Below are 57,671 nucleotides of genomic sequence, written 5' to 3' on the forward strand. Positions count from 1 at the left end.
AGCTGCCCCGCAGGAAGTAAGAGTTCATCGCCCACTTTTCGTAATCAGACTGCGGCGCGCCCGGCTGGCTGGCCGCCTGGAGCCGGTTAAACCGGAAGAAATCGTCTGAGAAGCCCCGGGCCTCCACCCAGTTCGCCTCGAAGGTGCGCTCCTGCCAGCTCAGCCCCAGCACGGAGTTTATGCTGTGTTTTCCAATGTCCTTATTATAAGACAGGTACGTTTCCTCCTGCCAGTAATTGACTTTCTGATCCTGCACGTAGGCCCTGCCCAGTGGGGAGGAGATGTTGATCAGGTCAGTGGGGTAATACTCCTGGAAGTTTCTGTCGTGCCTGTCGAAGCCGAACTGGGTGCGCAGGTCCAGGCCAGGCAACAGGTGAAACGTCATGTAAACGTTCCCAAAAAGCTGCGTGCGCTCGCGCAGACGGTCCTGCGTTTCCAGCACATGCACCGGGTTGGCCATCCCCTCCAGGTTATAGGCGTCGCTCACCATGCTGCTGTTGCTCCAGGTGCCATCCGGAAACTGAACCGGGAAGATAGGCGGCATCTCGATCATGGTGCGGCGCGGCATCTGGTGCCCGCCCCCTTCTTCCGCCTCGTTCTCGGTGGTATAGTTCACCAGAAGGTTTGTGCCCACCGAAAACCACTTCTTCGGATTGGCATCAAAGGCTATTTTGCCATTCACCCTCTCCAGCCAGCTGTTGAGCATGATGCCCTCCAGCCTGGCATAGTTGAAGAAGGTTCCGAAAGACGACTTCTCTGACTTTGACTGCACGGATATCTGGTGGTTGTGCGACAGGGCCGTGCGCGTTGCCTCATCCTGCCAGTCTGTGTCATACAGCGGGTTGCCGTTTGCGTCGAACAGCCGCGGGTCGTCTGTAGTGAAGACAGGATTTGCGTCCGGCCTGTACTTAGGGGTGTTCGCCATGCCTGTTTCCACCACCTGCAGCCACTCTTCGGCGTTCAGCAGATCCATTTTCTTGCGCATATGCCCTACGCTCAGCCAGCCGTCATACCCTACGGTAAGGCCTTCCACCAGAGCGCCCCTCCTGGTAGAGACAAGGATAACCCCGTTGGCTCCGCGCGCACCATATATGGCTGTGGAAGAGGCGTCTTTCAGCACCTCGATACTTTCAATATCATTCGGGTTCAGGAACTGGATATCTTCCATCACCACCCCATCCACCACATATAGTGGGCCTGAGGAGGCATTGATGGTTCCGACGCCGCGGATGATGACACGGGGGCTGCTGGTCGGTGAGCCGGAGTTCAGTTTCACGTTAACGCCAGCCACTCTCCCCTGCAGGCCCTGAAGCGCATTATTCACCGGCGCTCTGAGGAGTTCCTCCGAGTTTACCACGCCCACGGACCCCGTCACATCAGACTTTTTCTGGGTACCGTAGCCCACTACCACCACTTCTTCCAGCGCCTCAGCGTCGGTGGCCATAGTCACATTTATCACAGACTGGTTGGCAATCGGTATCTCCTGAGTGGCGAATCCAATATAGGAGAAAACCAGCGTGCCGTTGGTGTGCTCATCCGGGACGGCGAGGCTGTAGGTGCCGTCTGCGGTGGTGGAGGTGCCGATAGTGGTGCCCTTCACCACGACTGTCACGCCCGGCAGCGGAGTACCGTTTTCACCTACCACGGTGCCTGTCACCTGTATCTGATATGCAGAGAGAACCGATGATGCGCTTGCGTTGTCATTGGCAAGCGCCGAAATGTGTGTGTTCAGCTGAAACTTCTCAGCTGCATGGCCCGGTGTGGCGGCCAAACCCGCGCACATTGTAAAACAGAAGAGACCGGTACAGCACATCCGCCCCTTACGTTTTACAAAGCTGCCATTTAACAAACCTGTAATTTCTTGTTCCATAGGATTATAGCTTAGATATAGTGAATGATTGTGTCCAAAAATTAATAGCAGTTACATATGCCTCGATTTTTTGGTGAAGCATTCTCTGCTTTGCAGGTGCCATGGAAGGAATATAGCCTGTGCTAATCCCGGTCTCAGTCATTTATCAACCCAAGTGGCTGGGCCCACGCCTGTAGGAGGTGTGTGTTGTGGGGTGCTTTTGTTCGTGTCTGCTAAGTACGGTGTTTCAACATAGCTTGTAAAGCTTCTACACTTTTGTACTTTTTTATTTTCCTATGTATTAAACTAAAAAACGAAAACTAAAAAACAAAGTTATTCCTATAGAAATCAGCTTTTCAGGGCTTTGTTACCCGGTATATGTGCAGTAAGCAGACTGTATTCCACCCGGCTGCCAGCACAATAGGGTAATGGAATTTACTTTGCAAATAATGTAGCACGCTTATATGCAGTAAATGGACCTCAGAGCATTATGGTCAGTTTAGATTTGTTCCCCACTAGAGCACGAAGGGCTTCCACCTGTACACTCAGTGTCCTGTGTGGACAATATGCTACTCTTGCAGAAAACAGCCATTGGGAGTAGAGGCACATGAAAAGTGAGGGGTAGGGTTTAAGTCATCAAGAGTAACCCGTTTCATATATAGTAACTTACTTTATATATAAAGTTATATATAAACAGAACAGCAGGTGAGAAAAGAAGGACAACAGGTAAATCTCTTTCTAAATGTGCCTGGGCTATATATACAGGACTTACGCAATTCAATTTTTGCCCCCCTTCAAAGGGGGAATTTTTGGGACTGCCTATACCTTTTGCGTAAGTCCTGATATAGTCTTCTCCGGCAACAGTCGCACGAGCACCGGGCCACAGCCCGCACATTAATCTATGGGCGGGCTGTGGCCGCCAGTGCGGTTTTGGGCGCCGGTGCCTTGTAAGCCTTCAACTCCTGCTGGTTTATCCCGAAAAGCAGCGTGTTGTTGATGGCCACCACGCTCCGCACGTCGCCCCACAGCTCAAAACCGCTCTCGTGCTGTGGTATATAGACAAACCCTCCCTTGCCGTCGCCTTTCAGCAGCACGCCGTAGTTGGCGTCGCTCTTGCCGAAGCGCAGGCGCGCCTGGTTCACGTTGCCGCACAGCAGCAGGTCCTGCTTGCCGTCAGCGTCGTAGTCCAGCGGGGTGATGGTGAACACCGGGGCGTACTGCGCCTGGATGGGGAGCGGCTTTTCCTTGAATTTGCCGTCGCTTCCGCGCTCGAAGTAGGCGGTTTTCAGGTAGTTTGCCTGCAGGTGGCCAGCGTCTTTCAGTTCCTCCGGAGAGAAAATATCGGTGAGGGTGGCGTCGGCGTAGCTCTTGTAATCCGGGAAGCGGGTGCGCATCACGCTTATCTGCTCCAGCAACTCGTCGCGCGTTACATAGGGGTAGCTCTTGCCCTGGGTATAAAAGCAGAGGATGGGATCTACAGCCCCATTCTCGTCAAAATCCTTATAATACAGTTCCGCCGGTTCCTTGTCGCTCGCCCGGCACTGGGTGTTGGTTCCCTGGTTGCCCACCACCAAATCCTGCCTGCCGTCGCCGTTAAAGTCCGCCACCTGCAGTTTGTTCCACCAACCGCTGTAGGCCCTGTCGAAGTAATCTTTGGTTTTGTTCTGATATTTACCGTTCACGCTCGCGAACACCGTCACCGGCATCCACTCCCCCACCACCACCAATTCTTCCTTGCTGTCTCCGTTCAGGTCGAGCCAGGCGGCGTCGGTCACCATGCCCGGTTGCTGCAGCTCCGGCGCCAGGGAGGCAGTGGCATCCTTGAACCTGCCTTTGCCATCGTTCAGCAGCAGGTAACTGCGGGGCGCCTCGGGGTAACGGCCGGGCACGACCCTTCCGCCTACAAACAAATCCGACGCGCCATCCCCGTTTATATCGGCCACGCGCACGCAGCTTTTGCTCGTCCGCATTTCCGGCAGCGCGTTTTCTGCCCTGGCAAAGCCGCCTTTCCCATCGCCCATATAGAGTCTGTCCTGCAGCAGCGGGTCGGTGGGCGAGTAGTTGTGGTAGCCGCCGCTGGCTATATATAAATCTGTGAGGCCGTCGCCGTTGGCATCAAAAAAAGCGGCATCCGTCTCTTCACTTTTCGCACCGCTCTCAAAGGCAGGCTGCGGCTTCCGTGTGAACTTCCCATTCTGCTGTTGCATATAGATAGCGCCCGGCTCGCCGCTTCCCCCGCCCACATACACATCCTCCAGGCCATCGCCGTTTATATCCCCCTTCGAGATGACCGGACCGGAAAAGGACATCGGGTTCACCATCAGGGGCTGCCGCTTAAAGTCGTTGATGCTGTTTTTGGGGTGCTGATATTTGATGGGGGATGCGACCGCCGTAAACAGCGGTGTACCCCGGTCAGGGGCCTCGTACGCTGCGGCGGCATTTTTCTCCTCCAGCGTGAGCAGTTGGTTAGCCTCCACCTTTGCCAGCACCTGTTGCCTGCCCGAGGGCCACACGATGCGCAGCGAGTCGATGGCTGCCTCGCCGCCCAGGCCAAAGTGCAGCACCGGGGCCACGCTGGACTGGTAGCCGCGCGCTGGCATCTGCTCGAGGTATTGCTGCTTGCCCTGTGCATAGAGCCATACCTTCGCGCCCAGCCCCTGGGTGTTGCCGCCCGCGCCGCTGAGCTTTATGTTGAGGTAATGGTTATTTAATTGCGCGTTGGCTTCGTTCTGATATATAGAGGCCGGTTTGTTGATGTTGTTCACCACCAGGTCCAGGTCGCCGTCGTTGTCGAGGTCGGCGTAGGCGGCGCCGTTGCTGTTGGAGGCCTCCTGCATGCCCCAGGCCGCGTTCATTTTGCTGAACGTCAGGCCGCCGTTGTTGCGGAACACGTAGTTCACCACGTTGGAGGAAGGCATGTTATGCACCAGTTCCAGGATGTCCCGGTCCTGCAGGTTGCCCTGTTTCCGGCCCACATAGTCCTGCATATACTTGATGAAATCCTGGTTGGAGAAATCGCGCAGGAAGCCGTTGGTGACGAACAGGTCTTTCCAGCCGTCGTTGTCCAGGTCGGCAAACAGGGGGGCCCAGCTCCAGTCGGTGTTCGAGATGCCCGCCAGCTGGCCGATTTCGCTGAAGGTGCCGTTGCCGTTGTTCACGTGCAGCATGTTGCGCATGTACTGGTAATACAGGCCGCTCCTGACGTTCAGGTCGAACTTCTCGTAATTGTCCGGCGCGAACAGCAGCTTTTGCCGCCTGTTGTCTTCGGGCAGCATGTCGAGCGCCAGGATGTCGGGCAGGCCGTCGTTGTTGATGTCGGCTATGTCGGTGCCCATCCCGAAGTGCCCGGTATGGCCCAGGCTGCTTTGCAGCTCGTCGGTGAAGGTGCCATCGCCGTTGTTCAGGTATAGGTAATCCGGGGCGATGTAGTCGCTGGATATATAAATATCGGGCCAGCCGTCCTTGTTTATATCCGATACGCCCGCGCCGAGGCCGTAGGTTAAAGGCGTGCTCTGGATTCCGGCCTCCTTGGTGATGTCCTTGAAATGCGGTTCCCCGGCAGGTCCCCTATCGTTCCGCAGCAGCCGGATACCGTACAGCGGATTCTCGGTCTTCAGCATTTCTGTGATGGCTACGGCATCCACGGGAGGCAGCGGCGTCGGGTTGTGGTTGAGCAGCAGCAGGTCCAGGTCGCTGTCCTGGTCATGGTCGAAGAAGATACCCTGCGTGCTGTTGGAAGGGAAGTCGAGGCCGTAGGCGCTGGTCTTGTCCGTGAAATGCGGGACGCCCTGCGCATCCGGCCCCTCGTTGATATATAGCTGGTTGATGAGCCGCTCCGCTTTCAGGTTGCCCGAGTAGCACACGTATATGTCCAGCAGGCCGTCTGCGTTCACGTCGGCCATCGTCACGCCCATTTTCCAGGGGCCGCCCCGGCCCGCCGCACCCGAGGCTTCGGTTATATCCTCGAACTGCATGTTGCCCTTGTTCAGGTACAGGGCGTTGGAGGCCATGTTGGCGGTAAAATAAATATCCTGCAACCCATCGTTGTTCAGGTCCCCCACGGCCACGCCCCCGCCGTTGTAGAAGTACTCGTACATCAGCACGTTGGTATAGGGCGTCTCGGTGAGGGTGTTGGCAAAGGTCACGTGGGTTTTCTCCGGCGACAGCCGCGTGAAGAGCGCGGGCGAAGCAGGTTTTTGGGGCTTATCCTTAACCTCAGAAGACTCCTGGCAACTCCCCAACAGGGCAAGCGCTGGCAGCAGCAGGAAAACTTTTTTATGGAAAAGTGTATTCATAAAGGATGGTAACGCTTGCCCCGGCAGCGGGGGCTTCTAATGATTTCCTGACAGGAAGTTAGTTAATAAAATTCAAAAGAGAGAACTCCCCCGACGGATGTAGCTTATATATAAAAAGGGCACCCTGTGGAGGTGCCCTTTTTATATATAAAGTGAAGCAAGGCAGGAACTCAGTCTGCAGCAACATTTGCCGCGCCCCTGCCCCGGTGGATGCTATTCGTAGCCGTTCGGCTTCAGCAGCGGGTTGGCGTTCAGCGCTCTTGCCGGGATCGGGAACACCGTTTTGTCAGCGGCATCCGCGGCTTTATCCCACCAGGCGTCTCCGAACATGCCCCAGCGTACCAGGTCTGTTCTGCGGTGGCGCTCTCCCAGGAACTCGCGGCCCAGTTCGTCCACAAACTCCTCGTCAGTCAGCAGGCCGGGGTTCTGCACATAGCTGTGCTCGGCCCACTCGTCTGCAGGGAAGTTACGCACACGCACGGCATCCAGCAGTTCGGCGGCACCGGTCTTGTCGCCGGCACGGTATTTAGCCTCGGCCAGGGCATAGTAAATTTCGGCCAGGCGTATTTCCGGAGCAGAGTTTGTCATGAACAGGTCCCGTGAATCTGGCAGCCATGGAAACTTCAGCAACCTGACACCGGAGTTCTCCTCGCCCGTCTCCACATGAGAGCCCTTGGCCAAACCAGCGGCGCCCTCAGAGAAACGGCCTACCTGGTCTACATAGAACAATGGATCGCCAATATACTCTTCTGTCCCCAACACCACTACGGTGCTGTCAAAGCCGTACTTTTTGTCGTAGTTGAAGCCGTATTGCTGTCCGATCAGGAAGAAGCCTTCATACAGTTTTTCGGGGTCGTCAATTGTACGGAAAGGCTGCTTACGTAAGTCATCATCGGCATAATGCTCGTACGGCTTGCCTAACTCATAGTCGTAAATATTACCTTCCAGATCGCGCGACGGAGACAGGGTAATACCATTCCAGCCGCCGTAATTATTATCGAGCGAGTACCTAGCCTGGTAGTGCTGCATAGCATTATACATCCAGCCGAACTCATAGAGGTTCCTGGCATGTGGAAACTCGAAGATGTTCTCCGGCGACCGGTAACCGTCTACACCAGACCTGAAAGGCCCTCTGTAATCAGGATCCAGACTATAAGTACCATATTCTCCGTCAATAATCTTTTGGGCCATAACTGCAGCATCGTCGTAGCGCGGTGTTCCAGTCCAAGCCTCAGAGTTCAGGTAAATGCGTACCAGCAGGGCCGCTGCACCGCCCTGGTCCCAACGACCGGGCACAGTGTTCTGCGGAAGGTTCGGCAGCGCCTCCTTCAATTCAGTCTCGATAAAGGTAAACACCTCCTGAGGTGTTGAGTTTCCCACTTGCTGACCAACCTTGGTTACAATTGGTACGCTACGGAAATAGTCGATCAGGAAGGTATAGAACCAGGCGCGCAGCACCCGTAGCTCATTAATATGGCTGGCTTGGTCGGCTTCTGTCAGGCCAAAATTCGTATAATCCAGCTTAGCCAGGTCCTCTGAAACAACGTTTACCTGCCCGATGCCCTGGTATGGTCCTATCCAGCCTCCGTAAATAGCGCCTTCGTCGGGTGTCCACTCGTGGCGGTGCAGGCGCACCCAGTTACCGCCGTCCTGGCCGTGCCGGCCCTTCTGCGCCCATACAAACTGATCGGCAGTCAACTCCGTTAGCAGCCAGCGGTCGCCATCCCAGCCATTCCAGTGGGCGTGCTCGTAGGGGCGGGTCACGGCGGCGACGATGGAGTTCTCATCCTGATAATAATTGCCCGCCGGCAGGATATCGAACGCCTCTTCTTCCAGGTCGGTACAGGCAGGCGCCGCAGCCAGCAGGAGCAGCGATGCGAATAGCGATTTATATTTATTCATATAGGTAATTTCTACGTGATGATTAAGGTTGACTTAGAAAGTAATCTGGGCGCCAAGGGCGAAGTTGCGGGTGATAGGATACACATCGAGGCTGCCATAGCCCGGTGTTAAGCCTGTCACGCCCACTGCCGCCGGATCAAGCCCGCTGTAACCAGTCAGGGTGAACACATTCCGAACGGTGCCATATATCCTGAAATTGCTGATCTGGTCCACGCCCAGTTTAGGCGTCCAGCCGATGGTCAGGTTGTCCAGTTTCAGGAAGTCGCCACTCTCCAGGAAGTAGTCGGTGATCACTTTGCCTGACTTGATGTGGTCGTTACGGTCGTAGGCATCTGTCAGCAGGTTGGTGCTTGCCTCGCCCTGCAGGCCGTAGTACATCTGGTACAGGTTCAGAATCTCGTAGTCGAAGCGGCCACGGAAGAAGAGCGACAGGTCGAAGCCCTTATAGGCAAGGGAGTTGCTCCAGCCCAGTTCGTAGCGCGGCGCACCGTTGCCGATGTACGTTCTGTCTCTGTCTGAACTAGCCTCAATGTTATTGCCGCTGGCACGCAGTTTCTCAGAGCCCTCGATGCCTTCTTTCCAAACCAGGATGTTTCCGGCTTCGTCTACGCCGGCATATTTGTAGCCATAAAAGTTACCAATGTCCGTACCGGCTTCCAGCCTGAAGGCCGGGCCTGGGTTACCAGGGGAAGGTAGTTGCTGTAGATCAAAAAAGTCTGCCTTATATGTATCGTTAGACCAAGAATCCAGTTTCGCTTTGGTATAAGATCCGGTGAGCGAGGTTGTATAAGAGAAGTCTCCGGTATTCACTGCATTCCAGTTAAGGGCCAGCTCAACCCCTTTAGAGCTAGTAGTTCCCACGTTAACGTACATTCTATCGTGCAGGAATGGAGGCACAGGTACCTGATACCATGAAATCAAGTCGCTGCTTCTGCGGTCGAAGGCATCGATGCTACCGCTCAACTTGTTGTTGAACACGGTGAAATCCAATCCAACGTTGTAGGATATTGATTTTTCCCAGCGCAGATCCGGATTGAAGTTGTTTCCGGGGCCATAAACCCGCGACCATTCTCCCGCTGCATCAGGGTATCTGCCATAACCCGTATAAACAGCCAAAGCCGAGTATCTGGGGAATCCGGAGCGCCCTGTCTCCCCATAGGAAGCACGCAGTTTCAAGTCGTCAATGGCCTCGATACCCTGCAGGCCCGGCAGGTTAGACACGCGCCAGGCTGCGGATACGGCCGGGAAAAGACCCCATTTATTATTCAGACCAAACTTGGTGTTACCCTCGTAACGGAACGAAGCGGTCAGGAAGTAGGTGTCAGCGTAGTTGTAGTTCGCACGGCCCAGGAAGGCGATTGTTTTTTCCTTGCTCCTCCACGAATCCATCCCCAAACGTCCCTCATCGGCATTCCACTCCCCAGCATCCAGGTTGTTGTATCCGAAGGCATCAGACGGAAAATCGGCATTTTCGGCATAAAATCCGCTAAAATTTGATTCCTGATAGGAGTAGCCTGCCATCGCCTCTATATTGTGGCTGCCGATAGTCGTGTTATAATTGTTCAGCCACTCCAGCACATAATCTGCCCACTTATCGTTTGTCAGTCGGGCACGTCCCGTGCGGCCCTCTTGAATAGACTCCGCTGCCTTGGAAGTATAATACTCCCTTCTCAACCGGTCGTGGCCCTGGCGCGCCAGTTTCAGTTCCGTGCTCAGGTTGTCCAGGATGTTCAGCTTCGTGGAAATGTCCACCACCGCGTACTCCTGGTCTGACCCTAGTTCCCTGGCCAGTAGGTTCTGCACCGGGTTGTAGGTATCATAACCCTGGAAGGTATTGAACATGTTCGGATCGTTCGGGTCCATGATCGGAATGGTCGGGTTGAGCTTCACCGCCTGCTGAAAAGCGCCATAGTTATCTTCTCCCTCGTTCACTATCCTTTCCTCGTCTGCTATTCTATACGATAGGTTACCGCCTATTTCCAAACGGCCATCCAAGGCAATCTGCAGGAAGCTTGCCCGCAGGCCATACTCTTTCCTGTCTGAGGCTATGTCGATACCCTCTTTCGTGCGGTACTGGCCCGAGAGACGGAACACGGTGTTCTCGTTACCGCCGCTTACAGCCAGCGAGTGGTTCTGCCCGAAGTTGTCTTCTCTTATCAACTCGTCATACCAGTTTGTTCTGGCGCCGCGATCTGTATCCCTTCCCCGCTCCAGAAATTCCTCCGCAGAGAGAATGTCCGGTCTGGCGGCCACGCGGTCGTGCTCCACATAGCCGTCGTAAGTAACGGTTACTTTTCCAGCTTTTCCTCGTTTAGTTTGCACCAGCACTACACCGTTCGCACCGCGTGAACCGTAGATGGCAGCAGCGGCGGCATCGCGCAGAATGGAGATAGACTCAATGTCCTGCTGCGCCAGGTTGCGCAGGTCGCCACCCGGCAAGCCGTCAATCACGATCAGCGGCCCGTTACCTGATTCAAGTGACGAAGCGCCTCGTAGCTGAATGCTCGAACCGGCATTAGGGTCGGCTGCGGCAGTGCTGGACACGGTCACACCGGCCACCTTGCCCTCGATCATTTGCAGCGGGCTGTTAAAGGCCCCCTTCTGGAAATCCTCGCTCGTTACAGTGGTTACAGCGCTGCTTACTTCGCGCTTCTCCATGGTACCGTAGCCCACTACCACCACTTCCTGCAGCGCTTCCGCATCCGTGGCAAGGGTCACATTAATCACAGACTGGTTGCCGATCGGAATCTCCTGGGTGGCGAAGCCTATATAGGAGAACACCAGGGTGCCATTGCTTTGCTCATCCGGAACGGTGAGGCTGTAGGTACCGTCCACGTTGGTGGAGGCGCCGATGGTGGTGCCTTTTACAACCACCGTCACGCCCGGCAGCGGCGTGCCGCTCCCGTCTGTAACAGTACCGGTTATCTGAATTTCAAAAGCAGGAAGATTGCCTGCCCTAACTCCGCTTGCCGAAGCCAGCGCTGAAGAAACTATTTTCAACTGAGGGTTCTCAGTTGCATGGCCCGGTGTGGCGGCTATGCCCGCGCACATGGTAAAAGAAAGGAGGCTGGTGCAGAAGAAGCGCCCCTTTCCTTTTACGTACCTGCCATTTAACAAACCTGTAAAGTGGTGTTTCATACGAGTGTTATACTTAGATTAGACAATAAGAACATACTAAATCGTTTTAGCAAAAAAGCGCGATTTAAAAGTGAATGGTTGCTGTAATTCAATGAATTGCTCTGCTGATGCTGTCATGGGCTTTTGCGTGAAACAGGCTACCTGTCGGACATTTAGCTTCTACCCGTTCGGGTCCACGGCTGTATCGGGTGAGTTCTGTGAGTACTCCTTGATGGGCCTGCCAGAAATTGTTGTGGCGCATCTATATGGCTAAAGTGTCTTTCTATCATTCTATGGCTCAAATTAAGCAATGGAATTTCATTCTGCAAAAGTTTTATCTATATATTTGCTCAGCAGGCAAGGGGCCTGCGCATCCACAGCGCGTGCCGGAAACCGCTCCGGAAACTGATGTCGAAACACAGGCAGAAGGAACCGCCAGCCAGAATACTGACTTTCACTGCCCTCATCAGGAAGCCCCGAATCCCGCTTTCTTATATATAAACTACTCCTGAGTGATGCCTTACACACCGCAAGAAGCGAATCGCGATAGAAAAGGAACCCTGAACCCACACCCAAAACTAATACTTTCAATTCACAAGTCAACTATGCACAAAACAAAACGACTCCTCTACGCCCTGCTGCTTGCCTCCGGCCCGCTCCTCGCTTCCTGCGAAAGCGCCAGCCCGGTAAGTAACAACCAGGATACTTCGCCCCCGCAGGATGAGCTGGCAAATTGGGCAGAAGCAGCGGACAAGGCGCAGGCATCGCTTGTCACCCATTTCTGGTCGCCTAACCTGGGCTACTTCCAAAAAACGAATACCGGCGACACGGCTTTCAACTACTGGTGGCAGGCGCATGCGCTCGACGCCCTCTGCGACGCCTACAGCCGCACGAAGGATGAGAAGTACCTGACGCTGATGAGCGAGCTGCTCGAGGGGGTGAGGAAAACGAACGGAGGCACGTTCAGCAACAACTACTACGACGACATGGAGTGGATGGCGCTGGCCTGCCTGCGAGCTTACGACCTCACGAAAGACGAGAAATACAAGGCCACGGCGGAGGTGCTCTGGGAGGATATAAAGACCGGCTGGAGCGATTTCATGGGAGGCGGCATCAGCTGGAAAAAAGACCAGCGCGACTACAAAAACACCCCCGCCAATGCCCCCGCCAGCATCCTGGCGTCGCGGCTGTACCAGCTCAACGGTGACGAGAAGAATCTGGCCTGGGCCAAAAAGATATATGACTGGCAAAAGGAGAACCTGGTGGACCCCACCACCGGCCTGGTGTGGGACGGCAAGAACCGGGAAGGAAACAACCAGATTGACAAGGACTGGCTCTTCACCTATTGCCAGGGCGTGTATATAGGAGCCGCATTGGAGCTGTACCAAATCACAGGCGAGCAGGCTTACCTGGACGAGGCTACCCGCACGGCAGACTATGTGCTGAACAGCCCCCATTTTACTGAGAACGGCGTGCTGAGAGAACGGGGCGGCGGAGACGGCGGCCTTTTCAAAGGCATATTGGTGCGCTACCTCACCGAGCTGGCCCTTGAAGAAGATGTGAGTGAGGAAAAGCGCAACGCCTATATAGCCTTCCTCGAGAAGAACGGGGAAACGCTTTGGGAAAGCGGCACGAGCAAGCCCGCCATCCTTTTCAGCTCTGACTGGGACACCCTTCCGAAAGGCGCGGTGGAGAGCTCCACACAATTAAGCGGTGTCATGCTGCTCGAGTCGCTGGCCAGGCTCGACAGTCTGGAATTGCTGTAGTATATTCGAACCGCATATACTGGCCACGCCATTGAGGCAGAAGCATTTTATATATAAATAAAAGGACACAAGACTTTGGTTTGTCTCAAACCTGCTTTCAATAATTTAAAATGCGTGGTGCTTTTATGGATAGCGCAAATAAATTTTCCCCGGGCACTTTACCTAAATTCAACCAAATACCCCTAACTCAGCCATCGGTAAGGTGGCAACTGATTACACATGAACAGGAGAACCTTTTTACAGAACACGGCCCTGCTGAGCGCAGGCGTTTACCTGAGTCCGCTTACAGCAGCAGCCGCTGCAGATTTCCCCACAGTACGCCTGCCCGAAGCCAAGCGCAACTTCCGGAGCAAATCGGTGGAGAAGGCCATCACTGAATTCAAGAAGAACGTGAAGGACAAGGAGCTGACGTGGCTTTTTGAGAACTGCTTCCCCAACACCCTCGACACCACCGTTACCTACCAGCTGAAAGACGGCGAGCCCGACACCTACGTCATCACCGGCGATATTGACGCGATGTGGCTGCGCGACAGCTCGGCACAGGTGTGGCCTTACCTCCATTTTATCAAAAAGGACGAGCCGCTGCGCCAACTGGTGGCGGGCGTCATCAACCGCCAGACCTACAGCATCCTGCGCGACCCCTATGCCAACGCCTTTTACAACGACGAGACGAAAGTAGGCGAGTGGAGTACCGACCTGACCGATATGCAGCCGGGCATCCACGAACGCAAGTGGGAAATTGACTCCCTCTGCTACCCTATCCGGCTGGCGCACGAATACTGGAAAATCACCGGCGACACCAAGCCCTTTGATGCGCAGTGGCAGCAGGCGATTCAGGCGACGCTGAAAACGTTTAAAGAGCAGCAGCGCAAAGACAGCCTGGGGCCCTACAAGTTTCAGCGGGAGACGGCCTGGGCCACGGACGGCATCCCGATGAGTGGCTACGGCTACCCGGTGAAGCCCGTCGGGCTGATTTGCTCTATGTTCCGGCCAAGCGACGACGCGACCATCTACCCGTTCCTCATCCCCTCTAACTTTTTTGCCGTGGTGAGCCTGCGGCAGGCAGCCGATATGATGAAGGCCATCGCGAAGGACACGAAAACAGCAGGCGAGCTGACGGCGCTGGCCGATGAAGTGGAGAAAGCCCTGCAGGCGCACGCCACAGTGGACCACCCGCAGTTCGGGAAGGTGTATGCCTACGAAGTGAACGGCTTCGGCAGCTACAACCTGATGGACGACGCCAACGTGCCCAGCCTGCTGTCGCTGCCCTACCTGGGTGCCGTGAAGGCAACCGACCCAGTATATATAAACACGCGCAAAATGCTGCTCTCCGAGAACAACCCGTTCTTCTTCAAAGGCAAGTACGGCGAAGGCATCGGCGGGCCACATATAGGCTTGGACATGATCTGGCCGATGAGCATCGCGATGCGCGGCCTGACCAGCACGGACCCTCAGGAAATCAAAGACTGTATTGCGATGCTGAAGAACACGCACGGCGACACGGGTTTCATGCACGAGTCCTTCCACAAGGACGACCCGAAGAAATTCACCCGCGCCTGGTTTGCCTGGGCCAACACTCTCTTCGGCGAGTTTCTTTGGAAGACCTACGAGGAGCAGCCGAAGCTCCTCGCTTAGCCATTATAGACGCGAGAGTACAACTCCCCTCCTTGGATAAGGAGGGGCAGGGGTGGTTGGATGGATAAGCAAAATCCATTTGATAGTAGTATAAGAGGTAAGTTATATAAAGTAACAAGGGCGCTGCATCAGACTAATCCGATGCAGCGCCCTTATTATATAGGATATGCAATGACCTCATCAACTATCACACATACCGGCAATAGCAAATCAGCTATTTTACCTTCAGTTTCGGCACGCCTTCAAACGTGATCTTGACAGGCTTTATATGGCCGTTCGCATCAAACTCCATCTTGTCGATGCAGGTGACGCGGTGGTTGGCGGCAGTCTCGCCGAGGGGCCTTCTGTGATAGACAATGAACCACTTGTCTTTCGCGGCATTGTGTATCACAGAGTGGTGGCCCGCACCGGTCGCCACCTTCGGGTCCTGCTTCAGGATGGTGTCCACGCGCTTAAACGGTCCCATCGGCGAGTCGGAGATGGCGTAAGCCACCTGGTAATTCGGGCCGCCCCAGCCGCCTTCCGACCACATAAAGTAGTATTTCCCGTCTTTCCTGAACATGAATGGCCCTTCCACATAGCCTTCCGGCGTTACCTCTTTAAAAGTGGTGCCGTCCTCAAAGGGCACAAACCCCGTAAAGTCGTCGTTGAGCTTGGCGATGTTGCAGTGCCGCCAGCCGCCATATATCAGGTAGTGCTGCCCGTCCTCGTCCCTGAAAACGAACTGGTCGATGGGTTGCGCCCCGTTATGGAATTTATCTACCAGCGGCTTGCCCAGATGGTCTTTGAAGGGCCCGGCGGGGTTATCGGCCACGGCCACACCAATGCCTCCCAACGCCCTGTCGCTCTGGATGTCGTTGGCTCCGAAAAACAGGTAGTATTTTTTGTCCTTTTCAATGATAGAGGGAGCCCACATGGCCGAGTCTGCCCACCCGATGCTGGCGGTGTCAATGATGCGGCTGTGCTTCGTCCAGTTCACCAGGTCGGGCGATGAGAAGGCATCCATGAACACCTGCTCCTCATAGGGTGCAGAGTACGTGGGGTATATCCAGTACTCGTTCCCGAAAATGATGCCCTCCGGGTCGGCGTACCAGCCCGGGAACACCGGGTTGCCGGAGGTTTTGCCGTTGGCTGGCTTTGCCGCAGCAGACTTTTTAGCGTCGCTTTTCCCCTGGGCAGACACCTGCAGCACGGTGCCGAGCAGGAAGCATATAATCAGTAATATTCTCATGCCTGTTGCTTAAAGAGGTCTGATTTTGATGTTCTTGAACCACACCTTGTCGCCGTGGTCCTGCAGCGCAATGTGCCCGCTCTTGTAGCGGCCGTAGTCGGGCATGCTGGCAAACTTGCTGCCCTGCACCAGACTTTCCCATTCCGGGCTCCAGAGGGTGTACTCCACCACTTTCTTTCCGTTCAGGTACTGCTCCACGTTTCCGTCCTTCACTACCAGGCGCACGGTGTTGTACTCGCCTGCGGGCTTCACGGCGGGCTCTGACAACGGATGCAGGTCATAGTTGGTGCCTGCCTTGCGGTTGCCGTTCTGGCCTTGTTTTGCATCGGGGTGTCGCTCATCGTCAATAATCTGCACCTCGGGGCCTGACTGAAAGGTGTACCTGAATTTAGGATCTTCCGACACATTAAAGAAAATGCCGCTGTTGCCGCCCTCGGATATCTTCCAGTCCAGCATCAGTTCAAAGTTCTTGTACTCGTTGCGGGTAACAATATCGCCCCCTCCCTCACCGGCGAGCACGATGGCCCCGTCTTCAACCTGCCAGGCCGCCGGTACTTCCTCTTTCTTGAAACCTTTCCACTGCGCCATGTTCTCGCCGTCGAACAGCAGCACCCAGCCGTCGGCTTTTTCTTTCTTCGATAAGGTGTTGTCGGCTTTGGCAGAGCTGCCGCCAGGCGCAGAGGCACAGGCGTAGGCCATAAAGGCGGTGGCAACCAATGCCAGCAGGATATATGTTTTTCTCATATGCGTTGATTTTTGGTGGATTCACGTGGTGAATCTGATGGATGTTGTATATGGTTGGGCGGCTGACAAAAATCGGCCACAAAAAATATAGTATATGCTCCCCCTGCTTCAGAAGGAACATATACTATAGGTATAAACGCCGTCTGGCGGGCTGCCCTGCTTATTTAGCGGCAGGGGCAAGCGAATTGATCCAGCGGGCAATCTTGAGCGCGTCCTCCTTGGGCACCTGCGGCATCGGGGGCATCTCAGTGGCATAGTCGGGCCAGTTCTTCGGCTCCGGGTTGTGAATCAGCTCCACAATGCGCTCTGGTGTATAGCCGCGCTTGGCCACGTCCACGTAAGCGGGCCCCACCTGTCTCTTGTCGGGGTTGTGGCAGGCCAGGCAGGTGTACTTCGCCAGCAGGCCCTTTACTTCGTCGTAGGTAGGCGCGGCAGTTTTCGCCGCTGTTTTTTTGGCCGCTGGCTTCGCGGCGGCGCTCGCTTTGGCAGCAGCCTTTTGAGTTGATGCGCCCGCAGTAGCTTTCGCTTTGGACGAAGCGGCATTTTTGGTGCTCAGTTCGCTCAGCGACAGCTTCTCGCCCTTCGGGATGTTATTCAGCGTGTAGTAGGCAGTCGGATGCACCAGCGAGTGAGAGTTATCACGCTCCCGCACGCCGCTCAGGGTGATGTTGTGGATATAGTAAGGGCGCAGGTTGTCCACCACGATGCGGGCTCTCATGCCATCCTCCGACACCTTCACGCCTTTGACCGGGTTCTCCTCCGTGTTCACGGGCGGGCTTCCGTATACCGGGTGGTACTTATATATGAAGCTCGTTACGGAATAAGAAGAGACATCCTCCGCCGTCTTTTTATCCACGGGCTTGGTGAACTCGATCTCGAAACCGTCGGGCATGGCACGCACGGCGCGCATCTCGAAAGGTGTTCTGCCATTCCAAACCAGGCGCTGCAGGCCATAGTTGGCATCGCCTGCCGAGCCCCAGCCACGGTTCGTCTCCCCTACGAACAGGGAGCCATCCTGTGCCCAGGCCATGCGAAGCACGCCTGACTGAAAGCCGGTGCGGAACAGGAAGGCCGCGCCCTGATATTCGCCATTCACCTTCTCCAGGAACACCCGCGAGATAAGGCTCATGCCCTGATCACCTATAAGCACCTGTCCGCCAAACGGACCGAAATTGTCTTCCGGAATCTTTACAGGCTCTGAGTTAGAGATACCCAGGATGCCGTGCGGCAGCCACACCGCAGGGGTGCGCAGTTCCGGGAAAAATTTCTTCATTTCATACAAGGACACAAATTCCTCGTCCACCACATTCTCAGGCTTGATGTAGCGCCCGTTCTCGTCTTTTACCTGCCTTGGGTCCACTTTGGCATACAGCTCCTCTGTCTTCAGTTTCACAGGCGAGTTGGGCATATCTGTCCAGCGCAGGCCGGCAGGATGCCCTGTAAATGAGCCTTTCGGTACGTGCCAGAGCCCGCCGGAGCCCATCCAGTCTCCCTGGTTGTCGGTGTAGAAGAACTCTCCGTCAATGATACCAGGACCCGCCGGAGAGCGCATGCCTGTGGCCCAGGGCTGCATCTTTCCGTCTTCGCTGATTTTCATCGTCCAGCCGCGCCACGGCACCCGGCTTTCCCCGCGCCACCATTCCTCGTCGCCGAAGGCCACGTTGCCGGTCACGAAGAAGTCTCCGTCTGGCGCTATCTTCGGTCCAAAGCTGTACTCGTGGTAATGCCCGGAAATAGGCCAGGCATAAACAGTCTTGTACTTGTCGGCTTTGCCGTCCATGTCGGTGTCCACCAGTTTGGTCAGCTCGCCGCGCTGGGCAGCATACAGGCCGCCGTCTTTGTAGGCCAGCCCCAGTATCTCGTGCAGCCCGGATGCAAACTTCCGGAAATAAGGTCGCTCGCTCGTGGGGTTCTCCACGATATAGACATCCCCGCGCCGCGTGGAAACCCCGAGGTCGCCGGAGGGAAGCACGGTGAGGCCGCCCACCTCCAGCATGGCCCCTTCCGGTGAGCTCACGTTCATTATCCTGAAGTAATCCTCTTCCATAGGCGATTCCTGGGCCACGGCGGAGGCACTGAAACCCGTTACGGAGGCCGCTGTCAGCAGGAAGCTGAGCGCGGCATGGCGGTATGATTTTCTATGCGTATATTTCATATTAAGATTCGTCTGTTGTTAGAAAATGATAGAGTAGCTCAGCTTGCCGCTCACCGGCACGATCAGCTCTTTCCGGCCGTTGGCATCGCGCACCACAGGCTTGGCGCCTCCGGCATCATCCAATCTGATGTAGTATGACTTCCCGTCTATCAGGTACAGGTTCCTGGACACCTCCTCGATGGTGCTGCCTCCTGCCAGGCGGGCGTACAGGTTAGCCACCGGGTTTTGCACCGTCAGTTCGCGGCGCAGCCCCTTGCCGCCTTCCATCACACGGATGGCGTCCTTCACGTTGGCGCCGTACAGCTGGTAGTTGAATGTGGGCTGGTCATTTTTGTCTGTGTCATATCCTCCTGGTCTGTAACCGGTGCCTGCCGAGTCGGCTACCCAGGCGGCTTGCGGCGAGGCGAGTTTTGCCAGTGTAAAAGACGGCTGCCCGAAGTACTGCACAGACCCCACCGGGCGGGATGAGCCGTCGCCCCGGCTGTACCACATGGGCGTGGCATCCAGAAACTCTCCGCGCCACATCTGCACCATGTTGCCTCTGTCCATGTCGTAGGTATAATGCACCTTCTCCGGGCTTCCCACGTTCACGGCATGCACTACCCTCACACCAGACCTGCCCTTTTCATTTTCAACAGGCAAGTCCATAAAGCTGCGCAGGATGGTGTTCACGGGCGCATGCACCAGGATAGGCCCTGGTCGTTGTTACCGCCCTGGGCTTTGTCGCCGATCACGTACTCCCGGATTCCGGGGCCTACCACGGCCAGTCCTAAAGAAGGCCTGCCCCACTCCACCAGTTTGGAGTAGATCAGCTCGAAGGGCATGTCGCCGGCAGGCAGCGTCACGGTGCCTCGCTGGTTCCGTCCCCCATTCGGGATAACCGTTTTGTTATTGATCTTCATGAGCCCACGGCCGCCGCCTGTGCTCAGGTTAAAGGTATATTCCCCCGGCTCTTTTACACGGAGCGTGCCGGTGTAGCGCACCAGGAAATCGTTCGGGAAGGGGCTTATTTCCGAGGTCAGCGCCACGGATGTTCCCTCGGCCTCCGGCGGGATGCTGTCGTACTTCGGCTCAGCCTCAAACCTGCCTTTGTACACCTTGTACTCCAGGTTCACCAGCTCAGGACGGGGCTTGCCGTATTCTGTTATCTTGATGTTGCGGAAGGCCACGGCGCCATGGTCGCCCTGCAGGCGCAGCGGTCCGGCGGCCACTTCATTATTCCCCATCGCGCCGCGCGTAGGGCCGAAAAGCTCCACGTTCTCGTGGATGACCACCCCGTTCAGCGTGGCGCGCAGGATTTTGGCGTTCTCGATTTTCTTGCCGCTGGCGTCGAAGCGGGGCGCCTGGAAAGATATCTTCAGGTTTTGCCACAGGCCGGGCGCCCGGCTCACGTTCTGGCGCGGCGCATAGCCTTGGTAACCTTTCTGTCCGTTAGGCTTGCTCTCATCCCAGCGCTCATATATGGCCCCGTTATTGGCGGAGGTCGGCGTTTTCACGCCCCAACTGTCCTCCAGCTGCACCTCGTAGCGGCCCTGCAGGTACACCCCCGAGTTGGATCCCTTGGCCATCATGTAGTCAAGCTCCAGGTCCATGTCGCCATACTCCGCGTTGGTCACCAGGTCCTTCCCTTTATTCCTCCTGCTCGGCTCGTTCACCAGCACGCCTTTGCCCTCTACTGTCTCCAGTTCGTTCTCGTCGTCAAGCTCTGCGGTAACGCCGCCGGCAATCTGCCAGCTCTTGCCCGGATTCTGGAAAGCGGATAAATCATCGAGGGGGATGGCAGTCGCCTGGGGTTCTGCAGACTGCGCCAGCGAGATGCCCGTGCTGCACATCAGCATCACGCCCGCCAGCAGTACGCCCCGCATGGATGTGGATTTGTGTTTAATCATATACCGGTTTTTAGTTGGGATTTCCCAAGTTGTACAAAATATAAGGTCCTTTTATTTCTCGGTTGACAGCGAATAGGGGAAAGCGGCTGCCTTCGTTCCACGCTCCTTGTTGGGGCTGTCGGTCATTTCAAAGTCTATCCTGGCCCCTTTCATCAGCTCGCTGTGGCTCAGCCAGTTCTTATCGTAGGTTTTGCCGTTCAGGCGCGCGCTGTTTATATATAAGTTCTCGGCGCTGTTCTCCGGCGCGTTTATCACCAGTTGCTTCCCGTTTTCCAGTTGCAGCGTGGCCTTTTTGAACAGTGGTGCCCCTATCACATACTGGTCGGTGGCCGGTGTTACAGGGTAGAAGCCCAGGGCCGAGAACACGTACCAGGCGGAGGTCTGGCCGTTGTCTTCGTCGCCGCAGTAGCCGTCCGGGGCCGGTGTGTACATGCGGTCCATGGTCTCGCGCACCCAGTGCTGCGTCTTCCAGGGTTCCCCGGCGTAGTTGTAGAGGTAAATCATGTGCTGGATGGGCTGGTTGCCGTGCGCGTACTGCCCCATATTGGCAATCTGCATCTCGCGTATCTCGTGGATCACGCTGCCGTAGTAGCTCTCGTCATATATGGGCGGCAGCATGAAAACAGAGTCGAGTTTGGCCGTGAAGTTGGCTTTGCCGCCCATCAGGTCAATCAGCCCCTGCACATCATGGAACACCGACCAACTATAGTGCCAGCTGTTGCCCTCCGTAAAGGCATCCCCCCACTTAAAAGGATTGAACGGTGCCTGGAACTTGCCGTCCTGGTTTTTTCCTCGCATCAGGCCAGTGGAGGAGTCGTAGAGGTGGCGGTAGTTGAGCGCCCGGTTGGCATATAGCTTGATTTCCTTCTTCGGCCGTTTCAGTGCCTTCGCCAACTGGTATATGGCAAAGTCGTCGTAGGCATACTCCAGCGTGCGGGCCGCATTTTCGTTTATTTTTACATCGTAGGGCACGTAGCCCAGCTTGTTGTAATAATCGGCTCCGGCGCGGCCCACCGCCGTCAGCGGCCCTTCGTTGTTGGCCCCTTTCAGCACCGCCTCATACAGGGTGTTGATGTCATATCCCTTTCCGCCTTTCAGGTAAGCATCGGCCACCACGGAGGCCGAGTTGTTGCCCACCATCACGTTGCGGTAACCGGGGCTGGCCCACTCCGGCAGCCACCCGCCCTCTTTGTAAGCGTTCACCAGGCCCTCCTGCATCTGCGCGTTCACCGTGGGGTACATCAGGTTCAGGAAAGGAAACAGCGCCCGGAACGTGTCCCAGAAACCGGTGTCGGTGTACATATAGCCGGGAAGCACTTTGCCGTTGTAGGGGCTGTAGTGCATCACCTTTCCGGCGGCATCTATTTCATAGAATTTGCGCGGGAAGAGCAGGGTGCGGTACAGGCAGGAGTAAAAAGTTTTCATCTGGTCGGGTGTGCCGCCCTCCACGGCCACGCGGGCCAGTTCCTTGTTCCAGGCCTGCTTTCCCTTCGCTTTCACCGCCTCAAAGTCATCGCGGCCGATTTCGTTCAGGTTCAGTTCGGCCTGCTCCGGGCTGATGAAGGAAGAGGCCACGCGGGCATTCACCTGCTCCCCCTTTTTCGTCTTGAAGCCCACCACGGCACCGACATGGTTATCCTGCAGTTGCTGCTTGTTCGCAGCCAGTTTATCGCCGCTCCAGGTGGCGGTGCTGCTGAAAGGCTTGTCGAACTGGATGACGAAGTAGTTTTTGAAGTTCTCGGGCACGCCGCCGCTGTTCTTGGTGGTGTAGCCCACAATTTTATTCTCACTTGGGATTACCTTCACATAAGAGCCTTTGTCGAAAGCGTCGATGACGATATAGGCGCTGTCTGTCTGGGGGAAGGTGAAACGGAAGCGGGCGGCGCGCTCGGTGGGCGTAATCTCGGTGGTGACGTCGTGGTCGGCGAGGTAGACGCTGTAGTAGTAAGGCTTTACGGTCTCGGACTTGTGGGAGAACCAGCTGGCGCGGGCATCCTCGTTAAACCGCAGCTTTCCGGTAACCGGCATGATGGCAAACTGGCCGTAGTCGTTCATCCACGGGGAGGGCTGGTGCGTCTGCTTGAAGCCCCTGATTTTGTCGGCGCTGTACATATAGCCCCAGCCGTCGCCCATCTTGCCGGTCTGCGGCATCCAGAAGTTCATGCCCCAGGGCAGCGCGATGGCCGGGTAGGTGTTGCCGTTCGAGAGGCTGTGCTTCGAGTCGGTGCCCATCAGCGGGTTTACCCACTCCACGGGGTCTGTCACTTTATCCACAAGCACCGTCTGGGCAAGGGCGGTGGTATATATAAAACTCCCCAGCAGGGCAATGGCAATCTGTCTTATTTTCATTCCTGGATTTTGTGAAGGCAAATGCTCTGGCAATTTACGGCTTACTTCCTGTTATACTGCTTGTATGGTGTCTATAATTTCATTCTGCATCAGGCAGGAGCACCGGCGGAGTCTCGAGCCAATAACTGGCGGCCCCTAACAAGGCGGCCTCCTCGGCCAGGGCCGCTTTTTTCAGCGGCACGCAAAAGCCCATGGAAGCCAGGCTACTGACTGTCGCCGGCACAAACAGGTCCCAGGCGTTGGCGATGTTTCCGCCTATCACCACCACCTCCGGCGTCAGTTCGCGGAGGTAAGGGACCAGAAACCGGGCCAGGTTCTCTGCAAACTCTCCAAAGGCCGCCCGTGCGTCGGCATCGTGGGGGTACAGCGCGGCAAGTTCTTTCACGCCTGTCACTTTTTTGCCCGAGAGCCGCTTGTAGGTTTGCACGACAGCGCGGGTGGAGAGGTAATCCTCCGCAATGCCGTCCCGGAAAGGCGCGCGCCATAAGTCCGCGTCCCCGGCAATCCCGTTATGGAGCATGGCCGAGCCCAGGCCGGTGCCAAGGGTCAGGCCGATGGCAGAGGCGGCGCCTTTCGCAGCGCCTCCGAACACCTCGCCGCGGAGAAAGCAACCGGCATCGTTCACAAGTTTTATGTCGGCGGCAGCGCACCCCAGCCTGGAGGCCAGCAGCTCTTTTACATTCAGGCCATACAGGCAGTCGTACTTGTTCTGGTTCTGAAACAGGCAGATGCCCTGCTCATAATCAAAGGGACCCGGCATGGATATGGCCAGCTTTGTTTCGGCGGCAGAGCGACGGCCCATTGCCTGCTCTATTACGGCCGCCCATATGTCCAGCACCTCCTGCACCGTCCCCTGTGCGTTCACGTGTGCCCTTACCTGCGTTTCCGGAAGCACCGTCTTCGTTTCCAGGTCCACCAGGGCAGCTGTAATGTGCGAGCCGCCGATGTCTGCCCCCAGTACCGTTAGATGAGACATATTTAGCTTGTATAGCTTAGTAATTTTCAGATGATCCCCTCTGCGCTGTTCCTGGCCGGACCAAACGGGGCCCACAAATTTGCTAAAAGGATTTAGCTTTTCAAAACCATTCCTGCCTGCGCACTCACTTTTTCAACCGTCTGTTGTTGGTGTGCCGCCGGTTTCAGAGATGTGTTTACCCTAGACGCGAACCGCCGCCACACACGTAAGAGGCAAAGGAACGGACACAGTCGCACCTCTACCTATATAGTTCCAACTTTTATATATTCAAATTTAACAGTTTCATCCGGAAACAAAAGCCTTGGAATCAAATAATTCATATAGCACTTGCACAAAGCCGTCCCTGGGCTGTCTGTCGTCAAACGCTCTCCAAGTCCGGCGCTGTGGTTTTCTGTTGCCTGCGAGGTGTGGAGTTCCTGACGAGGAGGCTGGTTGGGAGGGTGCAGGTTTCTGCCTGCATGGTTTTGCTGTTATCGTTCAGCAGGCGCAGCATCACGCTGATGACCTGGTTGGCGATCGCCTCGGTGGGCTGCGCCACGGCCGTAATGGATGGTTTGTAGAACCTGAACACGTCGTGGTCGTCATAGGCCACGACCCCAATGTCGGAAGGCACTGCCAGATCCAGCCGGCTGATTGCCTCCAGCCCCCTGACAGCCATATAGTTTGTGGCAAACAGCACCGCATCCACCTGCTTCTGCTCGCTCAGGAAAGCCGCAATCTGCCGGATCATCTGCTCGGCGCTCTCGCGGTACGGGATAGCCAGCACAGTGGGCTCCAGGTGCCGGTTCTCAAGCGCTCTCCGGTAACCCTCCTGGCGCTGCAGCATCTGGTTCTGCTCGGAGTCAGTCGTGACCAGGGCTATTCTTCTGTACCCCTGCTCTATCAGGTGGTCCGTGGCGTTATAGGCCCCCGTCATGTTGTCGACCACCACAAAGTTGGTGTGCAGCCCCGTGATGTAGCGGTCTACCAGCACCACCGGGAAGCCATCGTTGATAAGCTCCTGGATGGCGGCTTTCACCCCCTTGGGCGGTGTGATGATATACCCGTCCACGTGCTTGTCTCTGAACATGTTAATCAGGTCAAGGGTCTTTTCGGGGTCATCCTCGGTGCTGCAGTAGATGATCTTGTAGCCCTCCCTATATGCCTTCTCCTCTATCAGGCGGGCGATGTTCGCGAAAAAAGGGTTAGAGATGTCCTCCACCATCAGGCCGATGGTCTTGGTTTTCCCGGTGCGAAGGCTGCGGGCCAGCTGGTTGGGCTTATAGTCCAGATCCTCCACCAGTTTCAGCACTTTCTCCGCCAGGCTGTCGCTGATCCGCTTTTCCTTCGCCTTTCCGTTGAGGATGAACGACACGGTGGTGATGGAGACGTTCAACTGCCTGGCGATGTCGCTGATGAGAAGCTTCTTTTTCATGGTTGCAAAAGAGACGCGCAAAATTTTAAGCAAACGGACAAGTGTACAAGCAGTTTCTGCCGGGGCAGTGGGCAGCGGCTGGGTGATCTGCTGCGGCTCAACCTTATATAAATATATGGGCGCCCCAACATATAAGTTTATATATAGCCTCCGCACCAGGGCCGGGTTTTGGCGCAAACCCTGCCCTGCCGCCCGAAGATCAGATGTCCTGTTTATTTACCCTTAGCATATGCCTCTCTGAGCTGCTTTTTCAGGTACCCGGCGGCAAACGGAATCTCCGTCTCAGGGTTGTTGACTCTCCCCTCAATAAACAGGGGGCCTTTGTAGCCGATTTCCTTCAGCGCCCTGAAATACGGCCTGAAGTCGTCGCCCACGACGCCGGGCAGCGTGCGCTCCGCCTTCTCGGCCACCTCCACATATACGATAATATCTCCCGCGTCGCGTATATGCTGCGGCGGCTCGTTCTCTTTCAGCATGTGGTAGATGTCGGCGTTCAGCCTGAAGTTGGGGTGATCGACGCTTCTCACCACTTCTGCCGCATCCTGCAGCGTGTTCAGGAAGTTGGTCTCGGTGCTGTTGAGGTTCTCTATGGCAATGGTGATGCCGTGCTTCCGGGCTACGCCAGCCATCCTGCGCGCCAAAGCGGCAAAGTCTTTCTTGGCCAGCGCCGTGTCGTAGTTGTCCGGCAGCCTTCTGGAGCCGCCGCTGCCCAGCACAATCACGGGGATGTCTGCCTGGCTGGCCCGTCTGAAAACCGTGTCGAGGTAGCCCAGCACCCTTTCCTCATCCACTTCCGGCCCGGCTATTTTTATGCTGCCCGGGAAGAGGACATTGCACACATACACCTTGGTTTTCGTGGCTTTTATCTTCTCCAGGTTAGACCGGAACTCCGCCTCCGTCAGGGAGGGCGACAGCATCCTGCCCACAGACTCCCCGAGGAAGCTGAAGCCGGAGGCGTGCAGCAGGCTGTCCCGGTCGATAGGGGCTATCATGCCCAGTTTTGGCAGCTTCTGTGAGCTGGCTTCATACACGGGCAGCAGGTTCAGTAACAGCAGTAAGGTTAGGATCGAGACTCTCATAAAGGATTTTTTTGTGAGGCGGCCATTGTTCCGAAGAACTGCCGTGGCCGGTAATATAGTAAAATCTGCGGTTTTACCCATCCTTTACAGATCTATCGTTGCCAGCACTGCCCAGGCGCGGGTGTTTTTGTCTCTGCTTTGATGCGTGTAGCTACAGGGCTGTGCGGCAGTTTACAATATAGCTTACTGTTTGCTGACAGGCAGGCACGCCGCCCGTTATTATTATATGCGATTAACCACCAGTGTACAAACACCTTAAACAAAGATAAGTAGTAATACAGGGGGGTATTGTGCAATCTACTGAAATTCTATGTCACGGAAAAATGTTATTTTGCCAAAGTCAGGAATAACGCTAACTTGGTACCCGATATGGTTTCTGAGAGGGTGAAGCAGTATGACAAATAAAATAAGAGCAGCGCTTCGGCATTACGAAAAACTGGCAGAGGAAGGCAACATAACGACCTTTGCTGTATACATACAGGGAGACGGAATCCTGATAAAGCCGCCGGGCGCGGAAACGGGGCAGCAGGTGCCGCTGATAGAGGAGATGCTGACCCTGCTGCACGCCTACTTTTACGATCTGGAGTGCATCGAATACGGCTCCTTCGATTACGCCTCTCTGAAGAGCTTCCTCAACGCCAGCCCGGAAGAAGGAAAAATAAAAGAATAAGGGCTGCGAGGGGGCTTTGAATCCTCCCGGCGCAACTGCTTTCGGCGGCTTGCCTTTTATATATAACCCACCCCTCCCCACCGTTACGGGCATATATCCCCCGGCAAGGCATCCGTTCCGGAGGCCTTGCCTATCATTTACAGGAGTATTACTCACTGGCCGTGTCGAGCCCTTCGTCTATCCTGAGCAGTTTGTGCTGGATGGCGTACTTGATAAGGTTGGCGGTGTTTTTAGTCTGGGTCTTCTCAATAATGTTTTGCCGGTGTGTCTCCACAGTGCGCTTGCTGGTAAAGAGCTTGTAGGCTATGTCGGCGTTGGTGAAGCCCTCCGCAATAAGGGCCAGTATCTGAATCTCCCGCTTCGACAGAGGCTTGCCTGTCATGGACTCCGCCTTCTGAGGCTCTACGGGCTCCATCACCTTGTTCAGCATTTTGAGGGAGAGGTCGCTGCAGATATAGGTGGTGCCGCTTGCCACCAGTTTGATGGCGGAGTGGAGTTCCTCCCTCCCGGCGGTTTTGAGTATATAGCCGGAGGCGCCGCTGTCCATCATCTTCTGCACGAAGGGCTCGTTGTTGAGCATTGAGAGGGCGATGACACGGGTGTCCGGGTATTGGTCCCGCACGCGCCGGGTCGCCTCAAAGCCGTCCATCTCGGGCATGTTTATATCCATCAGCACCACATTGGCAGGGGTACTTTCCAGCAATTCGAGCAGCTCGCGGCCGTTCGCCGCCTCCCCCACCACCGTCAGGGCGGGGTCCCGCTCCAGCAGCGACTTCAACCCTTCCCTGATTATTTTGTGGTCATCTGTGATGATTACCCTGATTAATTTTCCCTCAGACATAGCTCCCTACCTGTGACACTTCCGTTACCGGCTGCTGATGTGCTGTATCGCACCCAGACACCTTCATGCCGTATATATGGTGTACGGCACTTGCAGTTGCATAGGGCATTTTCGCCGCAATATTTTGTATTTTCAAGCATTTGGTACATCCTAAAAGCGTTTTGCACATTTCAGCAGTTCCTGTACAGGTTATTGACCGCACAGAATTAATAGGCAGCATCCATTCAAGCATTATACGACTCAGGGTATTGATAACGAGAAAGATATACCACAAAATTCTTGTATCTTGATACTTATGTTTCTTATTACTCCTCCCGCAGCAGCTACAAATACAGATGCCGCAGCCATCGGATTCTGCCAGCGCACGGGGAGTTTTGCTGTGAGTGCGCCCAAGGGTTCACCGGGGCAGCAGCGGACGAAGCGAGCTGAAAACGGCTGCGCTGCACATGCTTCAATTTAAAATGCTTTCCTTTAACTTTATGCAGTGTTCCTGCGGAGCACTGATTCTAACCCAGACACAGGAGCATGACCCAGCACATCACTTACCAGGCAGCGCGCACAGTTGCCGCAGCCGTTGAAGACCATTTTGCGCGCCATCAGGAGGCTGCGCGGGGGCAGAGCGAGCAGGGGCTGGCCCCTGCCCCCGGGTGAAGGAGATTGAGGCCATCATTGATGTCGCTTTCTGGGCGAGCCTGTTGCGCGAAGAAGGGCGGTCCCCTAAAATATCGCTGGCCTACCTCCCGCCGGCGCAGGCGGAACAACCCATGCAGTTCGAGCGCTGGCTTCCGCTCACGCCCGCCATCCTCACCAAGCTGGCGCCCGCCGTGGAGCGCCCCGGCATTCACCTCGGCGTCTGGTGCGAAGACGACACACTGTATGTCTGGGGGGCCACGCGCACCATTCCGGGGCTCTGCTTTGTGCTGGAGGTGGTGGAACCCGGCCTGCTGGTAGTCAAGCACCGGCGCACAGCCGGATATGGCAAGTTTGCGAATGTGGCGGTGCTGAGGGGCGAGCAGGTGAAAATGGTGGACGGCAACGGCGCGACCCTGTCCGACAGTTCGGACTTGCTGGCGGCGATGCTCGGTTTCACCAGCGCCTCCGCCGCCTCACGCGACCAAAGTGCCGACGTGCTCATCCAACTGGCCGTGTCGATGCGCGACCACGGGCGCGGCGGCTCCCTCTTGGTTGTGCCGGCCGGCACACAGACCTGGCAGCAGTCCATCATCTATCCCATTCCGTATGCGGTGGAGCCGGCATTCAATGGTTTGGCGGAACTGGTGCAGCAAAGCAGTGAGAAAAGAAGCACAAACCAGTGGCAGGGCGACCTGCACCGGGCCATATATGGCATAGCCGGCCTCACGGCGGTAGACGGGGCCACCATCATCAGCGACCGGTATGAGGTACTCGCCTTTGGGGCGAAGATTGGCCGGCCCGAAGGAAGCAGCCCGGTGATGCAGATGGTCACCACCGAGCCAGTTGCGGGCGGGCGCGCAGTTGTTATTCACCCGGCACAGTCGGGGGGCACTCGGCACCTGTCGGCGGCGCAGTTTGTACACGACCAGCATGATGCCCTGGCACTGGTTGCCTCGCAGGACGGCCGCTTCACTGTCTTTGCCTGGTCCCCGACGCAGCAGATGGTACACGCCCACCGCATCGACTCACTGCTGCTGTAGCCCTATATAAATTCTGGGCGCCACAGGCATCAGCACCCAATGGTAAAACAACCATATGTATATATTTGCGCCTGCACCGAACATCTCATGTACATGCAGGTGGTATTCCTTCAGGCGTGCTGCTTTGTAATTTCTATAAGCTTTGATTCGAACTAACCGGGCCACCGCCCATCTTAAACGGCTGCTTTCCGGCAAAAAACCCACATGAACACACAAACCTGGACGGCGAAGCGCTTCTTTACGAGCGAGTATTTTGCAGAGGGGCTGCGCTCCACGCTGGCTGTCCTGCTTCCTGTGCTGGCGTTCGCCCAGTTGGGCCAGCTCGCTGTGGGAATCCCCGTGTCAATCGGGGCTTTGGCCGCCAGCCTGGCAGATGTGCCGGGGCCTGTGGTACACAAGCGTAATGGCCTGCTCATATGCACCGTGGTGGTTTTTTTCGTGTCCCTGCTCACCGGATTCGCCCTCTCACACGTTTTCCTGATGGGCACCATGATTCTTGCCGGTTGCTTCTTTCTGTCCATGCTCACCGTATATGGCAACCGTGCTGCCATGGTGGGCACCGCCGGGCTGCTGGTGCTGGTGCTGGTGCTGGGCATGGCCCCCAAAAATGTGTGGGCCTTCAGCGGCCTGCTGGCGGCGGGCGGCATCTGGTACCTGTTGCTGAGCATGGCTTTCTCACGCCTCCTGCCGTTCCGGCCCGCCCAGCACGCGCTAGGGGAGTGCATCCGCGAAACGGCGGCATTCCTGAAACTGAAGGCCGATTTCTACAGCCCCTCCACCAGCCTGGACGAGAACTACCGCAACGTGATTAAACAGCAGACGGTGGTGAGCGACAAGCAGGACGCGGTGCGGGAACTGCTGCTGCGCGGCAGGGCGCAAGACCGGGAGGCGGCAGACCGCACCAGCGTGCTGGTGCTGACGTTTGTGGATGTGGTGGACCTGTATGAGCAGATGGCCGCCATCCAGTACGACTACGCCACCATGCGCCGGGCATTCGGGCAGTCGGGCATACTGGAGCACATTGGCAACGTCGTCAGGCTTGTGGCCGAGGAATTGAATGAAATCGGGTGGGCCATCCAGTCGGGCAGCCGGTTCCGCCGCAGGCAGTCGCTGCCTGCAGAGCTGGCACAGCTGGAACGCCGGATGAAGGAAGTGGCGGCGGGCGGCGACCAGAACAGCGGCGCCGTGCTGGAGAAGATATACGCCAACCTGCAACAGATGCTGCAGCGGATTGAGGCCATCCAGCGCTACTTCACCTCCGGGACCCCGGTTGCCACAGCCAAAAACGACGAACTGGAATATGCCCGCTTTGTCACCAGGCAGGGATATGACCTGAAGCTGTTCCGGGAAAACCTCACCCCCACCTCCACCACCTTCCGGCACGCGCTGCGCGTGGCGCTGGCCTGCCTTTTCGGCTATATACTCACGAAATCCATACCACTGGGGCTCCACAGCTATTGGGTGCTGCTCACTATCATCGTTATCCTGAAGCCCGCTTTCAGTTTCACCAAGCAGCGCAATTACCAGCGCCTTGTGGGCACCCTGATTGGAGGCGTGCTGGGCGTGGTGGTGCTGGCCGTGGTGCAGGACAAGGGCGCGCAGCTCGTGCTGCTGAGCCTTTTCATGCTGGGCACGTTTAGCACACAGCGCATCAGTTACGTGGTGAGCGTTGTCCTGATGACACCTTTTATCCTGATTGGCTTCGACTTTCTGGGGGGTGAGGGCCTGCTGATTGCCCAGGAGCGCATCGTGGACACCCTGCTGGGCTCGGCCATTGCGTTCGCGGCGAGCTACCTGCTGTTCCCAAACTGGGAGTCGGAGAAACTGAGCGACCTCATGCAGCGGATGCTGCGGGCAAACAGCAGCTATCTGCAGAAACTGGCGGCAAGTGTGGCAGGCGCGGAGGTGGGCACGATCGAATACAAACTTGCCCGGAAGGAGGTATATGTCAGTTCGGCCAACCTCTCGGCCGCCTTCCGGCGGATGGTCTCTGAGCCGAAGCGGAAACAGCACGACGTCGAGGGCCTGCACTCCTTTCTGGTGCTGAACCATATCCTGTCTTCCACCATCGCCGCGGCTTCCTCCGCTTTGCTGGCAAGGCCCCACCTGGCGTATCCTGAAGCCTATAGGCAGCCCGTCAGGCAGGCGGAGGCCGTTCTTCAAGAGAGTTTGCTGCTACTCCGGAAAGAGAAAGCTGCGCCCGCGCCGGAAATACTACGTCCGGCCAACCACTCTGCAGCGGATATGAAAGAGGAAGAGGATGTGCTGCTGCTGGAGCAGTTGGAGTTTATATGGAAGATAAGCCAGGACATCTGCAAAACCACGAAGGCTATATATGCCTGATCAGAAAAGTGGTCAGTCAGGGAATATGGAGGGAGGTACACCCGGTTGCGGCAGGATAAGCTGCATCCGGAGCCAAGACAGGGCTTCTTCCTGAGTCAGGAAATTCTTCACCATAAAGGAAGTCATGCCCAGTGCCTCTGCCCTTGTCAAGACAGACTCCAGGGCGATGCGGTGAAACAGAGTGTCGGGGAGTACCCGGGCCAATTTTTTGAGGCGCGTCCGGGAGAGCAGCTCGAAGAACACGGTGGACATCCACTCCTTTGAGGCAGCGTTGAGGGCACCCAAGCGTTCCGCGTTGGATACTGCCCGCTCTATGCCCGTGTCACACAGCGCCTCGTACAGTTTTGTTCCGCCCGCCTTTATCTCCGCCTCGTCCGCTGGCCTCAGCCACATCGACCTGAGCATGTTGGCCTCCACGTCTACCTCAATCCTGTAGAACGCTGAATCGTACACTGTTTTGAATGCCATGGCTCTTGACGTTAAAAGAAAGATGGGAAACCAGCCTGGGCGGAGAGGCGGCTTTCTGCGTGGAAACGGCCGGAAAGAGCAGAACCGGGGTGTCGGACGCTGGGTATGGAAACCAAGTATGCCAAAACAAAAAACCCCCGCAAAACGGAGGCTTTTGCTTTGGCTAAAAAGTGGTGTTTTACTCTTTCGGCGCTGCAGACGCGTCACCGCCCTCCTCATCCATCCGCACAACGCCAGTCTGGCCCTGTGCATTGGTCATGGCCACTTCAAATACGGCCTTTTCTCCCTCGGCAGGAACAACTTTATATATGTCTCCTACCGTCCAGTCCTTGTAAGTGTCGCTTTTAAGGGCAGCCTGCACCGCTGGCGGAAGCTGGTCCTGCGTCACGAGCTCTTTCTTTCCCTCCTGGGCCTTCTGCTCAGCCTGTGCCGGTACCTGCTGGGTTGTAGACTGCGCACTGGCGTCCACTGAAGTTAAACCCATTACCGCGATTGCTGCTGTTAAAAATGTTACTCTTTTCATAGGTAAAAAATTGGTACAACCTCCCTTCCTTCAGAACCGTGCCAAAATACGAATGCCTTAATTAAGTATTTGATCCACAATAGACTATATAATTAAAAGAAATTATATAGCCGGGTAAAGGACAGGCTTTTGATGTGTAAGAGCGCTACAGAACGCAGAATATTTCCACAGTATGGGGAGCGCCGTCCGCTGCGTATATAGATTGGGCCTGCGCCTGCCAGCCTTCTATTGTTTCATATCTGTTCAGGAACGACTGGGGCATACTCTCCGCCAGGGACAGGGCACTCACCTGTCTGTGCGAAACATTAAAGTACAAAAGCACAGCTGTTACCGGAATAGATATGGGGCGGGCGGCATCCGTTATCAGCTCAAATGACAGGGGCGCGTCTATGGTCGACTGCTGGCCCGTCTCCAAATCAGCGAACCGGTCCACATTGTTGTCAAACCGCGCCCTTGTCTCGTCAAGCGTCGATTTGTTTTTGAAATCCGAAAACATCGGGTTCCGATATATAGCACAGCATGGTTGCCTTGGCCTGCCGGGGCAACCATGCTGTGCTCTCCTTTATGCGCCGGCTCCGGCGACAATGTCGCGCTGAAGCAGCAGGGCCTCCTTTGTCTGGTGCTCCATCACATCAATGCAACAAATCACATCCCCTCCCTCATTCACGGGAGCATACCTGATCTTAAAGAGCTGCTGGTTCTCATTAATATAGTAGTGGACCTTCTTGGCCCCTTTGTCTCTTGCCACCCGCTCAATCCGCAGGCACTTCACTTCCTGCCGGGGGGTATGGTGGCCGCCGGTTATGACAGTCGCATTCTCAAAGATAGATTGCATGTCTTCTATTTTCGTGTCCACCTGGATCAAAACTCCAGCTTCAGTCGCGTTGCCCATTTTTTAGTTATTTATATATAGTGGAAAGATAATTATCTATACTGGGAATAATACGGATATAAACCGCTATTGTAAGTATAAATACACAGCATTACTATAAGTATGCCAAATATTTTCCGGTGTCGGCTTCTTCGTTTTCTTATAATTAGGCTATAGCAGGAAAATAATTGACGAAAGGAAGCTGCGCCTACATTTCTTCCTGCGCAGAGAGGGGCAGCCCATACAGCAGGCAGCGGCTCGCCAGGGTTTTGGAAGGAAAGGGAGGTTTGGTTATCAATATCCTGCTCTCCGCGCCGGTGTGGCAGCGGCGGGCTCTGCCCTTGTCAGTCGGTAAGTGAAAGGACAAAAGTATCAAGTCATAAGACTTTTGATGCTATGTATTGTTGATTTTCAGTCGACTGCTATATGGGGTGATTTTATGGATGGTGCAAGTTGATTTTGTACCCGTACTTATTTGGAAATAGCCTGGCACCACTTCCGCAGTATAGCTGGCCCTTGGTTAAGTGCATTCAAAAAGTCTTGTTTCTGATACCTGGTACTTGTATCCTGTTACATAGGGCATTCCTACGTAAAGCTGCTGTAAAGAAGCTGCCAGCGCGGCCGTATGCCGTTTTATTTAAGCGCATCCAGCACCTTATACATTTTTTTCACCAGGGAGGGCGCCGGGCCGTTGTAGTTGTTGACAACGAACGAGAAGATATATTCCTTTCCGTCTTTGGCCCGATGATAGCCGGAATAGCCTTTTACCCCGTGCATGGTGCCACTCTTCATTTTCATGCCGTTCAGCACGGGCAGCGAGGCATAGAACCCGCCGAACCAGGGCTGCTTCCTGGCGTGTTGCAGCACACTGACCTGTGCCTGCGCCGTGACCCGGTTCAGCGGCGAGAGCCCCGACCCATCCACGATGTTCAGCTCCGTTTCAGGGATGCCCTGCTGTTTCCAGTACAATTTGATTAGCTCCACGCCTGCCTCCGTTGCGCCTGTTCGCTCGCCTTTATAAGCGATGGTCTTCAGCAGCGCCTCGCCATACAGGTTGATGCTCTTCCGGTTGAACCAGTAGATGATGCTGTCCAGCGGGGGCGAGGTGACGGTATGGAAAGTGGTATAGCTGCTAAGCGGGATGCGCGGTGCGGCGGTTGCCGTGGCCGGGCTCTTTATGCCAGCCTTTGCCAGGGCATCCTGCAGCGTGCTCACAAACTGGCCAGGGGCGTCGGGCATGGCGCCTGAGATGGAAAACCTGCTCTGGTTGACGGGAATGGTGCCCCTGATGGTGCCGGTAGCGCCATTCAGCGGAAAGTATATATAGGCTTGGTCGCCGGTGCCGGCTGCCGCCGAGGCAAGTTCCGAGCGCAGCGTGTAGCCGCTCACTGCGGGTTGCGTGTCCACAATCGTCACCGGGTCGCCTATCCTTTTGCCGGATTTCAGGATAACGTCGAACTGGTTTTCCCGCCAGTTCAGTTTGGCAGGCCCGGCCCCGTAATAATTCCCGATGTCCTGCCACAGCCAGCCGTCCGGAATGGTCCCCGCCTCCCAGCAGCTGCCATCCACCACCACCGTGTCAAAGGATTTGATGCCTGTGTTTTTAACTGCCTGCGTTATCCGGGCTAATACCGCGTCTTCTTTGGTGTCGCTCCAGCGCCAGCTGCCGAGGGTGGGGTCGCCGCCTGGCAGTATCAGCAGCGAGGCTCCGGTTGCACTTTTGTGGTAGGCGAAACCTGTTTTATACCGGAAATCCTTTCCCAGCAGCTCGTAGGCGCTGGCGCTGGTGATGACTTTCAGGGTGGAGGCTGGCGCAAGGCCCGTTGTCTCGTTCTCGCCGAACACCACCTCGCCCGATCTGGCATCCACCACATACAAGGCCGCCATGCCGTTGCGCAGCTGCGGATCTGCCCGGAAGGTTTTGAAGGCTGCGGCCAGCTTCCCCGAAACACTTTGCGCGTAAACCGGGGAGAGCCCGGGCACGCAGCAGAAGAACAGCCACAGCCTTAATGTTACTTGTCGCATTCTCTCATGTAAGTGTAATGCACCACAAAGAAAAAACCGGGCAGGCTGCTATATAGAGGCCTTGCAATCACAGGCGCTCGTGCATATCCCGGATAAGCCTGGCGACCGGCCCGGTAAAGCTGTCATCCTCCCAGTAATCCATGTGGCTCAGGGGCGTCCAGCCGGTGTTTATCTCCCTGTCTTCCGTCACCACCTCGTTGTAGGCATTGGCGAAGCCCAGGCTCAGCGGCTTCAGCGGCCAGCCCAGGATGTCGTCCAGGTCATAGAAATTGTACCACCTGAACTGCGCGTTCGGCCTGGTTATCGCCTCGATCCGCTGCAGCCCGGAGACAAAAAGCGGGATGTTGCAGCCGGAGGTGATCAGCAGCCGGGCCGTCCCGAGTTGCTGGAAAGGCGTGGGCTGCTGCCCCTGCCATATCCCCTTGCCCCGCTGGGAGTCCCATATATAGTTGGAGATGATCTGGCAGCCGAGCGAGTGGGCAATGATGACGACCGGCCTGTCCTGTCCGCCCATCTCCAGGCGCAGGGCTTCCAGCTGTTGCAGGATCACGCGCTGAATTCTCCTGTAGGAGCTCGCCTCTTCATCCGGCCTGAACTCCGAGGTGGCTGCATCGCTCAGGAAATTGAGGAAGAATTTTCGCAGCCGCTGCTGGTCCAGCGGGTTGCCGCTCCTGACCATGTTTTCCCACACCTCGTCCTGATACTCCTGGAAATCGCCGTGGTACCAGATAGACCGGAAGCGGAGGTCCGCAACCGTGTCCTGGCCAAGCTCCTGGTAAAGCCGCTGCTGCAGGGCATCAGCGTAATCCGCCTTCTGCCGCCCCATCCCATGAATCGTCAGTATTCCGAACTTCTTCGACATTGGGTTATATATAATCAGGCAATACCCGCTTCAGTATATAAAAGCCTGCGAGATCAGCTTTCAGAAGACAACCTTGCCCTATTTGCTCTCGGAGCTGAAGTCTTTGAAGGTTTTGGCCACGTTGTCGTCGGTGGGCTTGTGCTTGTTCTGCCAGCCGGCGTCCAGTTCCAGCACCACCAGGCCTTTCAGGCTCATCGCCGCCACAAAGTCATCGGCATCTTTGAGAAACTCCGGCTTGCGGCGGGCGGATTTTAGGGCATACTTGCGGGCGAAGATATCGCCTTTCGTCTGCAGCTCGTTCCGCTTCTCGATAATATAGTTGAGCCGGTCGATCAGGTCCTTGGTGGAGCGCCCGATCACTTCGGTGGCCTCCAGCGTGCCGATGGTCATCACCAGCGTGCCGCCGACGGTGGTGATCTTTTTGGAGGTGGCCGCCTCCTCCACCACCACCGGTGAGATGCCCGTTACGGCACCGAGGGAGGCGTTGGTGAGCGAGCGGCCCTTCTTGCCCCGGCTTGCCCGCCTGTACTTTTTCTTCAGGTCTTTCTCCACTTCCTTCAGCTGCTCTATCAGGTCCCAGGCCTTCACCAGCGGGGCGCGGTACTCCTGGTACAGTTTGCTGTCCAGCTCCGCCTCGTTCACGGCATCCCGTATCGAGAAAGCCACCGTCCGCTCCTCCTGCCTGTTCGATTTGTCCATCACCACAAAGGTCAGGTTAAAAGAGAGGGAGTCAAGCGGGTCCTTCACAAAGTCGTAGTCCGGCCGCCAGATAAACTCGTACTGCGACGGCGTGTTCTGCACCAGGGCGCTGGCAGGCACGTCGGGGTTGTCGGACAGGAAGCTGAAGGAGGTAATGTCGCCCTCGCCGTTGGGGTCGTACAGCTGGAACTTGATGTTGACGGTGGCCCCCTCCTCGTACTTGAACCGCTTCTGCGAAGGGATCATCTGGATGCTCGGCGGCAGGTCCTGCTGGGTGGGCTTGATGTGGAACGAGCCCTTGGTGCGGGCCTTGTGCGGCTGGTCCTCCACGTAAAACTCCAGCAGGATGGGCTTGTTCTGCAGTTTCCTGAACTGGGTGAGTGAGGGCCGCCAGGTAAACTCGCCCTGTGCCGACAGCTTTGCCCCCTCGGGCATCGCCTCCCCGATGGGCACAAACACCACCGGGTCGTTGTCCTCGTCCTTCACCACCGACGACTCGATGGTATAGGTGTTCTGGGTATTATACAGCACATACAGCGGCTTCAGCTCGCCGATAACAGGCGGTCGGTTCACATGCTCCACATCAAACTCCACCACCTCGCTTACAGCCTCTCCCTTGTCGTTCCGGACCTCGAACAGCAGCTGCACCGTGCGGTGGCCGCTCAGGCGGTCCACGAAGTCATAGCTGGGTGTCCAGGAGAAGTGGCCCAGGGAGTCAAACTCGATGCCCTCCACCCTGCCCTGGGTGATGCCGAAGGTGTACCGGCTGCCGGAGCCCCCGGTGGCGCTGGCCTCGAACGTCAGCTTCTGCCCTTCCTGCAGCACGTTCCAGCCCGGCCGGTCGGGGAAAACGAGTTTGATCGGAGGGGCTGCTACCGTGGGGACAGGTGCCTCGGCCACAGGCGTCGTTTCCTGGGCTATCGCACTGGCAGCGAGGAGGAAAAAGGAAGAAAAAAGGAAAGTGCTCTTTTTCATGATGAAGGCAAACGTAGCGTTCTGGCTCTGGCCGTTAATAAACGTTAAAGGTAATAAAGCAGAAGGTACTGAAAAAATGCAAAAGCTATTTATATATGAGATGAAATATAAATACCCTGAAGGGTACAATTTCTGGTTTCGCCTGCGGACTTAAACCGGCACCGGTTCAGGCATTTACCTGCCTGCCGCCACAGGGCACATGCCCACGCGGGCGCTGCGCTGTAGCGGCAGTGGCAAAATAAGCGGGGCTGCTGGTATATATAGCTGAACGCATTCGGGTACGGAAACTGTATTGCCGCCTCCTATATACTTTTTACTTAATTTATGTAAGCACCCGGACAAAATCTACTTGCACTCGGTGCTTCCGAAGCCGAAATATGCGCCGGCACCGATGGCCACGAAAAAGCGCGCCCCGCCCGAGGGGCAGGGCGCGCTGGAAACAAAGCAAACGCTGTTGCCTATAGCGCGGAGGGAAACCTCACGCCCAGTGTCAGCATGAACACCGAATGGCGCGCATTCGTCAGGTCGCCCTCGAAATTCACGTCCTCCTTCACAAAATCGGAAAAGGCCCCGTTGTAGCGCAGGCCCAGGCTGATGCCGTTTTGGGCGCTGAAGCCAACACCAGCCGCGTAGCCGATCTCGAACTCAGACAATCCTTCTTTGCTCTTCTCGTCGCGGCTGCTGGCAATCAGGTTCCCGTTGCCGTCATACACCTCTGTTTCGTTGTTCACACCGAGCAGGTAGCTCAGTTGCGGCCCCAGCTCAAAATATACAGGCCCGGCGTTGACGTTGGCCAAAACGGGCAGGTCGAGGTAATTGTAGTTCACGCTTCCCTCTCTCCTTCTTGTCTGCAGCAGCAGGTTGGTGTACTCATCCCCGCTGGTTTTGAAGCCCTTCCGCGAATAGAGCAGTTCCGGCTGGATGGAGACGAAATCCTCTACCACCGGGAAGTTCAGCGTCACGCCGGCATGGAAGGAGACTTTGTTCTCGAACAATTCCTCGTCCCGCAAATCCCCTGAAAGGTTCGACAAGTTGGCGCCTCCCCTGACACCGAAAGTAGCCTGAGCCTGGGCGGCGGTAAACGTACCGAGCACAAAGGCGCAGGCGATAAACAGTTTCTTCATAAAAATAAGTTAATATATGTATCGTGTTTTAAACGGCTACTATACGTGCGTTCTTGTGGTACTGGTTTCCGGTGCTTTTTCCGCCTCCGGCAGCCTGGGCTTCTTAAATTTATGACGCTCAACCCTATAAAACCGACTTACTGAAACGGGGCTGTTATCTATGACCGAAACTTCTTCAAAAGTCACAAGTTAATTCCTATATAGTGAAGTGCCATTTATATAGAACGAGCTGCCCAGCCACGACGGGCTTCTCAAAATAACTTGGGGCAGGCTGGACGTGAAGGCATCTCCGGCAGCGGACATGCATCCTATATAAACTTAATGATGATGCCCTTCCCCGGCATTGCGCATTTTGGCAAGCAGGGAATAAGCGCCTTTAGTCACAAAGTTGGCAGCGGCGGTGTCCAGCTCGGCGGGCAGCGCCACCTGCACGTAGCCACCGCCCTCCACGCCCCGCTCCACCGGCACCATCCGGAACTGCTTCATCACTGCTTCCCCCTCTTTCTCCTCCCCCATATATATAAATACGAAGTCGCTGCCGTTGTCCTGTACCACGGCGGCCTCGGGCAGGGCCAGCACCTGCTGCCCCTCCAGGGCCACCTGCGCCTGCACGTACATGCCGGGCACCAGGTCTTTGTCCTCTTCCTCCATATGGGCGTGTACCTGCACGGTGCGGTCTTCGCTTATCTCCTTGCCGATGAGGTAGACGGTGGCCCTGTGGTTTGCCACTGTTTCGTTTGGCAGCGAGTAACGCACCAACTGCCCCTTCTGCAAGGCCGCCACGTCTTTCTCAAACACCGTCAGCTCCACGTGCAGGTGCTCGGTGTCGGCTATCCGGAACAGCACATCCGTCGGGTTTACATACTGCCCGATGTTGGCGTTAATGTAGGTGACGTAGCCTTCAATCGGGGAATGGATGGGAAGAATGCGGCTGATCCCGCCCGCCTGCAAAGAGGCTGGGTTGACACCGATGAGGCGCAGCCTTTCCGCGAGGCCTTCTACCTGCGCTTTTGCCGCCCGGTACTCCGCCGTCGTCTGCTGGAAGGTTTTAGCCGAGGTAACCTGCTCATCAGACAGCTCTTTCTGCCGCTGGTGCTCCAACTCCAGGAAGTCCAGGTTGCTTTTGGCCTCCAGGTAATCCTGCTGCAGCATCACAAAGTCGGCGTTTTCGATTTTTGCCAGCAGCTGCCCTTTCCGCACATGCATGCCTTCCAGCAGGTCGGTGCTTTTCACGAAGCCGCCCAGCGGGGCACTTACCGAGGCCATGTTCTGCGGCGGCAGGTCCAGTTCGCCGGTCACGGTGAGGGTATTGCCCAACTGGCGCATCTCCGGTTTGCCCAGGCCAATGCCCGCCACGCGGTACTGCTCCTCCGTCAGCTCTGCGATATTGGGGTCTTGCTCCTCTTCGTGCTCCGCTGTGTGTTCCTCGGCATGCTCCTCGCCCGCTTCATGCGCCACTTCCGCATCCTGGTTGCAGGAGGGGAAAAGCAGAAGGCCCAGGAGGCAGAGGGTGTTTATATATAAAATCCTTTTCATATCAGTTGTTGCCGCGTTGGCGGTTTAAAGTTGATTGTCCAGCATAAATTGAAGGCTGATGACGGCTTTGTCGTAGCCAAAGAGCGCCTCAAGGTAATTTGCTCGGATACCAAGCGCCCGGTTGAGGCTCAGGATATAGTTCTGGTAATTGATTTCCCCTACCCGGTAGGCTTTGGTGGCATGGTCGATGATGAGCTGCGCCTGGGGCAGGGCAGTGCTCTCGTAGTAATCGAGGCTGCTCTGGAGCTTTAAAGCCTGCTGCAGCGCGGCGGCTGCCTCCGCGGCCAGCTCGTTCTCTGCGTTTTGCAGCTCCTGCTGCGCGATTTCCGTCTGTAGCCTGGCCGCCGCGATGCTCTTTTTGTAGGGCTTGTACCAAAGCGGAATCGCCACCCCGAACATCACTTCGTGCGCCGGTTCCATGCCAAAGATTCTAGTATCCGCATGGTCGCCTATTGTCCGGTTCGTGTAGCCCAGCCGCAGGTCGGGCAGCAGCTTCGCCCGCTCCAGTTCCGTTTCGGCCTGCCGTACCGCCACCTGCTGCTGGGCTAGCCGGAGTTGCGGGTTTTGTTCCACCATCTCCTCCGTTATATATGGCAAAGGCAGGCGGCTAAGCGCCGTATCTGCCGTGGCGACAATAGAATCCGTGGCCAGCAGGGCCTGCAGCCGCTCCTGAAACACTGCTCCGTCTGCGGCGGCCTGGAAGGCGCTGTTGCGCACCTCCGACAGTTGCGTTTCCGCCGTCACTTTCTCCAGCAGGTTTGTTTCCCCGGTCCGGAGCCTTACCTCGGCCGCCCGGAGGAACTGGGTATATAAGCTGTCCTGGTACGTGAGGAGTTGGATGCGGGAGAGGGCATATACCAGCCCGAAGTAGTTCAGCCTGATGTCCCGCACGATTTCCCGCTCTTGCTGGCTCAGGTTAATCCTGCTGACATCGGCCAGGGCCTCTGCCAGCTTTGCCTGTTTGGCATATACCGTCGGGAAAGCCAGCGACTGCACCACGGAGGCTTCGTTATCATATATGCCCGATTCCAGTTTACCGGTGGAGTATTGCAGTTGGGTTTTGTCGATGTCCCAGGTGGTGCCTTTCAGCGCCTCGCTCCGCTTCACGCTGAGCCTGGCAGCCTCCACCGCCGGGTTCTGATGCAAGGCTGCTGAAACCGCCTCCTCCAGCGTATAAACCTTTACGGGCTGCTGCGCCAGTGCCTGCTGCGTGCTGCTGAAAGCAAGGGCCGTGGTGGCGATCATAAATAAAAATGAAGCTGCGGAGAAGCCCCCTGTTTGCTTTTGCTTTCTTTTCAGATAATAGCTCTCTACCAGTAAATATAAAACAGGCAGCACCACCAGCGTGAGCATAGTGGCCGTCACCAGCCCGCCAATCACCACCGTGGCAAGCGGCTTCTGCACCTCGGCCCCGGCTGAGCTGGAGAGCGCCATCGGCAGGAAGCCCAGCGAGGCCACCGTGGCCGTCATGAGTACCGGGCGGAGCCGAACGGCCGTGCCGTTCAGCACCACCTCCCGCAGGTTCTGAATGCCGCCTTCCTTCCGTTGCCGGTTGAACTCGGCAATCAGCACAATGCCATTCAGCACCGCCACCCCGAACAGGGCGATAAAGCCGACACCCGCCGAAATGCTGAAAGGCATATCCCGCAGCCACAGCGCCAGCACGCCGCCAATGGCTGACAGCGGAATGGCCGTGAAAATGAGCAGCGCGTGCCGGACAGATCCGAAGGTGAAGAACAACAGCAGGAAGATAAGCGCCAGGGCAGCGGGCACTGCCACCGACAGCCGCTGGTTGGCTTCCTGGAGGTTTTCGAACTGGCCGCCATAGGTGACGAAGTAACCGTCGGGCAGTTGCACCTGCTGGTCTATTTTCTGCTGCACCTCCTCCACCACGCTGGCAATGTCGCGGCCCCGCACGTTAAAGCCCACAATGATGCGGCGCTTAGCGTCCTCGCGCTGGATTTGGTTGGGTCCCTGGCGGTACCGGATGTCCGCCACCTGCTCCAGCGGCACCTGCACGCCCGAGGGTGCCGTCACGTACAGCTGCCGCACATCGCTTATATCCTGCCGCTCTTCCTGCGTGAGCCGCACCACCAGGTCGAAGCGGCGATCGCCCTCATATACCATCCCGGCGCTCTGCCCGCCAAAGGCTGCGTTGATGGCCTGGTTCACCGTTTCCACATCCAGCCCGAATTTGGCTATCTGGCCCCGGTTGATGTCCACCACAATTTGCGGCAGGCCCGACACCTGCTCCAGGTACAGATCCTCGGCCCCTTCCACCGTAGCCACCAGCCCGCCCACCTCTGCTGACAGCCGGGTGAGTTCCTGCAGGTCCTCACCGAAAATCTTGATGCCCACGTCCTGGCGCACCCCGGAAATCAACTCATTGGAGCGCAACTGGATGGGTTGCGAAACGCCGAACGTGACGCCGGGGATGACCTCCAGCGCCTCCGTCATCATATCCGCCAGTTCCTCCCGGGTGTCAGCGCTTGTCCACTCTTCCTTGTCTTTCAGCAGGATGGTGACGTCAGCGGATTCCATCGGCATCGGGTCGGTGGGAATCTCAGCCGCACCGATTTTGCTGATCACCTCCTCCACCTCCGGGAACTGCTCCTGTAGTATCTTGGCCGCGAGGGATACTTTCTCGATGGATTCTGACAACGAACTTCCTGTCAGCAGCCGGGTTTCCAAAGCAAAGTCGCCTTCCTCCAAGGTAGGGATAAACTCGCTGCCCATGCGGCTAAAGATCACCAGACTCAGGCCAAACAGCGCTACCGCCGCAACCAATACCACCGCCTTAAACCGCAGGGCTCCCCTGATAACAGGATTGTACATCCGCTGGAAGAACGCCATCATTTTGTCGGAGAAGTTCTGCTTGTGGACGGTGTTTTTGCTCAGTACCAGCGCCGACATCATGGGCACGTAGGTGAGCGAGAGGATAAAGGCGCCCAGAATGGCAAAGGAAACAGTCAGGGCCATGGGCCGGAACATCTTGCCCTCGATGCCCACGAGCACCAGGATGGGCAGGTACACGATCAGGATGATGAGCTCTCCGAAAGCGGCGGCAGACCGGATCTTACGCGCCGACTGGTACACCTCCCCGTTCATCTGCGCCTGCGTGAGCCGGCCGCCGCCCCGCAGCACGAGGTGGTGCATCGTCGCCTCCACAATGATCACGGCCCCGTCCACGATCAGGCCGAAGTCGATTGCCCCGAGGCTCATCAGGTTGCCGGAAACGCCGAAAAGGTGCATCAGGATGATGGCAAACAGCATGGACAGCGGAATGACGGAGGCCACCACCAGACCCGCGCGCAGGTTGCCGAGGAAGAGCACCAGCACGAAGATCACAATCAGCGCCCCTTCCACCAGGTTACGCGTCACCGTGTCCATGGCGCGGCCAATCAGCTCGCTCCTGTCCAGGAAGGTTTCTACCGCCACACCCTCCGGCAGCGATTTTCTTACCTGCTCCATCCGCTCTTTCACGCGCTCCACCACCTGACTCGTGTTCTCGCCTTTGAGCAGCATCACGATGCCGCCCACCGCCTCGCCTGTCGCGTCGGTGAGGGCGCCGTAGCGGTTGGCGCTGCCAAACTGCACCTCGGCCACGTCGGAGATGAGCACGGGTGTGCCGTTGGAGGTGTTGCCGACTACTACCTTTTCGATCTCGTCCAGGCTCTCGATCAGCCCCTCGCTGCGCACAAAGTAGGCGTTCGGCTTTTTGTCTATATAGGCGCCGCCGGTGTTCCCGTTGTTGCGCTCCAGAGCCGCCAGCACATCCCCGATGCTCAGGTCGTGCGCCTTCAGCCGGTCTGGGTCCAGGGCTACTTCGTACTGTTTCAGGAAACCGCCGAAGCTGTTGACCTCCGCCACGCCGGGCGTGCCGAGCAGTTGCCGCCGCACGATCCAGTCCTGGATGGTGCGCAGTTCCATGGCGGTATATTGATCTTCGTAGCCCGGCTTCGGGTGCACCACGTACTGGTACACCTCCCCGAGGCCCGTGGAGATGGGCGCCATTTCCGGGTTTCCCACGCCTGGCGGTATCTTGTCGCTGGCCTCCGACAGCCGCTGGCTTACCTGATCGCGGGCCCAGTATATATCCACGTCCTCCTCAAACACGATGGTGACTACCGAGAGGCCGAAGCGGGATATGGAGCGCACTTCCTCAATGTCGGGGATGGTGGCCATGGTCTGCTCCACCGGAAAGCTGATGAGCCGCTCCACTTCCTGCGCGGCAAGCGAGGGGCTGGTGGTGATGACCTGTACCTGGTTGTTTGTGATATCGGGCACGGCGTCGATGGGCAGCTGCGTGAGGGAATAGCTGCCCCAGATAACAAGCGCCAACGTGAAAATGCCGATGATGAGCTTGTTATAGATAGAGAAATGAATAATCCGGTCTAACACCTTTCTGCTTTTTTGATGTTAAAAATCACGCACACACGCATGTATGCGCACGCCTTTCCAGCCGCACAAAGCTGCGACGGGGCATGGTTTATATATAAAAAAGGGAAAGGGTCAGGCTTTGGGCGGGTGCCAGAAAGGGAACGAGGGCGACACTGCGCCATCAGGGGCATGCGTACTCAGAAATACTATATGCGGGGCACTATGCGGTTCAGCTATAGGCGGGAAATGCACGGACAGCGTAAGGCCGCCGCAGCAGTTGCACTCGCAAAGAGGCGAGCAGGCATCGTCGCCGTGTGCTGTGCCGCTGTCGTGGGTGTGCGCTTCCTGTACTGTTGTGGTGGATGCATCAGCGGCAAAGGCTGTACTGCTGTCGGTGCACGGAAGGCACGCCAGCAGGAAAATAAGCATTCCCCATAGCACAGTCAGGTACTTCATCTTGGCAAAGGTAGGAATTTTTAGGGGAATATAGTCTTACTGGCTGCGGCTGTCATGAACTTCTCATGAGCCTAATAAAATGCGTTAATTTAATTAAAACCAAGTCAGATTACTTTCGGAGTGGATAAATTGCCGCAAGTTTGAAATATCTATTCAAGCAATTTTGTAATTAACACTCCAATTATCGCAGATATTATCATTATTATCAGACTATATAACCAATGGTCTTTTGCTAATTCAAATATTCCCTGCATGCTGAAACCATAGATATCTCTCAGTTTTGACTTTGTCTTCAAATCTTCCTCTGCGCTTCTTCTTAATATGTTATCCATCACGTCAACCTTAGCTAAAGTTGATTGATGCAGCTTTACATATTCCTTCTTTTCAAAGGCTTTGGCCTCATCCTCCCCAACTAAAAAGTTCTTTGATGAAATCCCATTCATTTCCAAAATCGATGTCAACCTAGGATGACTAGCATACTGCTTACCATATTTCTCAATCAGAAGTCGTGCTAAATCAAATTTATTTTCATCTTTTATGTCATATGTTTCTGCTCCAAGAATTGATGCTCTATGTTTAAGTGCTTCAAAACCATAGTTAATATCACGCATATTCCAGTGAATCCATCTATAAGTAGCATGAGCCTTAGCAAACAGAAAGAAATCATTTAACATTTCTTTTTCTAATTCATCATAATGAGACTCGATTTGATGAATTGGCACTCTCCTTAGTTCAGCAACTTTATGAATAGAAAAAGATTTAGTTTGTGCTGACACAAGAAATTTTACTGCAATCGAGGTGATTCTAGGAGTATGACCATCCTTTATATCGTAAAAGCTCTCACATGAATAATGGATGATAAGTGCATGAGAATTATAATCATAGAAGCTATTGATTGTTTCTTTAGCTATTCTATGAGTTTTGATTCTTCTTATTGTTTTTCCCATTAAAGTGCCTGTGGATATCTGCTGTGCTTTGTCATAGTTATTATTTACCTGACGGGAGCAAGTACATTAAGCCTTTATTCAAATTTAATATCAGAAAAAACTGTAATAGGTAGAGCAGGCCACCACACAGCCTGCTCCACCCATATATAACCCCTTCTTTCAAAACCTCAATGCAAATCGCGTGTGACCACGGAGCCGGAGCCGCCTTGCAGCACGTCCAGGTCGGCGCCGAGGTGGGCTTGCTGCACATGGTCTATATATAGCTTCACGTAGCCACGGGTAGCCATGGGCGCGGGCGGTATCCAGGCGGCCCGGCGGCGCTGCAGTTCCTCATCGCTTACATCCAGGTGCAGCCTGCGGTTCTCCACATCCAGCTCAATCATGTCGCCGTCCTGCACCAGGGCCAGCGTGCCCCCCACCGACGACTCCGGCGACACGTGCAGCACCACCGTGCCGGCTGCCGTGCCGCTCATCCGGCCGTCCGAGATGCGCACCATGTCCCGGATGCCTTTTCGCAGTATCTTCTCCGGCAAATCCACGTTGCCGACCTCCGGCATGCCGGGGTAGCCTTTCGGTCCCACTCCTTTCAGCACGAGCACGCAGGTCTCGTCCACATCCAGGTCCGGGTCGTCGATGCGCTGGTGGTAGTCCTCAATGGTTTCGAACACCACCGCCCGTCCGCGGTGCTTCATCAGTTCGGGCGTGGCGGCGGAGGGTTTGATGATGGCCCCGTCCTCACAGAGGTTTCCTTTGAGCACGGCGATGCCTGCCTCCTGCTGCAGCGGCTCCTCTACGGGGGTAATGACGTCGCAGTTGTAGCAGACCATATCGGCGTTGTTCTCGCCTATCGGCCGTCCATTTACCGTAATCACATCGTTGTGCAGGTACTGTTGCATCTCTTTCAGCACCACCGGCAGACCTCCGGCATAGTAGAAATCCTCCATCAGGTACTTCCCGGAAGGCTTCAGGTTCACCAGCAGCGGAATCTTGCTGCCGATAGCATCGAAATCCTCCAGGTTCAGTTCCACCCCCAGACGACCGGCAATGGCCAGCATATGGATGATGAAATTGGTGGAGCCTCCCACGGCGGCGTTCACCACGATGGCGTTCTCAAAGGCCTGCCGGGTGAGTATTTTGGAGAGCTTCAAATCCTCTCGCACCATTTCCACAATCCTTCGCCCGGACAGCTGCGCCATTACTTTTTTGCGGGAGTCCACGGCGGGGATGGCCGCCGCGCCCGGCAATGTCAGGCCCAGCGCCTCCACCATGCAGGCCATCGTGGAAGCTGTGCCCATGGTCATGCAATGGCCCTGGCTGCGGGCCGCGCCAATCTCCATGAGATGGATTTCGTCGTCGGAGTAATTCTCTACCTTCTGTTTCTCTTTGTGCAGCCAGTTGAAGGAGCCGGAGCCCACGCACTCGCCTTTGTAGCGGCCGTTGAGCATGGGGCCGCCCGGCACCACAATGGTCGGAAGGTCCACGCTGCAGGCCCCCATCAGGGTAGAAGGCGTGGTTTTGTCGCAGCCGGTGAGCAGCACCACCCCGTCCAGCGGGTTGGCGCGGATGGTTTCTTCGGTGTCCATTGCGGCCAGGTTCCGGAAAAGCATGGTGGTGGGGCGCATGATAGTCTCGCCCAGCGAGGTCACCGGGAACTCCATCGGAAAGCCGCCCGCCTCCACCACGCCTCGCTTCACAATCTCGGCGAAGTCGCGCAGGTGCCCGTTGCAGGGCGTCAGCTCCGACCAGGTGTTGCAGATGCCAATCACGGGCCGCCCTTTGAAATAATCGTCGGGGTAGCCCTGGTTGCGCAGCCAGGACCGGTGTACGAATCCCATCTTGTCGGACTTGCCGAACCAATCGTAACTCCTTAATTTTTTATCTGATGTCGTGTCTTTATCTGATGCCATATTGGTAAAAGGTTTGAATGCTTTGATATGCTTGTCCAGTGGATGCCCCTGCCGGTTTACCATTGTGGCAATCGCTCGGCAGTTTATATATAAAACGAAAATGCAAATTACTTACGACGCTGCTATGTAAGACCCACCCCCTACCCCTCCAAGGAGGGGAATAATATTACACTTGTGGGAATTCCCCTCTTGGGAGGGGCAGGGGTGGGTTTCTAATTATTAAAAACATTAAGTTATATATAGCCAGACCAGTACAGGCTGTAACGACCAGGCTCAGTCCTTCTGTAGCTTACCGTTCACCAGCCGCCAGATGCCCAGGGGGTTGCCGTCCTTCAGTTCGTCGGGCAGCAGCGCCATCGGGAAACCCTGGTAGCAGACCGGCCGGGCGAAGCGCAGCAGGGCCGCCGCCCCTACTGACGTTGTCCTGCTGTCGGTGGTGGCGGGGTATGGTCCGCCGTGTACCATGGCGTAGCCTACTTCCACGCCAGTCGGGTAGCCGTTGATGATGAGCCGCCCCGCCTTCTGCTCCAGTACAGAGAGCAGGTCCTGGTTTTCAAGCAAATCTTCTTCGGTGCCGTGTACCGTCACGGTGAGGTGGCCGCGCAACCGCCTGGCCGCCTGCAGCAGTTCTTCTTTGTGCTGCACCGTTACGGCCAGCGTGGAAGGTCCGAACACCTCTTCCTCCAGGGCCTCCTCCTCCAAGAAGTTTTGGGCCGAAGTGTGCAACAGGTAGGCGGTGCCGTGGCAGGCGGTCGCTTTTTCCTTTCCTTTCGCCAGCACTTCCACCCCGTTGATGCTCCGCAGCTTTTCGATGCCTTTCTCATAGTTGCCCCGGATGCCCGGCGTCAGCATCACGCCGCCACCCAGCTCACTGATGCTTTGGGCCAGCAGCTGCCGGAACTGCTCTTCGTCTTCGGACTGTTGCGTGAAGACAAGCCCCGGTGAGGTGCAGAACTGTCCCACGCCCATCGCCACCGAGGCGGCCATGTCTTTGGCAATATTATCTTTCCTTTGCTGCAGGGCGCGCGGCAGGATGAAGACCGGGTTGGTACTGCCCATCTCGGCATATACCGGTATCGGCTCCTCCCGTTTGTTCGCCTCATCGAACAGGGCCTTGCCGCCCCGGAACGACCCGGTGAAGCCAATGGCTTTGATGAGCGGGTGCCGCACGAGCGCCTGCCCCACTTCCACCGTCGCCCCGTGTACCATCGAGAAAGTTCCTTCCGGCATCTGGCATTTCCGAACAGCCCGCTGTATGGCCAGCCCCACCATTTCGGAGGTGCCGGGATGGGCCTGGTGCGCCTTCACCACCACGGTGCAGCCAGCGGCCAGCGCCGAGGCCGTGTCGCCGCCCGCTACCGAGAAGGCCAGCGGGAAATTGCTTGCCCCGAACACGCCCACAGGTCCCATGGGCCGCAGCATGCTTCTGATATCCGCCCTGGGCAGCGGCTTGCGGTCCGGGTCGGCGGGGTCCACGCGGGCATCCACCCAGGAGCCCTCGCGGAGCAATTGCGCGAAAAGCTTCAGTTGGCCCACTGTTCTGCCGCGCTCGCCCGTCAGGCGCGCCTCCGGAAGGCCGGTCTCCTTGGTGCAGCGGGTAATCAACTCGTCGCCAAGCGCCATAATCTCGTCGGCAATCGCTTCCAGCAGTTGGGCCTTCTCTTCCCCGGATTTGTTGCGGTATGTCTGGAAAGCTTCCCACGCTTTCTGCACCGCATTGTCTATCTCTTCCCGGCTGGCCTCCGTAAAAGCTGGTTCTATCTTGTTGCCGCTGGAGGGGTTCACGGCAAAGAATGTTTCCTTTCCCGCTCCCGCCAGGGCATTGCCAATGATATTTTTGCCTGTTAATTCCATAGTTGTTTTTGTATAAATGGTCTCAAAATTTAAGCGACATTATATATAAACGGATGCTACAAACTCTTAAATGGAGGCACGGGTTGCAAACCCGCGCCAGCGGAAAAATCAGGTAGAATCCATGGGCTATATACTTTATGCAAAACGTCACTTATATATAACGCCGTCGCTGTATTTACTTCACAAAGTTCACAAGCGTGCCGATTGGCTCAATGGTGATGCGGATTTCGTCGCCCTGCTGCAGCGTGAACTCGTTCTCGGGCACGATGCCTGTGCCGGTCATGAGCAGGCTGCCGTGCGGGAAACTGCACTCCCGGTAAAGGAAAGAGACAAGTTCTTCGGGCTTCCGCTTCATCTGTGAAATCTCGATGCTGCCCTCAAATACCCTTTCGTCCTGCCGGCGGATTTCCATCTGGATGAGCGTGTCTGCCGGCAGCGGGTCTTTCGTCACGTAGATGCAGGGGCCCACTGCCGCGCTGCCGTCGTAGGTTTTGGCCTGCGGCAGGTACAGCGGGTTCTCCCCCTCGATGCTGCGCGAGCTCATGTCGTTGCCGATGGTGTAGCCCACGATTTTGCCGGAGGAGGTGATGACCAGCGTGAGCTCGGGCTCGGGCACGTCCCAGGTGGAGTCCCTGCGGATGCTCACCTTCCCGCCCGGCCCGACGGCTCTGTAGGGAGTCGACTTGAAGAACAACTCCGGCCGCTCCGCCTCATACACCAAGGCGTAGAACTCCCCGCCGCCGCTGCCCTTCGACTCTTCCTGGCGGCCCACCTTGCTGCGGAAATAGGTGACGCCGCTCGCCCATATCTCCTGACTCTCTATGGGCGCGAGGAGATGTTGCAGCTGGTCGCCCGCTTCCGCATCCGGCGATGTGCGCTGCGTCACCTCCAGCATTTTCTCATATAGCCGGTCATCGTTCAGGAAATTGTCCCACTGCTGCTCCTTTACAGGATAAAACGCATCGTCTTTTTCTACCAGGAAGCCTTGCTGTGTTCTGTATAGTTTCATTTGTCAGTATATATAGTTCGAACAACTGTATTTTATATATCAGGTGAAGAGCAGGTAGCCCAAGAACAGGAAAAAGGCGGCCGACACCCCCAGCACCAGCGTGCCGAGGGTATATAGCCTGTAGCCGGTCCGCACTTTCATGCCGGACATCTGCGTGATGACCCAGAAGAAGCTGTCGTTGGCGTGCGACACCACCGCGGAGCCCGCCCCGATGGCCACCACCACCATGGCTTTCTGCAGCTCCGTCTCAAAGCCGAGCGATCCCATCATCGGCAGAATAATCGAGGCCGTCGTGATCAGGGCCACGGTGGAGGAGCCCTGCGCCGTTTTGATGGCCGCCGCCAGCAGAAAGGGCAGCCAGATGCTCAGATTTATATCGGCCAGGGCCGTGCCCAGGGTGTCGGCGATGCCGGAGTTCTGCAGTATCTTCCCGAAGATGCCCCCCGCCCCGGTGATGAGGATGATGGAGGCCGCGTCCTTCAGGGCGATGCCCACCCAGCCCTGGGAGGAGAGCATGTCCGTTTTCAACTTTTTCGGAAGCGTCAGCGACAGGAAAGCCCCGATGCACAAGGCCACCACCGGCTCGCCCAGGAAGGAAATCAGGTTATATAGGGACGGGCTGAGGGCGGTGCCGTAGTTCTGCAGGAGCGACTTGACGATAATCAGCAGGATGGGCACCACCACCGGCACGGATGCCTTCAGCGCGCCGGGCGCGCTCTTCAGCCGCCGGTTCACCTCTTCCTCCGTAATCTCGGGGTTCGGGTCGATGTAGGTTTTCGCAGCGTATCTGGTGGAATACAGCAGCCCCACGACCAGCGCCAGCGCACTGATGGGCAGCCCCACCAGCATCACCAGGCCCAGGTCGGCTCCCAGGATGCCCGCGGCGGCGATGGGCCCCGGCGTGGGCGGCACCATGGTGTGGGTGGCCGTCAGCCCCAGGCCAAGGGCCACGGCGGGGCCCGCCAGGGAGATGCCCGCCTTCTTGGACAGGCTACGGTTGAGCGGCGAGACGAGCAGGAAGCCGCTATCGGCGAACACCGGGATGGAGACGAAGTACCCGATGATACCCATCGCCTCCGTCACCCGCTTCCGCCCCACCATCCGGAGCACTTTGTCGGCTAGCGTGTAGGCGCCGCCGGAGTTCTCCAGAAAAACCCCGATGATGACCCCGAAGATGATGATGAGGCCTATCTTGCCCAGTGTTTCGCCGAAGCCCTCGTTGATGGATTTTACGATGGCTTCCAGCGGCATACCCGCCACGAAACCGTAGAGCACGGCCACCAGGAACAGCGCCAGGAAGGGATGTACCTGGAGCCGGGTTGTGAGAATGATGATGAGCGCCACGCTGAGGAGCAGAAAGAGCACTGCCATAAGGAGTTCCGTTGGTTATATAGTTCTAAAACCTGGCGCTCATGCGCCGAATATATAAGCGTATGCTACTGTGCCCGAAAGGCGGTTGTTTGATGCATGCCGCCTCCCCGGAAATACGTGCTTAAGGAATACACGTCATGGGATGGCGTTGATAAGAAAAAGGTATTTGCCGCCAGGCGATTTTAAGGTAGATATATTTTTATAAAAACACTAATTACTGCCAGCACTTGCACTGTGGCCTGATGTGCATCCCTTTTCTAACGCGGGGATAACGCGAGGCCCCGACCAGCATGTCTGCTATCTTCTGCGGATTTTCGAGAAGCTTTATATATAGCTCGCTACCTCATATAACCGCAAGACCTGGATCCGGCCGTGCCGCATGCACCCTGCCATGCCTTTTCTGATGAACTCCCTAAATAAATCTGTTTTCAGGACAGTACAGGACAGCTTATTTCTTTATGGTACTTATATTTAAAAATAATTGCCGATTTCAATTGGCAGTGAACTTAAGCCTTGCGAAGAAATAAACAGCTTCTGAGAAGTAGAGCAGGAGAAAGCCGCAGCGCTTCATATGGAAACCAGTTGAGAAAACCCAAGGAAACTACATAACCAATATACCGAATTATATGTATCGCAAATCCCCCACAAGAAGAGCTTTGCTAGCGCTCTCGGTCTCTCTCCTGATTGGCTCGTCCTGCAGCAGGATTGAAAAGGCGGAGACAGTAGCCGATGCCCCGTTAGACCCCGGAACGGAAAAACTCAAAATCCCCGCCGGCTTCCGGGCAGAGCACCTCTACAGCCCTTCCGAAAATGACCAAGGCTCCTGGGTGTCGATGACCTTCGACGACAAAGGCCGGCTGATAACGTCAGACCAGTACGGAGGCCTATACCGCCTCGAACTGCCCCCCATCGGCGCCGATTCCGCAGCAACGCCTAAGATTGAAAAGCTGGTAATCGGAGACGAGGCCCAGATTGACTCCGCCAAAACGCACGGGGGCATGGGCTACGCACAGGGCCTGCTCTGGGCGTTCAACAGCCTCTACGTGATGGTGAACCACAACAGCGACGAGGAATTCTCGAAGGGCAGCGGCCTTTACCGGCTACAGGACACGGACGGCGACGACCAGTTCGACAAAGTGACCCTGCTGAAAGCCCTGAACGGTGAAGGCGAGCACGGCCCGCACAGCGTAGTGCTGGCTCCGGACAAGAAATCGCTGTACGTGGTAGCCGGTAACCACACCGACCTGCCGGAAATGGATGCTTACAGGCTGCCGCCTGTCTGGAAGGACGACAACCTGTTCCCGCAGATAAAGGACCCGCGCGGGCACGCCAACGACCGCGGAGCCCCCGGAGGCTGGGTAGCCCACGTAGACTCGCTGGGTGAGAACTGGGAGCTGGTGAGCGCCGGCTACCGGAACCCCTTCGACCTGGCTTTTAACGACGCCGGTGATATGTTTGCCTACGACTCGGATATGGAGTGGGACTTCGGGATGCCCTGGTACCGCCCTACCCGCATCTGCCACGTTACCAGCGGCAGCGAATACGGGTGGCGCACCGGTAACGGGAAATGGTCTCCGCTGTACCCCGACAACCTGCCTCCGGTCCTGAACATCGGGCAGGGTTCTCCCACCAACCTGATGCACGGCGGGAAAGCAAGATTCCCTGAGAAGTACAACGACGCGCTGTTCAGCTTCGACTGGAGCTTCGGCATCATATATGCCGTGCATCTCAAGCCGGAGGGTTCTTCCTACAGCGCCACTGCCGAGGAGTTTATCTCAGGCTCGCCGCTGCCACTAACCGATGGCGTTATCGGCCCCGACGGTGCCATGTACTTCCTCACAGGAGGCCGCCGGCTGGAGTCGGACCTGTACCGGGTGTATTACAACGATTATAAAGAGATAGAGGTGGCGGACAGCAAGCCCGCGCCCAAGGTAACAGAGGAGCACAAAATCAGGGAGCAACTGGAGAAGTACCACGTCGGGCCCAAAGCAGGCGCCATTGACTTCGCCTGGCCTTACCTGGACCATAAAGACCGTTTCGTAAGCTATGCCGCGCGCATTGCCGTGGAGCACCAGCCCTTAAATGAGTGGCAGGATAAAGCGCTGCAGGAGCAAGACCCTGAGAAGCGGACGCAGGCCATCATTGCGCTGGCCCGGCACGGCAACAAAGCGCTGAGCGACGACATGCTGGAGTCGCTGATGAAGACAAATTATGCCCAACTGTCGGAGCAGGAGAAACTGAACCTGCTGCGCGCTTTTGAAGTGGTTCTCTTCAGACACGGCAACCCCGAGCCTGCCCTGAAGAAAAGGGTGATTGCTTATCTGGACCCGCTTTATCCTGCTGAAGGAAATGAGTTGAACCGTTCTTTCAGCAAGGTACTCATCGCTTTGGGCGACCCGCAGGCTGTTCCCAAGACGATGGCGCTGCTCGAAAAGGCAAAAGACGACAAGACGGAAACCGCCATGGCCTCATCCGACCTGATTCTCCGGAACCCGCAGTACGGATTGGACATCGCGGGCATGCTGGCCAACGTGCCGCCCGCCCAGCAAACATACCTGGCCACGGCGCTGAGCGAGGCCGAGACCGGCTGGACACCGGAACTGCGCGAGGAGTATTTCAAGTGGATGTACAACGCCTTCAAATACAAGGGGGGACGAAGCTACGTTGGTTTTATCGACAAGGCCAGGCAGGCTGCCCTGAGCCGTGTTCCCAAAAGCCAGTACGAGCACTATAACACCATCTCAGGGGATTCCCTGCTGAGCGGCGGCGGATTGGAATTAGCTGAAGCATCTGCTTACAGGCCAAAAGGCCCCGGCAGAAGATGGACCGTGGAAGAGGCCCTGTCGTTCGTGGATGACAGTCTTGCGAACCGGGACCTGGAGCAGGGAAAGGCGATCTTTGCCGCCACCCTCTGCAAATCCTGCCACACCATGGGCGGCGAAGGTGGGGCCGTGGGCCCAGACCTGACGCAGCTCGGCAACCGGTTTACCCCGAAAGACATCCTGGAAGCCATCATTCACCCGGACAGCGTTATTTCTGACCAGTACGCGGCGACCATTTTTTACCTGAAGGACGGCAGCTCGGTAGTGGGGAGGCTCACCAACGAGGATGAAAGCACTTATTATGTTGCACAAAATCCGTTTGCGCCGCAGACGCTCCGGGAGCTCCCGAAGAGCAACGTGACAAGAAAGCAAACCTCCGATGTATCGCCGATGGTGCCGCACCTGATTGACCGCCTGAACCCGGAGGAGCTGAAAGACCTGATGGCTTACCTTATCTCCGGCGGCAATAAAAACCACAAAGTGTACACGGCCTCCGCCAAGGCCAGCGCTAAAACAGAATAGGTGTTATCGAAGCACAACAGATAGCATTAAGATAAACTTGTTTCATACCAGGTTGTTTGTTTAGACCTCCGGTGCGCCTGCGCCGGAGGTCTTTTTTTCAGCTCGGCAGTTTGAACAAAAGCATATATCATTATCAACTAGAAACTGCCCACAATAATATTCTATAGAACCCACCCCTTCCGCTCCAAGCAGGGAAACCTGCTGACAGGTAAAATGCAATGCGCCTACACCAACTGATAGCGGGATTATGTTCCTCGTTTTGGTGGTTTATATAGCGCACTCGCAAAAAGGATAAGGATGGGTTAGGGCAACCGCAGAAGTTGCATATAGCCATATAGCGCGAACGTCTTCGCTCATGACTTGCTATCGCGCAGCCTCTGGCTGACTTTATATAACTCAAGCTGCGATATATACAACTGATCAATTATTGATGAATGTAACTCACCCCCTGCCCCTCCTGGGCTCATCTTGTAGGGAAAATATTGAGTTCATGCCGCAGGTTTAGCGCCAGCGCAACCTGTGGTTGTCCTATATAACCACCAGTTCCGCTTCGCTAAAACTGGCAGTATATAAGCTTAAGGTATAGCCGCTGCTTCAACTTGTATGGCTGCATGTTTATCCCTATAAGTTGAGCCCAGGAGGGGCAGGGGTGGGTCAAATCTCAACAGCAAATGTAAAACGCAGCTTGGGTTATTTAATTCATCATGCCGTTCCTAAACTGCATCCGTTTTAATCCGCCATGCGGCCTGGTTGCTGCCCAAGCTATATATAAATGTGCTATCTAAACAAGGCCTATATATACAGGCCTCCTGCCTGTATATATAGGCCGCAAGCGCAGACGCTCACGCCATATAGAGCGTATCTCCGGAATGAGAAGGGCTTGATTTCACAAGGAAAACTATGAATACCGTGCTATGTCAGTGCGGCATGCGGGCTGTGGGATTAGGGGGCGCATAGCCTTGCTGACACCATCCCATCGACGCAGAACAATATATAGAGGTGCATAAAAAAGGCCACTTCGAATGAAGTGGCCTTTTTTATGCATCAATTACTTATCTTAAAATAAAGCCTTTGTCATTCAGGCTTAGCAAAGACGCCATCTATATAAAATGGCTTCTTTGCATGCCGAAGACTTTAGTGTGTGACCGGCTGCGGTATTTTCTCGGTGCTCTTGGGGTTTCGCTGCCAGAAGTACAGGATAGTGAACAGCACAATCAGGATGGCCGGGAAAGCAATCATCTTCTCCAGCGTGTCCTGTCCGGCGGCCAGTTCCAGCGCGTTTCCGGTAAGACCCTGGGCAGTGCTTTCAGCCCTGGCATCGTCAATCCAGTCCCCGATAATCGGCTGGAAAATAGAAGTGGAGAACATGCCCACCGCACCGATAATAGACAT

At 56.2% G+C, this 57,671-nt stretch carries 38 protein-coding genes (2 of these 38 running past the window's edge); 8 read left to right on the plus strand and 30 right to left on the minus strand.

The features are described from left to right. The 4 genes from GSQ62_RS05695 to GSQ62_RS05710 form a co-directional block, all read right to left on the minus strand. Positions 1–1,783 carry the 5' portion of a SusC/RagA family TonB-linked outer membrane protein gene (locus GSQ62_RS05695; protein WP_161888617.1) on the minus strand. Its footprint begins 1,310 nt before the window's first position, so only the first 1,783 of its 3,093 coding nucleotides appear in the window; it begins with the start codon at positions 1,781–1,783; its stop codon lies beyond the left edge, outside the window. A 965-nt stretch (positions 1,784–2,748) separates the two neighbouring features. Beyond that, positions 2,749–6,144 carry a VCBS repeat-containing protein gene (locus GSQ62_RS05700; protein ID WP_161888618.1) on the minus strand — a complete coding sequence of 1,132 codons (3,396 nt, stop codon included), beginning with the start codon at positions 6,142–6,144 and terminating at the stop codon, positions 2,749–2,751. A 213-nt stretch (positions 6,145–6,357) separates the two neighbouring features. Then, complete coding sequence (locus tag GSQ62_RS05705; protein ID WP_161888619.1) at positions 6,358–8,046, minus strand: RagB/SusD family nutrient uptake outer membrane protein; 1,689 nt, start codon at positions 8,044–8,046, stop codon at positions 6,358–6,360. A gap of 33 nt (positions 8,047–8,079) precedes the next feature. Next, entirely contained in the window at positions 8,080–11,184 is a 3,105-nt protein-coding gene (locus GSQ62_RS05710; protein WP_161888620.1) for a SusC/RagA family TonB-linked outer membrane protein, read from the minus strand. A gap of 245 nt (positions 11,185–11,429) precedes the next feature. Here GSQ62_RS05710 and GSQ62_RS05715 point away from each other — a divergent pair, with 245 nt between their 5' ends. From GSQ62_RS05715 to GSQ62_RS05725, 3 genes are all read left to right on the plus strand, one after another. Further along, positions 11,430–11,675, plus strand: coding sequence for a hypothetical protein (locus GSQ62_RS05715; protein ID WP_161888621.1), 246 nt, complete (start codon positions 11,430–11,432; stop codon positions 11,673–11,675). 93 nt (positions 11,676–11,768) lie between these two features. Next, the gene (locus tag GSQ62_RS05720) at positions 11,769–12,929 is read left to right on the plus strand and encodes a glycoside hydrolase family 76 protein (RefSeq protein WP_161888622.1); all 1,161 of its coding nucleotides are present in this window, start codon (positions 11,769–11,771) and stop codon (positions 12,927–12,929) included. Between the two features lie 219 nt (positions 12,930–13,148). Continuing rightward, positions 13,149–14,564 (plus strand): glycoside hydrolase family 125 protein, encoded by a 1,416-nt coding sequence (locus GSQ62_RS05725; RefSeq protein ID WP_161888623.1) that lies wholly within the window; start codon positions 13,149–13,151, stop codon positions 14,562–14,564. A 214-nt stretch (positions 14,565–14,778) separates the two neighbouring features. On the opposite strand, the gene GSQ62_RS05730 is transcribed toward GSQ62_RS05725, so the two are convergent. The 9 genes from GSQ62_RS05730 to GSQ62_RS05765 all read right to left on the minus strand — a co-directional run bounded on the left by GSQ62_RS05730 (position 14,779) and on the right by GSQ62_RS05765 (position 26,401). After that, positions 14,779–15,795 carry a glycoside hydrolase family 43 protein gene (locus GSQ62_RS05730; protein ID WP_161888624.1) on the minus strand — a complete coding sequence of 339 codons (1,017 nt, stop codon included), beginning with the start codon at positions 15,793–15,795 and terminating at the stop codon, positions 14,779–14,781. A 9-nt stretch (positions 15,796–15,804) separates the two neighbouring features. Beyond that, positions 15,805–16,539, minus strand: a complete 735-nt coding sequence (locus GSQ62_RS05735; protein WP_237587013.1) for a 3-keto-disaccharide hydrolase — start codon at positions 16,537–16,539, stop codon at positions 15,805–15,807. 160 nt (positions 16,540–16,699) lie between these two features. Then, on the minus strand, positions 16,700–18,694 hold the full coding sequence (locus GSQ62_RS05740; RefSeq protein ID WP_237587015.1) for a hypothetical protein: 1,995 nt from the start codon (positions 18,692–18,694) through the stop codon (positions 16,700–16,702). A gap of 18 nt (positions 18,695–18,712) precedes the next feature. Continuing rightward, entirely contained in the window at positions 18,713–19,366 is a 654-nt protein-coding gene (locus tag GSQ62_RS21040; RefSeq protein WP_317164394.1) for a hypothetical protein, read from the minus strand. Further along, positions 19,363–20,583: a family 16 glycoside hydrolase gene (locus tag GSQ62_RS21045; RefSeq protein ID WP_317164395.1), complete on the minus strand. Its 1,221-nt coding sequence runs from the start codon at positions 20,581–20,583 to the stop codon at positions 19,363–19,365. The genes GSQ62_RS21040 and GSQ62_RS21045 overlap by 4 nt, the downstream gene beginning before the upstream one ends. Before the next feature lie 51 nt (positions 20,584–20,634). Continuing rightward, positions 20,635–22,932, minus strand: a complete 2,298-nt coding sequence (locus GSQ62_RS05750; protein WP_161888625.1) for a GH92 family glycosyl hydrolase — start codon at positions 22,930–22,932, stop codon at positions 20,635–20,637. Between the two features lie 79 nt (positions 22,933–23,011). Next, a complete protein-coding gene (locus GSQ62_RS05755; RefSeq protein ID WP_161888626.1) occupies positions 23,012–23,908 on the minus strand; it encodes an ROK family protein in 897 nt (298 codons plus the stop codon). A 358-nt stretch (positions 23,909–24,266) separates the two neighbouring features. Next, a complete protein-coding gene (locus GSQ62_RS05760) occupies positions 24,267–25,322 on the minus strand; it encodes a LacI family DNA-binding transcriptional regulator (protein WP_161888627.1) in 1,056 nt (351 codons plus the stop codon). Between the two features lie 212 nt (positions 25,323–25,534). Beyond that, the gene (locus GSQ62_RS05765; protein WP_161888628.1) at positions 25,535–26,401 is read right to left on the minus strand and encodes a sugar phosphate isomerase/epimerase family protein; all 867 of its coding nucleotides are present in this window, start codon (positions 26,399–26,401) and stop codon (positions 25,535–25,537) included. Between the two features lie 394 nt (positions 26,402–26,795). Between GSQ62_RS05765 and GSQ62_RS05770 the strand changes: the two genes are divergently transcribed. Further along, complete coding sequence (locus GSQ62_RS05770) at positions 26,796–27,071, plus strand: hypothetical protein (RefSeq protein ID WP_161888629.1); 276 nt, start codon at positions 26,796–26,798, stop codon at positions 27,069–27,071. Positions 27,072–27,219: 148 nt separating this feature from the next. Here GSQ62_RS05770 and GSQ62_RS05775 read toward each other — a convergent pair whose 3' ends face one another. Beyond that, positions 27,220–27,912, minus strand: a complete 693-nt coding sequence (locus GSQ62_RS05775; RefSeq protein ID WP_161888630.1) for a response regulator transcription factor — start codon at positions 27,910–27,912, stop codon at positions 27,220–27,222. Positions 27,913–28,437: 525 nt separating this feature from the next. On the opposite strand from GSQ62_RS05775, the gene GSQ62_RS21050 reads away from it, so the two are divergent. The 3 genes from GSQ62_RS21050 to GSQ62_RS05785 all read left to right on the plus strand — a co-directional run bounded on the left by GSQ62_RS21050 (position 28,438) and on the right by GSQ62_RS05785 (position 31,928). After that, a complete protein-coding gene (locus tag GSQ62_RS21050) occupies positions 28,438–28,563 on the plus strand; it encodes a hypothetical protein (RefSeq protein WP_317164396.1) in 126 nt (41 codons plus the stop codon). After that, entirely contained in the window at positions 28,560–29,585 is a 1,026-nt protein-coding gene (locus GSQ62_RS05780; protein ID WP_317164397.1) for a putative sensor domain DACNV-containing protein, read from the plus strand. The genes GSQ62_RS21050 and GSQ62_RS05780 overlap by 4 nt, the downstream gene beginning before the upstream one ends. Positions 29,586–29,789: 204 nt before the next feature. After that, entirely contained in the window at positions 29,790–31,928 is a 2,139-nt protein-coding gene (locus tag GSQ62_RS05785; protein WP_161888631.1) for an FUSC family protein, read from the plus strand. 12 nt (positions 31,929–31,940) lie between these two features. On the opposite strand, the gene GSQ62_RS05790 is transcribed toward GSQ62_RS05785, so the two are convergent. The 15 genes from GSQ62_RS05790 to GSQ62_RS05860 form a co-directional block, all read right to left on the minus strand. After that, complete coding sequence (locus tag GSQ62_RS05790; protein ID WP_161888632.1) at positions 31,941–32,396, minus strand: hypothetical protein; 456 nt, start codon at positions 32,394–32,396, stop codon at positions 31,941–31,943. Positions 32,397–32,574: 178 nt separating this feature from the next. Beyond that, entirely contained in the window at positions 32,575–32,919 is a 345-nt protein-coding gene (locus tag GSQ62_RS05795) for a hypothetical protein (RefSeq protein WP_161888633.1), read from the minus strand. Between the two features lie 145 nt (positions 32,920–33,064). Beyond that, entirely contained in the window at positions 33,065–33,415 is a 351-nt protein-coding gene (locus GSQ62_RS05800) for a hypothetical protein (protein WP_161888634.1), read from the minus strand. 66 nt (positions 33,416–33,481) lie between these two features. Further along, positions 33,482–33,754: a hypothetical protein gene (locus GSQ62_RS05805; protein ID WP_161888635.1), complete on the minus strand. Its 273-nt coding sequence runs from the start codon at positions 33,752–33,754 to the stop codon at positions 33,482–33,484. A 669-nt stretch (positions 33,755–34,423) separates the two neighbouring features. Continuing rightward, positions 34,424–35,815: a D-alanyl-D-alanine carboxypeptidase/D-alanyl-D-alanine endopeptidase gene (dacB, locus tag GSQ62_RS05810; protein ID WP_161888636.1), complete on the minus strand. Its 1,392-nt coding sequence runs from the start codon at positions 35,813–35,815 to the stop codon at positions 34,424–34,426. A gap of 67 nt (positions 35,816–35,882) precedes the next feature. Next, the gene (locus GSQ62_RS05815) at positions 35,883–36,677 is read right to left on the minus strand and encodes a hypothetical protein (protein WP_161888637.1); all 795 of its coding nucleotides are present in this window, start codon (positions 36,675–36,677) and stop codon (positions 35,883–35,885) included. 78 nt (positions 36,678–36,755) lie between these two features. Further along, positions 36,756–38,351 carry a hypothetical protein gene (locus tag GSQ62_RS05820; protein ID WP_161888638.1) on the minus strand — a complete coding sequence of 532 codons (1,596 nt, stop codon included), beginning with the start codon at positions 38,349–38,351 and terminating at the stop codon, positions 36,756–36,758. Between the two features lie 458 nt (positions 38,352–38,809). Further along, entirely contained in the window at positions 38,810–39,475 is a 666-nt protein-coding gene (locus GSQ62_RS05825; RefSeq protein ID WP_161888639.1) for a porin family protein, read from the minus strand. Between the two features lie 318 nt (positions 39,476–39,793). Then, positions 39,794–41,011 carry an efflux RND transporter periplasmic adaptor subunit gene (locus GSQ62_RS05830; RefSeq protein WP_161888640.1) on the minus strand — a complete coding sequence of 406 codons (1,218 nt, stop codon included), beginning with the start codon at positions 41,009–41,011 and terminating at the stop codon, positions 39,794–39,796. 24 nt (positions 41,012–41,035) lie between these two features. Beyond that, complete coding sequence (locus GSQ62_RS05835) at positions 41,036–45,412, minus strand: CusA/CzcA family heavy metal efflux RND transporter (protein ID WP_161888641.1); 4,377 nt, start codon at positions 45,410–45,412, stop codon at positions 41,036–41,038. A gap of 584 nt (positions 45,413–45,996) precedes the next feature. Next, positions 45,997–46,794 (minus strand): hypothetical protein, encoded by a 798-nt coding sequence (locus GSQ62_RS05840; protein ID WP_202621849.1) that lies wholly within the window; start codon positions 46,792–46,794, stop codon positions 45,997–45,999. A gap of 167 nt (positions 46,795–46,961) precedes the next feature. Beyond that, complete coding sequence (locus GSQ62_RS05845; protein WP_161888642.1) at positions 46,962–48,701, minus strand: IlvD/Edd family dehydratase; 1,740 nt, start codon at positions 48,699–48,701, stop codon at positions 46,962–46,964. Positions 48,702–48,974: 273 nt separating this feature from the next. Then, positions 48,975–50,555: an aldehyde dehydrogenase (NADP(+)) gene (locus tag GSQ62_RS05850; RefSeq protein ID WP_161888643.1), complete on the minus strand. Its 1,581-nt coding sequence runs from the start codon at positions 50,553–50,555 to the stop codon at positions 48,975–48,977. A gap of 175 nt (positions 50,556–50,730) precedes the next feature. Beyond that, positions 50,731–51,564 (minus strand): fumarylacetoacetate hydrolase family protein, encoded by an 834-nt coding sequence (locus GSQ62_RS05855; RefSeq protein ID WP_161888644.1) that lies wholly within the window; start codon positions 51,562–51,564, stop codon positions 50,731–50,733. A 39-nt stretch (positions 51,565–51,603) separates the two neighbouring features. Then, positions 51,604–52,935: a GntP family permease gene (locus tag GSQ62_RS05860; protein WP_161888645.1), complete on the minus strand. Its 1,332-nt coding sequence runs from the start codon at positions 52,933–52,935 to the stop codon at positions 51,604–51,606. A 626-nt stretch (positions 52,936–53,561) separates the two neighbouring features. On the opposite strand from GSQ62_RS05860, the gene GSQ62_RS05865 reads away from it, so the two are divergent. Continuing rightward, a complete protein-coding gene (locus GSQ62_RS05865; RefSeq protein WP_161888646.1) occupies positions 53,562–56,279 on the plus strand; it encodes a c-type cytochrome in 2,718 nt (905 codons plus the stop codon). 1,134 nt (positions 56,280–57,413) lie between these two features. Here GSQ62_RS05865 and GSQ62_RS05870 read toward each other — a convergent pair. Beyond that, a protein-coding gene (locus GSQ62_RS05870) for an MFS transporter (protein ID WP_161888647.1) crosses the window boundary here: on the minus strand, positions 57,414–57,671 show its 3' portion. Its footprint extends 981 nt past the window's final position; the window shows 258 of its 1,239 coding nt (coding positions 982–1,239); the start codon falls outside the window, past its right edge — the gene reads right to left on this strand; the stop codon is at positions 57,414–57,416.

It is taken from the genome of Pontibacter russatus, assembly GCF_009931655.1.
Classification (GTDB): Bacteria; Bacteroidota; Bacteroidia; order Cytophagales; family Hymenobacteraceae; genus Pontibacter; species Pontibacter russatus.

Coding starts and splice junctions, on each gene's coding strand:
- GSQ62_RS05845 (WP_161888642.1), bottom strand. CDS start 48,701: ATGGCATCAGATAAAGACACGACATCAGATAAAAAATTAAGGAGTTAC.
- GSQ62_RS05735 (WP_237587013.1), bottom strand. CDS start 16,539: ATGAGAAAAACATATATCCTGCTGGCATTGGTTGCCACCGCCTTTATG.
- GSQ62_RS05800 (WP_161888634.1), bottom strand. CDS start 33,415: ATGTTTTCGGATTTCAAAAACAAATCGACGCTTGACGAGACAAGGGCG.
- dacB (WP_161888636.1), bottom strand. CDS start 35,815: ATGCGACAAGTAACATTAAGGCTGTGGCTGTTCTTCTGCTGCGTGCCC.
- GSQ62_RS05815 (WP_161888637.1), bottom strand. CDS start 36,677: ATGTCGAAGAAGTTCGGAATACTGACGATTCATGGGATGGGGCGGCAG.
- GSQ62_RS21050 (WP_317164396.1), top strand. CDS start 28,438: ATGACCCAGCACATCACTTACCAGGCAGCGCGCACAGTTGCCGCAGCC.
- GSQ62_RS05710 (WP_161888620.1), bottom strand. CDS start 11,184: ATGAAACACCACTTTACAGGTTTGTTAAATGGCAGGTACGTAAAAGGA.
- GSQ62_RS05805 (WP_161888635.1), bottom strand. CDS start 33,754: ATGCAATCTATCTTTGAGAATGCGACTGTCATAACCGGCGGCCACCAT.
- GSQ62_RS05775 (WP_161888630.1), bottom strand. CDS start 27,912: ATGTCTGAGGGAAAATTAATCAGGGTAATCATCACAGATGACCACAAA.
- GSQ62_RS05730 (WP_161888624.1), bottom strand. CDS start 15,795: ATGAGAATATTACTGATTATATGCTTCCTGCTCGGCACCGTGCTGCAG.
- GSQ62_RS05855 (WP_161888644.1), bottom strand. CDS start 51,564: ATGAAACTATACAGAACACAGCAAGGCTTCCTGGTAGAAAAAGACGAT.
- GSQ62_RS05700 (WP_161888618.1), bottom strand. CDS start 6,144: ATGAATACACTTTTCCATAAAAAAGTTTTCCTGCTGCTGCCAGCGCTT.
- GSQ62_RS05715 (WP_161888621.1), top strand. CDS start 11,430: ATGGCTAAAGTGTCTTTCTATCATTCTATGGCTCAAATTAAGCAATGG.
- GSQ62_RS05785 (WP_161888631.1), top strand. CDS start 29,790: ATGAACACACAAACCTGGACGGCGAAGCGCTTCTTTACGAGCGAGTAT.
- GSQ62_RS05830 (WP_161888640.1), bottom strand. CDS start 41,011: ATGAAAAGGATTTTATATATAAACACCCTCTGCCTCCTGGGCCTTCTG.
- GSQ62_RS05795 (WP_161888633.1), bottom strand. CDS start 32,919: ATGAAAAGAGTAACATTTTTAACAGCAGCAATCGCGGTAATGGGTTTA.
- GSQ62_RS05770 (WP_161888629.1), top strand. CDS start 26,796: ATGACAAATAAAATAAGAGCAGCGCTTCGGCATTACGAAAAACTGGCA.
- GSQ62_RS05825 (WP_161888639.1), bottom strand. CDS start 39,475: ATGAAGAAACTGTTTATCGCCTGCGCCTTTGTGCTCGGTACGTTTACC.
- GSQ62_RS05840 (WP_202621849.1), bottom strand. CDS start 46,794: ATGGGAAAAACAATAAGAAGAATCAAAACTCATAGAATAGCTAAAGAA.
- GSQ62_RS21045 (WP_317164395.1), bottom strand. CDS start 20,583: ATGATTAAACACAAATCCACATCCATGCGGGGCGTACTGCTGGCGGGC.
- GSQ62_RS05755 (WP_161888626.1), bottom strand. CDS start 23,908: ATGTCTCATCTAACGGTACTGGGGGCAGACATCGGCGGCTCGCACATT.
- GSQ62_RS05860 (WP_161888645.1), bottom strand. CDS start 52,935: ATGGCAGTGCTCTTTCTGCTCCTCAGCGTGGCGCTCATCATCATTCTC.
- GSQ62_RS05865 (WP_161888646.1), top strand. CDS start 53,562: ATGTATCGCAAATCCCCCACAAGAAGAGCTTTGCTAGCGCTCTCGGTC.
- GSQ62_RS05750 (WP_161888625.1), bottom strand. CDS start 22,932: ATGAAAATAAGACAGATTGCCATTGCCCTGCTGGGGAGTTTTATATAT.
- GSQ62_RS05820 (WP_161888638.1), bottom strand. CDS start 38,351: ATGAAAAAGAGCACTTTCCTTTTTTCTTCCTTTTTCCTCCTCGCTGCC.
- GSQ62_RS05760 (WP_161888627.1), bottom strand. CDS start 25,322: ATGAAAAAGAAGCTTCTCATCAGCGACATCGCCAGGCAGTTGAACGTC.
- GSQ62_RS05790 (WP_161888632.1), bottom strand. CDS start 32,396: ATGGCATTCAAAACAGTGTACGATTCAGCGTTCTACAGGATTGAGGTA.
- GSQ62_RS05740 (WP_237587015.1), bottom strand. CDS start 18,694: ATGAAATATACGCATAGAAAATCATACCGCCATGCCGCGCTCAGCTTC.
- GSQ62_RS05725 (WP_161888623.1), top strand. CDS start 13,149: ATGAACAGGAGAACCTTTTTACAGAACACGGCCCTGCTGAGCGCAGGC.
- GSQ62_RS05720 (WP_161888622.1), top strand. CDS start 11,769: ATGCACAAAACAAAACGACTCCTCTACGCCCTGCTGCTTGCCTCCGGC.
- GSQ62_RS05705 (WP_161888619.1), bottom strand. CDS start 8,046: ATGAATAAATATAAATCGCTATTCGCATCGCTGCTCCTGCTGGCTGCG.
- GSQ62_RS05850 (WP_161888643.1), bottom strand. CDS start 50,555: ATGGAATTAACAGGCAAAAATATCATTGGCAATGCCCTGGCGGGAGCG.
- GSQ62_RS05765 (WP_161888628.1), bottom strand. CDS start 26,401: ATGAGAGTCTCGATCCTAACCTTACTGCTGTTACTGAACCTGCTGCCC.